The following is a 57,671-nucleotide window of genomic DNA, read 5'->3' as shown; positions in this document are numbered from 1 at the left end:
CCGTTCTACATTTACTACTCCATGTTCGGGTTCCAGCGTATCGGTGACCTGTGCTGGCAGGCAGGCGACCAGCAGGCTCGTGGCTTCCTGATCGGTGGTACTTCTGGTCGTACGACCCTGAACGGTGAAGGTCTGCAGCACGAAGATGGTCACAGCCATATTCAGTCTCTGACTATCCCTAACTGTATCTCTTACGACCCGTCTTACGCGTACGAAGTGGCAGTCATCATGCATGACGGTCTGCAGCGCATGTACGGTGAAGCGCAAGAGAACATTTACTACTACATCACCACGCTGAACGAAAACTACCACATGCCGGCCATGCCAGCAGGTGCCGAGGAAGGTATCCGTAAAGGTATCTACAAACTCGAAACCGTTGCAGGTAGCAAAGGTAAAGTTCAGCTGCTGGGCTCCGGTTCTATCCTGCGTCACGTACGTGAAGCGGCACAGATCCTGGCGAACGACTACGGCGTTGGCTCTGACGTGTACAGCGTAACGTCCTTCACTGAACTGGCGCGTGATGGCCAGGATTGTGAGCGCTGGAACATGCTGCACCCAATGGAAACGCCACGCGTTCCATACATCGCTCAGGTGATGAACGACGCGCCTGCGGTTGCGTCTACTGACTATATGAAACTGTTCGCTGAGCAGGTTCGTACTTACGTACCGGCTGATGATTACCGCGTACTGGGTACTGACGGCTTCGGTCGTTCTGACAGCCGCGAAAACCTGCGTCACCACTTCGAAGTGGATGCATCTTACGTGGTTGTAGCAGCACTGGGCGAACTGGCTAAACGTGGCGAAATCGATAAGAAAGTGGTTGCGGACGCAATCACCAAATTCAACATCGATGCAGATAAAGTTAACCCGCGTCTGGCGTAAGAGGTAAAAGAAGAATGGCTATCGAAATCAAAGTACCGGACATCGGGGCTGATGAAGTTGAAATCACCGAGATCCTGGTCAAAGTGGGCGACAAAGTTGAAGCTGAACAGTCGCTGATCACTGTAGAAGGCGATAAAGCCTCTATGGAAGTTCCGTCTCCTCAGGCTGGCATCGTTAAAGAGATCAAAGTCTCTGTTGGCGATAAAACCGAGACTGGCAAACTGATCATGATTTTCGATTCCGCCGACGGTGCAGCAGCTGCTGCACCTGCGCAGGAAGAGAAGAAAGAAGCTGCTCCTGCGGCCGCTGCACCAGCAGCCGCTGCGGCAAAAGAAGTCAACGTGCCTGACATCGGCGGTGACGAAGTTGAAGTCACTGAAATCCTAGTGAAAGTGGGCGATACCGTTACGGCTGAGCAGTCCCTGATCACCGTAGAAGGCGACAAAGCCTCTATGGAAGTGCCGGCGCCATTCGCGGGTACGGTTAAAGAGATCAAGATCAACACCGGTGACAAAGTTTCTACCGGCTCTCTGATCATGATCTTCGAAGTGGCAGGTGCTGCACCTGCTGCCGCGCCTGCTCAGGCTGCTGCGCCAGCGCCGGCCGCTGCACCTGCTGCTGGCGGTGCGAAAGATGTCAACGTACCTGACATCGGTGGTGACGAAGTTGAAGTCACCGAAGTGATGGTAAAAGTGGGCGACAAAGTTGCTGCTGAACAGTCACTGATCACCGTTGAAGGCGACAAAGCGTCTATGGAAGTACCCGCGCCATTCGCGGGTACCGTTAAAGAGATCAAAATCAGCACCGGCGACAAAGTGTCTACGGGCTCTCTGATCATGGTCTTCGAAGTGGAAGGCGCTGCGCCAGCTGCCGCTGCTGCACCAGCTCCTGCCGCTGCACCGGCTCAGGCGGCTAAACCTGCTGCTGCCCCTGCTGCAAAAGCAGAAGGTAAATCTGAGTTCGCTGAGAACGACGCTTACGTTCACGCTACGCCACTGATTCGTCGCCTGGCGCGCGAATTCGGTGTAAACCTGGCGAAAGTGAAAGGGACTGGCCGTAAAGGTCGTATCCTGCGCGAAGACGTTCAGGCCTATGTGAAAGACGCGGTGAAACGCGCTGAAGCTGCCCCTGCTGCTGCAGCTGGCGGCGGTATCCCGGGCATGCTGCCATGGCCGAAAGTGGACTTCAGCAAGTTCGGTGAAATCGAAGAAGTGGAACTGGGTCGTATCCAGAAAATCTCTGGTGCCAACCTGAGCCGTAACTGGGTGATGATCCCGCACGTTACGCACTTCGACAAAACGGATATCACCGATCTGGAAGCGTTCCGTAAACAGCAGAATGCCGAAGCTGAGAAGCGTAAACTGGACGTGAAATTCACCCCAGTCGTCTTCATCATGAAAGCCGTTGCTGCGGCGCTTGAGCAGATGCCACGCTTCAACAGCTCCCTGTCCGAAGATGGCCAGAAGCTGACGCTGAAGAAATACATCAACATCGGTGTTGCGGTTGATACGCCAAATGGTCTGGTTGTTCCGGTCTTTAAAGACGTGAACAAGAAGAGCATCACTGAGCTGTCCCGTGAACTGACCACCATCTCCAAAAAAGCGCGTGATGGTAAGCTGACTGCCGGCGAAATGCAGGGCGGCTGCTTCACTATCTCCAGCATCGGCGGCCTGGGTACTACCCACTTCGCACCGATTGTTAACGCGCCGGAAGTGGCTATCCTCGGTGTGTCCAAGTCCGCGATGGAACCGGTATGGAATGGCAAAGAGTTCGTGCCGCGTCTGATGATGCCAATCTCTCTGTCCTTCGACCACCGCGTGATCGACGGTGCTGATGGTGCGCGTTTCATCACCATCATCAACAACACCCTGAGCGACATTCGCCGCCTGGTGATGTAATCGAAAAGCCGGCCAGTCGGCCGGCTTTTTTCTGTTAATCTCATGTGGTCTGTGAGGTTATTGGCGAAAAGCGACAATTCGTGAGCCGTTTGTTGTTTCAAAATTGTTAACAATTTTGTAAACTGCGGGCGGATAGAACGTCCCGGTGGATGAAGGGCGACAAGTACCTGGACCGCCGGAAATCAATAAGAGGTCATGATGAGTACTGAAATCAAAACTCAGGTCGTGGTACTTGGGGCAGGCCCGGCGGGTTACTCTGCTGCCTTCCGTTGCGCTGATTTAGGTCTGGAAACCGTAATCGTAGAACGCTACAACACCCTCGGTGGTGTTTGCCTGAACGTAGGCTGTATCCCTTCTAAAGCTCTGCTGCACGTTGCGAAAGTTATCGAAGAAGCCAAAGCACTGGCTGAACACGGTATCGTCTTCGGCGAGCCGAAAACCGATATCGACAAAATTCGTACCTGGAAAGAGAAAGTTATCACTCAGCTGACCGGTGGTCTGGCAGGTATGGCCAAAGGCCGTAAAGTGAAAGTGGTAAACGGTCTGGGTAAATTCACCGGCGCGAACACCCTGGAAGTGGAAGGCGAAAACGGCAAAACCGTTATCAACTTCGACAACGCGATCATCGCTGCGGGCTCCCGTCCAATTCAGCTGCCATTCATTCCACATGAAGATCCACGCGTGTGGGATTCCACCGATGCGCTGGAGCTGAAATCCGTACCTAAGCGTATGCTGGTTATGGGTGGCGGTATCATCGGTCTGGAAATGGGTACCGTGTACCATGCGCTGGGTTCAGAGATCGACGTGGTTGAAATGTTCGACCAGGTTATCCCGGCTGCCGATAAAGACATCGTTAAAGTCTTCACCAAACGTATCAGCAAGAAATTCAACCTGATGCTGGAAACCAAAGTGACTGCCGTTGAAGCGAAAGAAGACGGTATTTACGTTTCCATGGAAGGCAAAAAAGCCCCTGCCGAACCACAGCGTTACGACGCCGTGCTGGTGGCTATCGGCCGTGTGCCGAACGGTAAAAACCTCGACGCGGGCAAAGCAGGCGTGGAAGTGGACGACCGTGGCTTCATCCGCGTTGACAAACAGCTGCGCACCAACGTGCCGCACATCTTTGCTATCGGCGATATCGTCGGTCAGCCAATGCTGGCGCACAAAGGTGTTCACGAAGGTCACGTTGCCGCTGAAGTTATCGCCGGCATGAAACACTACTTCGATCCGAAAGTGATCCCATCTATCGCTTACACCGAGCCAGAAGTGGCATGGGTAGGTCTGACTGAGAAAGAAGCGAAAGAGAAAGGCATCAGCTACGAAACCGCCACCTTCCCGTGGGCTGCTTCTGGCCGTGCTATCGCTTCCGACTGCGCAGATGGTATGACCAAACTGATCTTCGACAAAGAGACTCACCGTGTGATCGGTGGTGCGATTGTCGGTACCAACGGCGGCGAGCTGCTGGGTGAAATCGGTCTGGCTATCGAAATGGGTTGTGACGCTGAAGACATCGCGCTGACCATCCACGCTCACCCGACTCTGCACGAGTCTGTTGGCCTGGCGGCAGAAGTGTTCGAAGGTAGCATCACCGACCTGCCTAACGCGAAAGCGAAGAAGAAATAAGTTTCTTCATGATTGCGAAACGCCTCCTCCGGAGGCGTTTTTTTTTGCCTGCGTTATGGGGCGACCGGTTGCCAGGTGTGATCCAGGTGATAAGCAGGTAACGCCTGCGCTTTCTTCTCTGACTCGCTACCGAGGTCCGACTGATACACCTTGTCGGTCTGGTTTATTACAAAGCTCATCACGCCCGTCTGACCGTAGCTGACTGGCCAGGCCACCATGGCAAAACCGTTTTTATCCGGCAGGATGCGAAAACGGTAGCCGTGATAGCCAGTGCCGGGTTCTTTCGGGCTGAAGGCCGGACCGAGTGGGCTGGGGGCTTCGCCGGGCGAGGCCGGCCAGTATAAGCCGTCTTTTTTGCCGGCTGAGCTGACAATCTTCTGCGCATATTTCTGGTTCAGCGCAAAATAGCTTTGCTGTGCATCCACATACGCGTGCAGCGCCTCGATGGCGGCGAGCTCGTTGCGGCCAATCTCGCGGGTCAGGATCTCTTCAGCCCCTTCTTTGATATCAAATTGCCAGCCAGAGGCGGTTTTGATCACCGGAATCGGTAGCTGCCAGTCGCTGTCACCGACCACAAGATGTGCCTTATTCCCGTCAACGACCGTATTGTGGCGAACTTTCCAGTCGCGCAGGAAGCGATCCACGGCATCAGGATCCACCCCTTCCGGCGGCAGAAAATCACGCCAGTTCTCACCGAGCAGGGTGTTCATCGCACTTTCATTTTGCTCACTGATGGCGCTGGCCAGCGCATCGGTTGCCTGGTCTGGCGTGCTGAAAGATTGCTGCGCCATTGCGGCGGCCGACAGCATGAATAACGCGATCCCACTGAGTAATTTGCTTTTCATGTCGGCTTCCTTAACGGTGACGGAATTCACGGTGTTCAGCACGCCCGGTAGACGTCTGGCGCGGTTGCTGATGGCGGGCAGCCTGTTGCCGGCTCTGGGCACCTCGCTGCTGCTGGGCTTGCCAGTTGGCGGAACGACTGTCGTTACCGCTGAGCGCATTGGCGCGCGGCTGGCTACTCCGCGCAGGCTGCGAAACCCGTTTCTCTTGCCTTTGGGGGGTGGTCGGGCGGCTGTCTCGCGTCTTAGCGGCTGTCCGCTGTGCCGTTTGCGGTTTGGTGTCGTAGCCCCGGTAGTTGTTGCGCTGGGAAATTTGCTTCAGCTGGGCGGTTGACGCCTGACGCTGTGCATCTTTGGTGCCCGGACGCGCGGTCTGCGGGAAGGTTTTTCCCGTTGATTTCTCCATCTGGCTCAGCGCAGCCTGCCGTTGGCTGTCCCGGTTGACCGGTTTTTGCTGCGTCGCGCTTAGCCCCGTTGCCGTGTTCGTTGAGTGGAAGCGATTGTTGAGCGTGTTAGTGGGATAGGGCACTCCTTCACGATAGGCCGGGTTATGCTGCCAGGTGCGGTTGGCGTCCGTCAGGCGCTGGCCGCTGATTTTATTAAAGTTCTCAACGTTGATATTGATGTTGTTATCACCGTTGCGGTTATAGCCGCCGTGATGATCCCAGTCGTCATCATGGTGGTGATCCCAGTCATCGTCATCATCCCAGTCGATGTTGCTGAAAATAGCGTAGGTGGTCGCCACGCCCAGGCTGAACCCTAAGCCTTTGACCAGACTGTCCGTAAACTGCTCTCCCGGAGAGGGCGGTAAATAGACGGGCGGATAAGCGGTGTTCGGCCAGGTGCCATACACGGTATTCGGGTTGTAGGTGGGAACGTAAACCACCTGCGGGTCGGCAGACTCAATTTTAATGACCGTCGGGGCTGACGTCGTGGCGGTGCTTGTTGTCTGGCCGGTGGCCGTTTTCGCCGGGGCCGGTTTTGTCTCGGTGGTGACCGTTTGCTGCGGTGTTGATTGCAATGCACCGGTTTGCTGCGCCAGCAAACGCAGACGTTGCACGGAATCCATCACATCTTTCGGCTGCGCGAGAAACGCGTCGCCCAGGCTCTGCACCCAGGGTGGATTTTCGCCCATCAGGGACATCAGCTGAGGAAACGCCACCAGTGATTTCACGCTCGGATCCCAGGGTTGATTCGCCACGGCCTGAATGGCGGCATCACCCTGCAGTTTAGGGTTGTCTTTTGACCACTGTGCCGCCTGGATGACGTTGGCCGGGTAAGTCGAAGCCATCAAAATTTGCGATAGCAGGGCATCCGGGTAGAGCGCGATGGGGGCGACCCACTGATCAATTTGCGCGGCCGTGTAGGCTGGCGCGGCGACCGGTGCTGGCTGAACGGCAGGGGCGGCAGGCGGCGCAGCCGGTTGTTGTGCGACGGGGGCAGGAGCCACAGGCTCCGTTGCGCGGCTTTTAACGAACATGACGCCTGAGGCGGCAAACAGCCCGACACTGCACAGAAGGACAAGCAGTTGTGGCTTAAAGGGCAACTTCATAAAATGACTCCAACGAGACAAGCGCTGTGCCGTGAGGCGTTACGGTTGGCGTGAGTATCAATCACCCGTCTTTTACTGTTTTGACTTTTGTGGGGAATCATCCGGTACGTCCGGATAAAGAGTGTGAGTATTTATTACACAATTATATCGGATGGCTGAAATGCCGCCGGAATATTCAGAAGGTCGCACTCACGGTTTTTGCAGTCAGAATTCGTTGCACCTGCCCGCTACACCATGCTTAACGATTCAGCAAATTTTTTAATGTTGCTTTTTTGTAAACGGATTAACACTGTGCAGAAATCCTGCTATGCTGCCCGACGCGGTATCGGGCATTTACCCTACAAACTGCTGTCTCACAGGAGCGTGAAGAGAACGCCCGCCGCATATGACAATGAGAGCGAGGAGAACCGTCGTGCTAGAAGAATACCGTAAGCACGTAGCAGAACGTGCCGCCGAGGGAATTGTACCCAAACCTTTAGATGCAACCCAAATGGCCGCGCTCGTCGAGCTGCTGAAGAACCCGCCTAAGGGCGAAGAAGAATTCCTGTTAGATCTGTTGATCAACCGTGTACCGCCTGGCGTAGATGAAGCTGCCTACGTAAAAGCCGGATTCCTTGCCGCCGTCGCCAAAGGCGAAGCAACCTCCCCACTGGTTACTCCTGAAAAAGCTATTGAACTGCTCGGTACCATGCAGGGTGGCTACAACATTCATCCGCTGATTGACGCACTGGATAACGACACGCTGGCACCGATTGCCGCCAAAGCGCTCTCCTCAACGCTGCTGATGTTCGATAACTTCTACGATGTGGAAGAAAAAGCCAAAGCCGGCAACGCCTACGCGAAACAGGTTATGCAATCCTGGGCCGATGCCGAATGGTTCCTGAACCGTCCTGCACTGGCTGAAAAAATCACCGTTACCGTCTTCAAAGTGACCGGTGAAACTAACACCGATGACCTCTCTCCGGCACCGGATGCGTGGTCTCGTCCTGATATTCCTCTGCACGCGCTGGCGATGCTGAAAAACGCCCGTGAAGGTATTGAGCCGGATCAGCCGGGCAGCGTTGGCCCGATCAAACAGATCGAAGCTCTGCAGGAAAAAGGTTTCCCGCTGGCATACGTCGGTGACGTAGTGGGTACCGGTTCGTCCCGTAAGTCCGCGACCAACTCCGTACTGTGGTTCATGGGCGATGACATCCCTCATGTGCCTAACAAACGTGGCGGCGGCCTGGTGCTGGGCGGCAAAATTGCGCCAATCTTCTTCAACACCATGGAAGATGCGGGCGCACTGCCGATCGAAGTGGATGTCTCTAACCTGAATATGGGCGACGTGATTGACGTTTACCCGTTCAAAGGTGAAGTGCGCAACCACGAAACCAACGAACTGCTGGCGAGTTTTGAGCTGAAAACCGACGTGCTGATTGACGAAGTGCGTGCCGGTGGCCGTATTCCGCTGATCATCGGTCGTGGCCTGACGACCAAAGCGCGTGAAGCGCTGGGTCTGCCGCACAGCGACGTGTTCCGTCATGCGAAAGATGTGGCGGAAAGCAATCGTGGTTACTCCCTGGCGCAGAAAATGGTGGGTCGCGCCTGCGGCGTCGCCGGTGTCCGTCCTGGCGCGTACTGCGAACCGAAGATGACCTCTGTGGGGTCTCAGGACACCACTGGCCCAATGACCCGTGATGAACTGAAAGACCTGGCGTGCCTGGGCTTCTCTTCTGACCTGGTGATGCAGAGCTTCTGTCACACTGCCGCGTATCCGAAGCCGGTTGACGTGACCACGCACCACACGCTGCCTGACTTCATCATGAACCGTGGCGGTGTGTCGCTGCGTCCGGGTGACGGTGTTATTCACTCCTGGCTGAACCGTATGCTGCTGCCTGATACCGTCGGTACCGGTGGTGATTCCCATACCCGTTTCCCAATCGGTATCTCCTTCCCGGCGGGCTCGGGGCTGGTGGCGTTTGCTGCTGCGACCGGCGTGATGCCGCTGGATATGCCAGAATCGGTTCTGGTGCGCTTCAAAGGCAAAATGCAGCCGGGTATCACCCTGCGTGACCTCGTGCATGCTATCCCTCTGTATGCCATCAAACAGGGTCTGCTGACCGTTGAGAAGAAAGGGAAGAAAAACATCTTCTCTGGCCGTATTCTGGAAATTGAAGGTCTGCCGGATCTGAAAGTCGAGCAGGCATTCGAACTGACCGATGCGTCCGCGGAGCGTTCTGCTGCTGGCTGTACCATCAAGCTGAACAAAGAACCGATTATTGAGTATCTGACCTCTAACATCGTGCTGCTGAAGTGGATGATTGCAGAAGGCTACGGCGACCGTCGTACGCTGGAGCGCCGTATCCAGGGCATGGAAAAATGGCTGGCGGATCCACAGCTGCTGGAAGCCGATGCTGACGCAGAATACGCGGCAGTGATCGACATCGATCTGGCGGATATCAAAGAGCCGATCCTGTGTGCACCAAACGATCCGGACGATGCGCGTCTGCTTTCAGACGTTCAGGGCGACAAGATCGACGAAGTGTTCATCGGATCCTGTATGACCAACATCGGCCACTTCCGTGCTGCCGGTAAGCTGCTGGATACTCACAAAGGCCAGCTGCCAACGCGTCTGTGGGTGGCTCCGCCAACCCGTATGGATGCGGCTCAGCTGACCGAAGAGGGCTACTACAGCGTGTTCGGTAAGAGCGGTGCGCGTATCGAAATTCCTGGCTGTTCCCTGTGTATGGGTAACCAGGCGCGCGTGGCTGACGGTGCGACGGTGGTTTCCACCTCTACCCGTAACTTCCCGAACCGTTTAGGTACCGGTGCTAACGTCTACCTGGCCTCTGCGGAGCTGGCGGCGGTTGCGGCACTGATTGGTAAACTGCCAACGCCGGAAGAGTACCAGACCTTTGTGGCTCAGGTGGATAAGACGGCGGTAGATACCTATCGCTATCTGAACTTCGACCAGCTCTCTCAGTACACCGAGAAGGCTGACGGGGTTATCTTCCAGACGGCAGTATAAACAGCTAAACCGTCTCCGCGGAGGCGGTTTTGTGTTTGCACCCTCTCCTGTGGAGAGGGACAGGGTGAGGGCAACAGACCGCAAGGTCTTGCTCTCACCTTTTTATTTTCATTCCTCCTGCCTCCCACGCTTTTTTTCTTCCTCTCTGCTGCGATAATTAGCGTAATGGCTTTGCAGAGGAAAATACTATGGATTACGAATTTCTGCGCGACATCACTGGAGTGGTGAAAGTGCGTATGTCGATGGGCCACGAAGCTGTTGGACACTGGTTCAACGAAGAGGTGAAAGAGAATCTCGCCCTTCTGGACGAAGTTGAACAGGCGGCAAATACGGTGAAAGGCAGTGAACGCTCCTGGCAACGTGCCGGGCACGAATACACGCTGTGGATGGATGGCGAAGAGGTGATGGTGCGTGCCAACCAGCTTGAATTCTCCGGTGATGAGATGGAAGAGGGGATGAGCTACTACGATGAAGAGAGTCTGTCGCTGTGCGGCGTAGAAGACTTTTTGCAAGTCGTGACGGCGTACCGGGCGTTCATGAAACAGAAATAGCACACCGGAGCGTCCTTGCTCCCAGCGCGGCTTACACGGTCGGAATATTGCGGCCGTAGTAGATTTCGCGCATCTCTTTCCAGAGCAGGTCAGTAATGGCCTTGCGCTCTTCTTCGCTTAAATCTTCTGGTCGGGTATGGAACATGTAGTGCTTAAGGTCGAACTCCTTAAGTAACATCTTGGTATGGAAGATATTTTCCTGATACACGTTCACATCCATCATGTCATACAGCGACTTCATGTCGTCGGACATAAAGTTCTGAATGGAATTGATCTCGTGATCGATAAAGTGCTTCATGCCGTTAATGTCACGGGTAAAGCCTCGCACGCGATAATCAATCGTCACGATATCGGATTCCAGCTGGTGGATTAAATAGTTCAGCGCGTTCAGCGGGGAGATCACACCGCAGGTCGACACTTCGATATCGGCACGGAAGGTACACAGCCCGCCTTCAGGATGGCTTTCCGGGTAGGTGTGCACGCAGATGTGGCTTTTATCGAGATGGGCGACGACCACTTCCGGCAGCGGGCCCGGATGTTCTGTTTTATCGATAAGTTGAGGGTCGACCGGCTCTTCGCTGACCAGAATCGTGACGCTGGCACCCTGAGGTTCATAATCCTGACGGGCGATATTCAGGATATTCGCGCCGATAATCGAACAGGTTTCTGACAGGATCTCGGTCAGGCGGTTGGCATTGTAGAGTTCATCGATATAGGCGATGTAACCATCGCGTTCTTCCGCTGTTTTGGCATAGCAGATATCGTAAATACAAAAACTCAGGCTTTTGGTCAGGTTGTTAAAGCCATGCAGTTTAAGCTTTTTCAATTAGCTCACCCCCTTAGTGGATAATGCGTCTTGCAGGTACTGCGGTAAGGCAAACGCTGCGGTATGAACTGCCGGATTGTAGTAACGGCACGTAAGACCGGCCTGGTGGAAGCGGGCCTGAATAATTTCGGTGGAGAGATGGCGCAGTACGTCGTTATCCGTCGCCCAGGCAAAGGTCATGATCCCGCCGTAGTACGTCGGAATAGCGGCCTGATAGAAGCTGACATCGCCAAAATAGGTGCTCAGCTTGCGGTGGCTGTCGAGTGCTTCATCCTGCTGCAGGAAGCAGACGCCGTTTTGTGCCACGAAAATCCCGCCCGGCTTCAGACAGCGCTTGCAGCCTTCGTAGAAATCGGAGGTAAACAGCGACGCGCCGGGACCGATCGGGTCGGTACAGTCGGAGATAATAACGTCGAAGGTCTGGGTCGTCTGATTAACGAAGTTAACCCCATCATCAATGACCAGACTGAAGCGCGGATCGTCATAGCTACCGGCGTTATGGTTCGGCAGGTACTGACGACAGAAAGAGACCACGCCGGCATCAATTTCCACCATCGTAATGGTTTCGATGGATTGATGGCGGGAGACTTCACGCAGCATTGCGCCATCACCACCACCGATAATCAGAACATGCTTCGCATGCCCGTGTGCCAGCAGCGGAACGTGGGTCATCATCTCGTGGTAGATAAACTCGTCGCGCTCGGTCGTTTGCACGACACCATCCAGCGCCATCACGCGGCCAAAGGCGGCATTCTCGAAGATGATCAGATCCTGGTGATCGGTTTTCTCATGATAGAGCACGTTATCAACGGCAAAGTACTGACCAAACTGGTCATGCAGTGTTTCATGCCACAACGTGTGGTCGGCCATACGCGGACTCCTCCTTTGTTAACATCCGTTACGCTCACAAAAAATGAGCGAAACATGATAGCTAACTATAACCGTGGTTGCACGGCTATAGGCTCAACAAGGGGGCGTCGGGAAGGTTATTTCACGTAGGCGAGCAGGCTGAGTGAATCGCGAGCCAGCGCTTTGCATTTTTTGGCGGTAGGGATACCAATACCGCTTAAATCGCGGTAGCTGTCTTCGCCGAGCGCCTTCATGTCGAAGCTATCGTAGTTGCTGAGATCCCATTGGTTTTGCTGGGCAAAAAAGACCAGTGCGCGACGAATCTGCCCGTTGGGCAAATTCTGGTAACCACAATCGTTTTTCAGAAAGACAAAAACTGCCGTCAGATCGGCCATATCTTCCGCTTCATTTTCACTCAGCGCGTAACTGTTCGCACACATCGCCATCAGGCTACCGAACAAAATTGTTCTGAAAAACGTCTTCATTGCTTCTACCACTGCATCACGGAAAATTAACGTTAGCATACTTGATGCCAGGCCGACGATCTTTATTATTGCCGCTTTACTTGACCTTCCGGTAAGGGGAGGGTTTATGCTCAAAAGATCGCCTGCTGGAAATAAGGAAATGAACATGCAACGCCGTGATTTTTTAAAATATTCCGTTGCGCTTGGCGTAGCCAGCGCTTTACCGCTGTGGAGCCGCGCGGCTTTTGCGGCCGACAGACCTGCCTTACCGATCCCTGATTTACTCACCGCGGATGCCCGTAGCCGCATCCAGCTTGTTGTCCAGTCCGGTAAAACGACCTTTGGCGCACACAGCGCGACAACGTGGGGTTATAACGGCAATCTTCTCGGCCCGGCACTTCAGTTACGTAAAGGGAAAGCGGTGACGGTGGATATCCATAACACGCTGGCTGAGGAGACCACGTTGCACTGGCACGGACTGGAAGTGCCGGGCGAGGTGGATGGGGGGCCGCAGGGCATCATAAAACCGGGCGGTAAGCGAAGCGTGACTTTTACCCCGGACCAGCGCGCCGCGACCTGCTGGTTCCACCCCCATCAGCATGGCAAAACGGGCCATCAGGTGGCGATGGGGCTGGCGGGGCTGGTGCTGATTGAAGATGACGAAAGCCGTTTGCTGCGCCTGCCCAAACAGTGGGGCATCGATGATGTGCCGGTCATTGTGCAGGACAAAAAATTCACCGCTGACGGGCAAATTGATTACCAGCTGGACGTCATGAGCGCGGCGGTAGGCTGGTTTGGCGACACCCTGCTGACCAACGGTGCCATTTACCCGCAGCATGCGGCACCGAAAGGCTGGCTGCGCTTACGCCTGCTCAACGGCTGTAACGCCCGCTCACTGAATTTCGCCACCAGCGATAAACGCCCTCTGTACGTGGTCGCAAGCGACGGGGGGCTGCTGCCTGAACCGGTGAAGGTGGATACGCTACCGATGCTGATGGGGGAACGTTTTGAGGTGCTGGTGGATATCAGCGACGGCAAACCGTTTGACCTGGTCACGCTACCGGTCAGTCAGATGGGAATGGCGGTTGCACCCTTTGATAAGCCGCACCCGGTGCTGCAGATCCAGCCGCTACAGGTCACGGCCTCGGGCATGCTGCCGGATACCCTGACCACGCTGCCGGCGCTACCTTCTCTCGAGGGCCTGACCCAACGCAAGCTGCAACTGTCCATGAACCCGATGCTCGACATGATGGGCATGCAGGCACTGATGGCGAAATATGGCAATCAGGCGATGGCGGGTATGCACCACGGAGAGATGATGGGCCATATGAATATGGACCACGGTAAAATGGGCGGTATGGGGCACGGTGGCCATGATTTCGATTTCCACAATGCCAACATGATCAACGGCAAAGCGTTCGACATGAACACGCCAATGTTTGCTGCCACAAAAGGGCAGTTTGAACGCTGGGTGATTTCAGGCGAAGGCGACATGATGCTGCATCCGTTCCATATTCACGGTACCCAGTTCCGCATCCTTTCTGAAAACGGTAACGCGCCACAGGCGCACCGCGCGGGATGGAAAGACACCGTCAGGGTTGAAGGTGGCGTCAGTGAGGTGCTGGTGAAATTTGACCACGAGGCACCGAAGGCGTTTGCCTATATGGCGCACTGCCATCTGCTGGAGCATGAAGATACGGGCATGATGCTGGGGTTCACGGTTTAATATCGTGTGCCCTGATGCCCAGACCCCGGTCCAGAGGGGATAAGCAATAAAAACGGCAACCGAAGTTGCCGTTTTTTTTACCGTTGGCGGTGTTAGTTATTTAGCGTCGTCGGGTAAAGCATAAGCCACAATGTAGTCGCCCATCTTCGTACCAAACGAACCGTGACCACCCGCAGAGATGACAACGTACTGCTTGCCATTCACTTCATAGGTCATCGGCGTTGCCTGTCCACCTGCTGGCAGACGGCCTTGCCACAGTTTTTCACCGTTGGTCATGTTGTACGCGCGCAGGTAGTTATCGGCGGTTGCCGCGATGAACAGCACGTTACCGGCGGTAGAAATTGGACCACCCAGCATTGGCATACCCATATTGAACGGGACAGGAACCGGCATCGGGAACGGCATGCTGTCCTGAGGCGTACCAATACGTTTTTTCCAGACGATCTGGTTAGTTTTCAGATCCAGGCCGGAGATATAACCCCAGGCAGGCTGTTTACACGGCAGACCAAACGGCGACAGGAACGGGTTCAGCGTGACACCGTATGGCACGCCATACTGCGGCTGAATACCCGCTTCAGTACCGCTGCCTTTAGCATCTTTAGGCTGCTCCATTGGGTTGCCTGGACCGCGTGGAATAAGCTTAGAGACAAACGGCAGGGCCATCGGGTTGGCAATCGCCACCTGACGGTTAGGGTCAACGGAGATCCCACCCCATTCGAACATGCCCAGGTTACCCGGGAAGACCAGCGTGCCCTGCTCAGAAGGTGGCGTGAAGATACCTTCATAGCGCAGCTGATGGAACATCACGCGGCACACCAGCTGGTCAAACATTGTGGCACCCCACATGTCTGCACCGCTGAGATCTTTCTTCGGACGGAAGCTCAGGTCAGAGAACGGCTGTGTTTTGGTGACATAGTCGCCTTTGGCAGCGCCCTGCGGAACGGGTTTTTCGGGTGCCGGGACAACCAGCTTACCGTTGCTGCGATCCAGTACAAAGATGTTGCCCGTTTTCGCGGGTGCATAAATCACCGGAACGGTTTTGCCGTTAACGGTAATGTCGGCCAGCGTCGGCTGGGACGGCATGTCCATATCCCACAGGTCGTGGTGAACAGTCTGGTAGCTCCAGGCCAGTTTACCGGTGGTCGCGTTCAGCGCCACGATAGAGCTGGCATAACGCTCTTGCTCAGGCGTACGGTTACCTCCCCAGATGTCTGGCGTGGTGACGCCCATCGGCAGGTAGACCAGGTCCAGCTTCGCGTCATACGCCGCCGGTGCCCAGGAGTTAGGTGAGTTAAAGGTAAAGGTGTGTTCGTCCGATGGGATCGCGTTTGGATCTTTCGCGCCCGGGTCGAAGGCCCACAGCAGTTTACCGGTGTTCACGTCAAAACCACGGATAACGCCAGAGGTTTCGCGGGTGGAGAAGTTATCGGTTACCGAGCCGGCAATCACGATAGTTTTATCGGTGATGATCGGCGGTGAGGTTGGCTCATACAGACCCGGCGTGGTGTCCGGCATGTTGGTCTGCAGATTCAGGATACCTTTGTTGGCAAAGGTCTCACACAGCTTACCGGTTTCGGCATTGATCGCGAACAGGCGGCCATCGTTTACCGGCAGCATGATGCGGCGAGGACAGTCGGCAATGACTTCAGGGCTCGCATTATCAGCACGCGCTTCGTGGTAAGAGACGCCACGGCAGGTGATGTGCTGGAACGACGGGTTGGAGTTCAGCTGTGGATCGAAGTGCCATTTCTCTTTACCGGTGGCCGCGTCAAGCGCGAACAGACGCTGGTGCGCGGTGCACAGATAAAGCATGTTACCGACTTTAATCGGCGTCACTTCGTTGGTCAGTTCACCCGGATCGTTTGGCATCTTCAGGTCGCCGGTACGGAATACCCAGGCTTCCTTCAGGTTCTTAACGTTGTCCGCGTTGATCTGCTTGAGCGGGGAGTAGCGCTGACCTTCCTGATTACGGCCATAAGCTGGCCAGTCGCCATCCGCGACCTGCGAGATAGCCGCAGCTGGGGTGGATTCGGCATTCAGCGTACCGTTAATCTCCTGCGGGTCGTTAAAACCGGCCCAGGTGAGAATGCCGCCGCTGATCAGCAGGGCAACCACCAGCGCCGCAACGGCACCGCTTGAAGGAACAATCAGGCGACGCCACACGAACGGCAGGATCAGCCAGATACCAAAGAAGACCAGGATGTCACTGCGCGGCGTCAGTGCCCAGAAGTCGAAACCGACTTCCCAGACGCCCCAGATCATGGTTGCGAGGAGTAATGCAGCATAAAGCCATAGCGCGGATTGTTTTCTACGCCACAACAGGACGGTTACGCCAAGCATAACCAGACCCGCAATAGGGTAGTACCAGGAGCCGCCAATTGCGGCCAGCCAGACGCCACCGATTAACAGATACAGGCCGCAAAAGGCGGCGAATAGCGCTGTTAATGTCACCAGTAGACGTGGCTGTTGAGTTTTTATTTCAGCCATAGAAAGTGTACTCGTCAGTTTTGTTAATTATTTGCTAGCAACTAATTATAGGTATTAACAAGTGTGATCGGAATCACAATATTTGCTTTTTATAACTCATGCGCCAGGTGTATCCATTTACTGATATAATGGCTGGCTTGCGTATCGATGCCGGAGTAACATTCATCCGCATTGAGAGATTTTCATTAAAATCATATGGTTAGTAATATGAAACATACTGTTGAAGTGATGATCCCGGAAGCCGAGATCAAAGCGCGTATCGCCGAACTGGGTCGTCAAATCACCGAACATTACAAGGACAGCGGCAGCGAAATGGTGCTGGTCGGTCTTTTACGTGGCTCTTTCATGTTCATGGCAGACCTGTGCCGTGAAGTGCAGGTGTCCCATGAGGTCGATTTTATGACCGCCTCCAGCTACGGCAGCGGCATGTCCACAACCCGTGATGTGAAAATCCTGAAAGATCTGGATGAAGATATTCGTGGCAAAGATGTGTTGATCGTTGAGGACATCATCGACTCCGGCAACACGCTCTCTAAAGTGCGCGAGATCCTGAGCCTGCGTGAGCCAAAATCCCTGGCGATCTGCACCCTGCTGGATAAACCCAGCCGCCGTGAAGTGCAGGTGCCGGTAGAGTTTGTCGGCTTCTCTATCCCTGACGAGTTCGTCGTGGGCTATGGCATTGACTACGCGCAGCGTTACCGTCATCTGCCGTATGTGGGTAAAGTGATCCTGCTCGACGAGTAAGGTTTGTGACGTGCGGTCTGTTGCCCTCTGACGAGGGAACACACAGTAAAAACGGCAACCCGGGTTGCCGTTTTGTTTTTATCTGAACCGCTTACAGGCAGCTATTTATGGTTGACGTGCTTGAGCTTCAGGTTAGCTATCCCGGAACGATAACGCTGCTCAAGCGTTTCACGGTTGGTGGCGGTCACTTCCAGGTTACGAAGCAAACCATCGTGAATACCGTACGCCCAGCCGTGGATCGAGACTTTTTGCCCGCGTTTCCACGCCGATTGCATGATGGTGGAATGGCCAAGGTTATAAACCTGCTCCATCACGTTCAGCTCGCAAAGGGTATCGAGACGACGCTCCTGCGGCATTTCACCCAACAGTGAGCTATGTTTGAACCAGATATCGCGGATATGCAGCAGCCAGTTATCGATTAACCCGAGTTCGGTATTTTCAATCGCGGCCTGCACACCGCCGCAGCCATAGTGGCCACAAATAATGATGTGCTCGACCTCCAGAACGTCAACGGCGTACTGAACAACCGAAAGGCAGTTGAGGTCGGTATGGATCACCAGGTTGGCAACATTACGGTGCACAAACAGTTCGCCAGGCTCGAGGCCTGTCAGGCGCTCTGCCGGAACGCGGCTGTCGGAACATCCAATCCAGAGAAAGCGTGGGTTTTGCGCCTGCGCGAGCTTTCCAAAAAATCCGGGGTCTTCCTCCACCAGCATTTTTGACCATAGTGCATTGTTGCTGATGAGTGTATCTATGTCGTTCATGGAGGTTAGCGACCTGTAACCGAGTGATTGCGTTGCGCTAATATAGGGTAACTCGACTTTTAATGAAACCACACAACGTGTGTCAGAACCTAAGGTAAGTTTAATTCATGGCGATTGCACTGGAGCTTGAGCAGCTCAAAAAAACCTATCCAGGCGGCGTTCAGGCGCTGCGTGGGATAGATCTCAAAGTGGAAGCGGGGGATTTCTACGCGCTTCTGGGGCCGAATGGGGCGGGGAAATCCACCACCATTGGCATTATCAGTTCGCTGGTCAACAAAACGTCCGGCCGGGTGAGCGTGTTTGGTTACGACCTGCAAAAAGATGTGGTGAATGCTAAGCGCCAGCTCGGACTGGTACCGCAGGAGTTCAACTTCAACCCGTTCGAGACAGTGCAGCAAATCGTGGTTAATCAGGCGGGTTACTACGGTGTTGAGCGCAAAGAAGCGGTGGAGCGCAGCGAAAAGTACCTCAAACAGCTCGATCTGTGGGAAAAACGCAATGAACGTGCGCGCATGTTGTCTGGCGGGATGAAGCGCCGTCTGATGATTGCCCGTGCGCTGATGCATGAGCCAAAGCTGTTGATCCTTGATGAGCCCACCGCGGGCGTGGATATCGAACTGCGTCGTTCAATGTGGGGCTTCCTGAAGGACCTCAACGACAAAGGCACGACCATTATTTTGACCACGCACTACCTCGAAGAGGCGGAGATGCTGTGTCGCAATATCGGCATCATTCAGAACGGTGAGCTGGTGGAAAACACCTCGATGAAGAGCCTGCTCGCCAAGCTGAAATCCGAAACCTTCATTCTCGACCTGGCGGCGAAAAGCCCGCTGCCGACGCTGGAAGGCTATAACTATCGTCTGGTGGATACCTCAACGCTGGAAGTGGAAGTGCTGCGTGAGCAGGGCATCAACAGCGTGTTCTCACAGCTGAGCGCGCAGGGTGTTCAGGTATTAAGTATGCGTAACAAAGCGAACCGACTGGAAGAGCTGTTTGTCTCTCTGGTGCAGGATAAACAAGGAGACAAGGCATGACGCATCTTTACTGGGTCGCGCTGAAAAGCATCTGGGCGAAAGAGATTAACCGCTTTATGCGTATCTGGGTGCAAACTCTGGTACCGCCGGTGATCACCATGACGCTCTACTTCATCATCTTCGGTAACCTCATCGGTTCGCGTATTGGTGAAATGCACGGCTTTACCTATATGCAGTTTATTGTGCCGGGCCTGATCATGATGGCGGTGATCACCAACGCCTATGCTAACGTGGCATCGTCATTCTTTAGCGCCAAGTTCCAGCGTAACATTGAAGAGCTGCTGGTCGCGCCGGTACCAACGCATGTGATCATTGCGGGTTATGTGGGCGGCGGCGTGGCGCGCGGTCTCTGTGTGGGGATTCTGGTGACCGCGATCTCCCTGTTCTTTGTGCCGTTCCAGGTGCATTCATGGCTGTTCGTGGCGCTCACGTTACTGTTGACGGCCATCTTGTTCTCGCTGGCCGGTCTGCTGAACGCGGTGTTTGCTAAAACGTTTGATGATATCAGCCTGATCCCGACCTTTGTGCTGACGCCACTGACCTATCTTGGCGGGGTGTTCTACTCCCTGACGCTGCTGCCGCCGTTCTGGCAGGCGCTGTCACACCTGAACCCGATTGTTTATATGATCAGCGGCTTCCGCTTTGGTTTCCTCGGCATTACGGATGTGCCACTGATTACCACGGTTGCGGTGCTGGTGGTGTTTATTATCGCCTTCTACCTGCTGTGCTGGTCTCTGATTCAGCGTGGACGCGGTCTGCGCAGCTAATCTTCCGCCCGGCGACATTCTGTTTGCCGGGCGCTTTTCTTTGATTGTTATCACCGTACGCTAACCTTCACTCCGCTAAACTACTTGCCTGCTAAGGAGAGAGTGATGCTGGGATGGGTGATCGCCTGCCATGATGAACAGGCGCAGGATATGCTGGATAAACTGGAGGCCAGATTTGGTCCGCTGGCGCAATGCCGTGCGGTTAACTACTGGCGTGGATTGAGCACCAACATGCTCAGCCGCATGATGTGCGATGCCCTGCATGAAACCGACACCGGTGACGGCGTCATCTTCCTGACCGATAAATCCGGCGCGGCACCTTATCGCTCTGCGGCATTGTTGAGCCACAAGCACGACAACTGTGAAGTGATATCAGGCATTAACTTTTTGCTGCTGGAATACATGTATCCCTTTCGGGAAACCTTAAGCAGCGCTGAATTCCGTCATGCGATCGTCGACAAAAAAGTGGCCGGCGTCAGCAGCCTGTGGCATCAGCAGCAAAAAAATCCTCCCTTTGTCTTGCTCCATGATTTGTATAAGAATTAAACATTGGTATTGATGCTGCTTTTGTTACAATGGTGGCTGATTTTTCGTGTCGATTAATATTCCATGTTCATGCGCGTTGTGTTCCTTCTGTTGCTGCTGGTTTCCGGCGGCGCATCTGCCAGCCTGATCGCTCAGCAAGGGCTTCCCGCCCGATATATGCAAACCACCGAAGATGCGGCTATCTGGGCGCAAGTAGGTAACAATGTGGTCAATGTCGGCAATATTCGTGCCGGGCAAATCCTGGCCGTCGTCCCCACATCCGCTGATTACTACGAGTTTCGTTTTGGCTTCGGCACGGGCTTTATTGATAAAGAGCACCTGGAAGACGTGCAGGGCAAACAGCGCGTGGAAGACAGCCTTGGCGATTTAAATAAACCGCTGAGTAACCAGAACCTGATAACCTGGAAAGACACGCCTGTCTTTAACGCCCCCAGCAGCGGAAGCGCCCCTTTCGGCACGATGAGTGCTAACCTTCGCTACCCGATTCTGAATAAACTTAAAGACCGTCTGAACCAGACCTGGTATCAGATCCGCATCGGCAATCGTCTGGCGTGGATCAGCAGCCTGGATGCGCAGGAAGATAACGGCATCCCGGTCCTGACCTATCACCATATCCTGCGTGATGAAGAGAACACCCGTTTCCGACATACCTCCACGACCACCAGCGTGCGTGCGTTCAGCAACCAGATGACCTGGCTTCGCGATCAGGGCTATACCACGCTGACGATGGCTCAGCTTGAAGGGTATGTGCGTAACAAAATGAACCTGCCGGCGAAGTCTGTGGTGATCACCTTTGATGACGGGCTGAAGTCGGTGAGCCGCTATGCGTATCCCGTCCTCAAAGCGTATGGATTCAAGGCGACGGCGTTTATCATCTCGTCGCGTATAAAACGTCATCCGCAGAAGTGGGCGCCGAAATACCTGCAGTTTATGAGTGTCTCTGAGCTTGAGCAGATCCAGGATGTGTTTGATATCCAGTCCCATACCCACTTCTTGCATCGGGTGGACGGCAATAAACACCCGATCTTACTGAGCCGTAGCCATCACGTGATTTTGTTCGATTTCGCGCGTTCACGCCGGGCGCTGGCGCAATTTAACCCGCACGTGCTCTATCTCTCTTATCCGTTTGGCGCCTATGATGACAAAGCGGTAAAAGCAGCGAATGACGCAGGGTTCCACCTGGCGGTGACAACGGTAAAAGGCAAAGTGAAGCCCGGGGACAATCCGTTCCTGCTTAAGCGACTGTATATTTTAAGGACGGATTCGCTGGAGACGATGTCGCGGCTTATCAGTAATCAGCCGCAGGGATGAGGTGAGAGAAGGCTGTGAACGGTTCACAGCCTTCAGGATATCAGGCAACCTGGACCGGAATGGCTTTCGCGGTGCGTTTCATTTCGTTGTCGCCTTCGAAGTACGCCACTTTTGGCTGCCAGCGACGGGCTTCTTCGTCAGACATCATCACGAAGCTGGCGATGATGACGATATCACCGACGTCGGCACAGTGAGCGGCAGCGCCATTCACGGAGATAATTCTGGAGCCGCGTTCCGCCGCGATCGCATAGGTAGAGAAGCGCTTACCGTTATTCACGTTCCAGATATCAATGGCTTCGTTTTCAAGGATGCCCGCTGCATCAAGAAAATCCTGATCAATGGCGCAGGAGCCTTCATAGTGCAGGTCGGCCTGAGTGACTTTCACACGGTGAAGCTTACCTTGCAGCATTTTGCGAATCATTACGTTTACCTTTAATCATCATGCGTTAACCCCCCGCGAACGAGGGGAGGTAGAGAGTTATGCCAGCTCAACCACTTTATTGTCGATAAGGCGTGCCTGACCGAGCCATGCAGCCACCAGAAGCACCGCGCGCTTGCTGGTATCGGTCAGCTCAAGCAGCGTATCGGCATCACGGATTTGGATATCGTCAGCGCGGAAGCCTTTGTCGTTCAGCGCCTGTTCGGCGAGAGCAACGATCTCTTCTGCGCTCAGCTCTTTAGCCACAAGCTGTTCCGCCATGGTATTCATGACCTTGCTCAATCCCGGCGCGATTTTACGCTCATCCGCGGTAAGGTACCCGTTACGGGAACTGAGCGCCAGACCGTCTTTGGCACGCACAATCGGCACGCCCACGATCTCAATATCATAACCCATGTCGGCGACCATCTTACGGATCAACGCCAGCTGCTGGAAGTCCTTCTCACCGAAGCAGGCAACGTCGGGCTGCACCAGGTTAAACAGCTTGCTGACGATGGTTGAAACGCCGCGGAAATGGCCCGGACGGCTGGCGCCTTCCAGCATGGTTGAAATGCCCGGCACGTCCACGTAGGTCGCGTCCTCGGTCCCCTGCGGGTAGACGTCTGTAGGTGCCGGAGAGAAGACAATGTCCGCGTGGCGTTTTTTGAGTTTTTCGCAATCTTCCTGCAGGGTGCGCGGATAGCGCGCCAGGTCGTCGGCACGGTCAAACTGCATGGGGTTCACGAAGATACTGACCACCACGATATCTGCACGCGCTCTGGCTTCATCAACAAGCTTCATATGGCCGTCATGCAGGTTACCCATCGTGGGAACCAGTGCGATACGTTTACCTTCCTGACGTGCACGACGGATATGCTGGCGAAGCAGCGGCAGGGTTTCAATGATTAGCACAACAAGACTCCTTAATGGAAACTGTGTTCTTCACCCGGGTAAACACCGGATTCAACGTCGGCAATATACTGCCGCACAGCAGCACGCATGTCGCCTGCTTCTGCCAGGAAATTTTTGGCGAATTTAGGGATATGGCCGCCGGTAATACCAAAGGCGTCGTGCATCACTAAAATCTGACCGTCGGTAACGTTGCCTGCGCCAATGCCAATCACCGGAATCGACAGCGCCTCGGTGATGCGTTTTGCCAGTTCAACCGGCACACACTCCAGCACCAGCAGCTGTGCGCCAGCGGCTTCCAGCGCCAGGGCATCCTCAAAAAGTGTCTGTGCCGCGTCACCGCGGCCCTGCACCTTATAGCCGCCAAAAATATTGACGGATTGCGGCGTCAGACCCAGGTGGCCGCAGACCGGCACGGCACGTTCGGTGAGCATTTTCACGGTCTCTGCAAGCCAGGCTCCGCCTTCGATTTTGACCATATTGGCCCCGGCACGCATGACGGTTGCCGCATTCTCGAACGCTTGCTCTGGCGTAGCGTAGGCCATAAAAGGCAGATCGGAAAGCAGCAGACAGGCAGGTGCTCCGCGGCGCACGGCACGGGTATGGTAGGCAATATCTTCGACCGTCACCGGCAGGGTGGAATCATGGCCTTGTACCGTCATCCCTAACGAATCTCCGACCAGCATGACAGTGATACCCTCTTCGGCAAAAAGCTTAGCGAAGCTGTAGTCATACGCAGTAATGGTGGCGAAGCGTCTCTTTTCCTGTTTGCATTTCTGCAGTAAGGAGATGGTGGTTGGTTTCATACTGTTTCCTGATAGCCCAAAAGCGAATCTTTGCGCATTCTAACAGTAACATTTGAGGGAACAATGATTTTAGGCAACCGATTAACCACAATTCAGTGAGGGTTAACCGGTAAAAATGCGGATCACCAGCGGGCTGGTTTTTCTGCGTCGAGGCTATCCAGCACTGCCTTCAGCGCGAGGCCGTCAGGGAAGGTGAGGTCAGGGGCAACGTCGAACAGCGGCCAGAGCATAAAGCCGCGATTTTTCATGTCGTAGTGCGGAACGGTGAGACGGGGGGTGTTAATCACCTCGTGGCCAAACAGCATAATGTCGAGATCGAGGGTGCGCGGCCCCCAGCGTTCGGCTTTGCGTACGCGGCCCTGCTGCAGTTCGATTCGCTGAGTATTATCCAGCAGCGTGTCGGCATCCAGCGCAGTGTCCAGCACCACGGCGGCATTCAGGTAATCAGGCTGATCCTGTGGCCCCAGCGGCGGTGTCCGGTAGAAAGAAGAGACCGCCACAATACGGCTTTGTGGGATTTCACCCAGCGCCTGAACGGCAGCATTAACCTGCTCTAGCGGAGAGGCCAGATTGCTGCCGATGGCAATGTACGCCAGGGTCATGCCGTACCTTCACGGCGCGGCGCACGTTTGCGTGGACGACGGTGGCGACGACGCGGCGTCGGTTCGTCATCGAGGTCGACGAGCATATCTTTCTGCTCTGGCGGTGCTGAAACCTGGAATTCTCCCCACCACTGCGCCAGACGCTGCAGTTCCTGGTTCCGTTCAATTTCAGCACGCAGCGACAGTAAATCGAACGCAGCGCGGAATTTAGGATGTTCCATCAGCTTCCAGGCGCGCTTACCCTGACGACGAGACATGCGCAGCTGAAGCTGCCAGATATCACGCACCAGCGTCGTAATACGTTTTGGAATGGCGAGCGTGCGGCAGGCTTCATCCAGCACGTCATTTGCGGCCAGCGCAAACGCATCGTAGTAGGCCAGACCGCTTTCCTGCGCAATTCTCTGCGCCGCTTCCAGCAGCGGATACCAGAACATCGCAGCAAACAGGAACGCCGGGTTCACACGCATATCGTTGTGAATGCGGGTATCGGTATTCTTCAGCACCTGCGCAATCATGCGTTCCATTGGGCTGTCACCGTTTTCGGTAAAGCAGCGCGTAATGGTCGGGAACAGGGGCTGGAAAAGGCTGTATTCGCGTAGCAGCTTGTAGGTTTCGTAGCCGTAACCGGCCTGCAGCAGCTTCAGCGCCTCTTCAAACAGACGGGCTGGCGGCACGTCGTTAATCAGCGTCGCCAGACGCGGTATCGGCTCTGCGGTTTCCGGGCTGATGCGCATTGAGAGTTTGGCGGCGAAACGTACGGCGCGCAGCATACGCACCGGGTCTTCACGATAACGCGTTTCCGGCGTGCCGATCAGGCGAATCAGACCGTCTTTCAGGTCCTGCATGCCGCCGACGTAATCACGGACGGTGAAATCTGCCACGCTGTAGTAAAGGCTGTTGATCGTGAAATCGCGACGCTGGGCATCTTCTTCGATAGAGCCGAAGATATTGTCCCGCAGCAGCATGCCGTTCTGGCCGCGCTGGGAGGTGGTGCGATCGGATTCGCCCGCTTCGTGGTGACCGCGGAAGGTCGCCACTTCAATAATTTCCGGCCCAAACATGACGTGAGCAAGACGAAAACGACGGCCAACAAGGCGGCAGTTACGGAATAATTTGCGCACCTGCTCTGGCGTGGCGCTGGTCGTCACGTCGAAATCTTTTGGTTTTTTGCCCAGCAGTAAATCACGCACCCCACCGCCAACGAGATAGGCCTCGTAGCCTGCTTTATTCAGACGATAGAGCACCTTGAGGGCATTTTCACTGATATCTTTGCGGGAAATATTGTGCTGCTCACGTGGAATAACCGACATGCGGTTTTGCGCAATAGCGTCGTTCGCCATGCTCTCTTCGCGGCTTAGCACTTTACGGCAAAAATTAGCGACTCGGGTAAAAATAGTACACCTCGTAGTGTGTTTTGTTATGAAAAAAGCGGCTAATCATAGCTCAGCGCAACGCATTTGAGAATGCTGGATTTTTGGTACGGTCGTCAGCGTCCAGTTGGCGATCGCCATTTTCAGCAGTTCGTCAATTCGCAAATCCTGCCATTCGTTGGTTACATTCTGGTTGAGAAATCGCAGCGCGTCGATCAAAACAGGGCGCGGATCGCCGTCTGGCAGGGCGGGCGCATGATTTTGTTTTGACAGCTTAAAGCCCTGTTCATTGACCGCCAGCGGCAGATGAATGTAATCCGGCGCGTTCCAGCCAAACTGGTGATAGAGCGATATTTGTCGCACGGTAGGTTCCACCAGGTCAGCCCCGCGCACAATTTCCGTCACGCCCTGGAAATGGTCATCAACCACAACCGCCAGGTTATAGGCAAACAAGCCGTCACGGCGGTGGATAATAAAATCTTCGCGTGCAAGACGTTCATCCGCATGGATCTCGCCGGAGAGTAAATCAGTAAAGTGCGTCACCGGGACATGCTGCTTTATGCGCACGGCGGCCAGTTCTGGGCCGTTATTGCGCGTGCGGCAGTGGCCGTCATAGACGCCACCCACGCTCTGAATACGCGCGCGGGTGCAGGTGCAGTAGTAGGAGAGCCCTTGTGCGTGGAGCCACGCCAGGCGTTCCCGGTAGGCATCATGTCGCCTTGACTGCCTGAGGACGTCGCCGTCCCAGTGAAGACCGTAATGTTCCAGCTGACGCAGAATGGTATCTGCTGCACCGGGAACTTCACGCGGAGGATCAATATCTTCAATGCGGACCAGCCATTTACCGTGACGGGCGCGAGCCTGCAGGTAGCTGCCGAGGGCGGCAATTAATGAGCCGAAGTGTAATTCACCAGAAGGGGATGGCGCGAAGCGCCCAATATAGTGTGATTCAGACATATCAACAGTAACAAGGCGGGAGAAACTCCCGCCTTTAGAGTGTGTAAACAGCGCTGGTATTAACCGGCCATCTGTTTTTCGCGGATTTCTGCCAGCGTTTTACAGTCGATGCACAGATCGGCGGTTGGACGCGCTTCCAGGCGACGAATTCCGATTTCAACACCGCAGGATTCGCAGTAGCCAAAATCTTCGTCTTCGACTTTTTTCAGCGTTTTTTCGATCTTTTTGATCAGTTTGCGTTCGCGGTCACGGTTACGCAGTTCGAGGCTGAACTCTTCTTCCTGAGCGGCACGGTCTACCGGGTCCGGGAAGTTAGCAGCTTCATCCTGCATATGAGTAACGGTGCGATCGACTTCATCCCTGAGTTGATTACGCCATGCTTCAAGAATACGCTTGAAGTGCGACAGCTGGGCTTCGTTCATATACTCTTCGCCCGGCTTCTCTTGATACGGCTCCACCCCAGCGATGGCGAGAATACTCAGGGACGATGTTTTACGGTTTTGCCCTTCTTGCATGTTGCTTCTCCTTAACACGCACTATCGATCCCCGTGTTGGGGGAAAAATCAGGTCGCTATAAATAGCAGATGCTTTTCCGTATGGCAATTATCTAAACGTAACACTTGACAAGCCTGTGAGGAAAAGCGTATTTGCGCACGCGGCCAGAACACTTAATAGTCAATCGTCTAATCCCTTATAAGACAATGGGAAGAGAGGATCTCAGAGTCATATTATCGGCAGAAAGTTCCGCTTTATAAGCCAAAACCTCCACCCCCTGCTTTTGTGCCTCATTCAACAATTGCGCGTATTTGAGATCAATATGGCGGGCTGGAGAAAATCGTTCAATGGCTGAATGTAAAACCGCAAACAGCAATACGGCGCGTTTGCCCGCCGCCGCAACACTCATCAGCTCCCGCAGATGCTTCTGCCCCCGTAGCGTGACCGCATCCGGGAAGTAACCGTTTTCCTGTTCCGCTAACGTCACTGATTTTACTTCAATATAGCACTCGGGCCGGTCTTCCGCCTGTAACATGAAGTCAATTCTGCTGCTTTCATCGCCATATTTAACTTCACTTTTATGCGTGCCATATCCCACCAGTTCGGGCAGGGTGCCAAGGGTCAATGCTTCCTTAACTAATTGATTGGCGCGCAGGGTATTCACGCAAATAAATGCCCCGTTTTGCGTCTCGGTCATTTCCCAGGTATGGGCATATTTGCGTTTAGTATTTTCTGAAGTGGAATACCAGACCGTGTCACCCGGCGTCGCACAGCCGGTCATGGCACCGGTGTTCGGGCAGTGCAGCGTGAGCTGTTCACCTTCGGGGGTGATCACATCAGCGAGAAAGCGTTTGTAGCGCTGAACCAGCGTGGCGTGCTGCAGGGCAGGACTAAACTTCATCAGAATTCCTTAGGGTATCGCCCAGCGACCAGCGCTGTAGCGGCGTGTAACGGGTGCGTCCTTGGGTAAAGACCGATTCGTAAAGCGCGAAGGTATTGACCTCAACGTCCCAGTGAAAGCCGGGTGGCGGAATGGCAACGGCCTGACCGGCATCGCGCAGCAGGGTGATATGCGGATGAAACGGCTGCGGACTCTGGTAACACCCGCTGCGAGCCGCCTGGGCGCGCAACATACTGGCAAGCTGTAAAAGTCCGCGGGGCGGCTGGCGCGTGCCCAACCAGACCACGCGTGAGCGCAGCCACTGGCCCGCGTCATCGAGGTGCAGCGTAAACGCTGGCTGAGAAATGCGGCCAGCCATTGCTGCCAGCGCGCGCTGTTTTTCGGCGCTGACATCGCCCAGAAAGGCCAGCGTCAGGTGCAGGTTTGCCGCCGCGATCGGACGGCCTGCGTCCTGGGGAAAATGGCTGGCTCGCCAGCGAACGATTTTTCGCTGCAGCGTGGAGGGCAATTCTATGGCAAAAAACAGCCGTTTCGACTCAGACATACAGGGGACTCGGTAATGGTATGCGCCGATGCTACAATGTACGCCGACTAATGTTAACCCTCTGGAGTTGTTAGTGTCCTCATTGCCGGTCGCCGTCGTCCTTCCTGAGCTTCTTGCTGCCTTACACCATGCCCCGCAGGTTTTACTTAACGCCCCGACGGGCGCAGGTAAATCTACCTGGCTGCCGCTGCAGATCCTCAAAGAGGGCACTGTCCGCGGGAAAATTATCCTGCTGGAGCCGCGCAGGCTGGCCGCACGGAACGTGGCGCAGCGCCTGGCGGAACTGCTTGGTGAAAAGCCGGGCGAGACGGTGGGTTACCGTATGCGCGCCGAAACCTGCGTTGGCCCGTCCACGCGCCTTGAGGTGGTGACCGAAGGGATCCTGACCCGCATGCTGCAAAACGATCCGGAGTTAAACGGCGTCGGATTGGTGATTCTGGATGAATTCCACGAGCGTAGCCTGCAGGCAGATCTGGCACTGGCGCTGTTACTTGATGTTCAGCAAGGGCTACGCGACGACCTCCGGTTGCTTATCATGTCCGCTACGCTGGATAACGAGCGACTGCAGCAGACGTTGCCCGACGCGCCGGTTATCGCCTCCGAAGGCAGAGCATTTCCCGTTGAGCGTCGCTATCAACCGTTGCCTGCCCATCAGCGTTTTGACGACGCGGTAGCCATCGCAACCGCCGAATTGCTCCGCCAGGAATCGGGATCGCTATTGCTGTTTTTGCCAGGCGTAGGCGAGATCCAGCGCGTGCAGGACCAACTGGCTTCCCGGGTGGGAAGTGACGTGCTGCTTTGCCCGCTCTACGGCGCGCTGTCGCTGGCGGATCAGCGTAAAGCAATCCTGCCCGCGCCCGCGGGGCAGCGTAAAGTGGTGCTGGCAACCAATATTGCCGAAACCAGTTTAACCATAGAAGGCATTCGCCTGGTGGTGGACAGTGCGCAGGAGAGGGTGGCGAGCTTTGACGCGCGCACCGGGCTGACTAAACTGCTGACGCAGCGCATAAGCCAGGCGTCGATGGTCCAGCGTGCAGGCCGTGCGGGACGTCTTGAGCCCGGTATCTGCCTGCATTTGACCAGCGCGGAGCAGGCTGAGCGCGCTGCACAGCAAAGCACGCCGGAAATTTTACACAGCGATCTGGCGGGGCTGGTGATGGATCTTCTGCAGTGGGGATGCCCGGATCCGGCACAGCTAACCTGGCTTAATCCTCCACCCGCCGCGAACCTTGCTGCTGCCCGGGCCTTACTGAACCGCCTGGGGGCGCTTGATAGTGAGCGATTGTCATCCCGCGGGCAAAAAATGGCCGCGCTGGGCAATGACCCTCGCCTGGCGGCGATGCTGGTGGCCGCGCAGGGGGAGGATGAAATTGCTACGGCGGCGAAACTGGCGGCTATTCTTGAGGAGCCACCACGCGGTGGCAGCAGCGATCTGGCGCAGGCCTTTTCCCGCAATCAGGGGAACTGGCAGCAGCGGGCGCAGCAGCTTTGCCGGCGACTCAACGGCAAAGCCGGATCGCCAGACAGCGCGGCTATCGCGCCTCTGTTAGCGCAGGCGTTTCCCGACAGGATCGCGCGTCGTCGCGGTCTGGACGGGCGATATCAACTGGCCAATGGCATGGGTGCGATGCTGGACAGCGATGACGCCATGACGCGTCACGAATGGCTGATTGCGCCGTTACTGTTACAGGGTAACCACTCCCCGGACGCGCGTATTTTACAGGCTATCGCGGTGGATATAGATGCCCTGACGCGTGCCTGTCCGCAGTTGGTCCAGCAATCCGATACCGTGGAATGGGATGAGGCTCAGGGCACGCTGAAGGCGTTTCGTCGCAGCCAGACAGGTAAACTGATCCTCGGCACCACGCCGCTGGCAAAACCGTCGGAAGAGGTGCTGCATCTGGCCATGCTGAACGGCATCCGGGACAAAGGGTTAGGGGTGTTGAACTGGACGCCAGAGGCGGAACAGTACCGTATTCGTCTGCACTGTGCCGCGCGCTGGCTACCGGAGTATGACTGGCCCGCGGTCGATGATGAGACATTGCTGGCCTCGCTGGAACGCTGGCTGCTGCCGCAAATGCACGGTGTACACTCGCTGCGTGCGCTAAAAGCGCTTGATGTTAAGGTCGCGTTACAGAATTTACTGGACTGGTCATTACGTCAACGTCTGGATAGTGAACTGCCAGGGCATTACACTGTGCCGACCGGAAGCCGGATTGCCATTCGTTATCACGAGGATAATCCTCCGGCGCTGGCGGTACGTATGCAGGAAATGTTTGGAGAGGCCACCACGCCTTCTGTGGCGCAAGGGCGCGTCTCTCTGGTGCTGGAGCTGTTGTCGCCAGCCCATCGCCCGTTACAGATTACCCGCGACCTGGGGGCATTCTGGGCGGGGAGCTACCGTGACGTGCAAAAAGAGATGAAGGGGCGGTATCCCAAACATGTCTGGCCGGACGATCCGGCAAATACGGCACCGACACGACGGACGAAGAAATATTCGTGACGGGTGTGGCTGGGAACGTGCGGCTTGATGCCCTCACCCGCAGGGTGCGGGAGAAAATACTAAAGACGTTCCTGTCAGGAAGGTCTTGCTGTTTACTTTGAGAGATTTCTTCTTTCACAGGCCAGTGGAAGAAAAGAGAATCGGGCCCTTGCGCCTGAAAGTTGCGGAGAAAAAGCATGGCGGGGAATGACCGCGAGCCAATAGGACGTAAGGGAAAACCAACGCGTCCGGCGAAAGAAAAGGTAAGCCGTCGTCGCCTCAGAGATGAGGACTATGACGATGACTATGAAGACGATTATGAGGATGAAGAACCGATGCCGCGTAAAGGGAAAGGCAAAGGGCGTAAGCCTCGGGGCAAGCGCGGCTGGTTCTGGCTGCTGCTGAAGCTGTTCATTGTATTTGTTGTGCTGATGGCGATTTACGGCGTCTATCTGGATCAGAAGATCCGTAGCCGTATCGACGGAAAAGTCTGGCAACTGCCTGCGGCGGTGTATGGCCGCATGGTGAACCTTGAGCCAGATATGTCCATCAGCAAGAACGAGATGGTGAAACTGCTGGAAGCCACCCAGTATCGTCAGGTGTCGAAAATGACGCGTCCTGGCGAATTTACCGTGCAGGCGAAAAGCATTGAGATGATCCGCCGTCCGTTTGATTTCCCGGACAGCAAAGAGGGCCAGGTGCGTGCGCGTCTGACCTTTGACGGCGATCGTCTGGACACCATCGAGAACATGGATAACAACCGTCAGTTCGGTTTCTTCCGTCTCGATCCGCGTCTGATCACCATGCTCTCGTCGGCGAACGGCGAACAACGTCTGTTTGTTGCCCGTAACGGCTTCCCGGACCTGCTGGTTGATACCCTGCTGGCAACCGAAGACCGTCACTTCTATGAGCATGATGGCATCAGCCTTTACTCGATTGGCCGTGCGGTGCTGGCTAACCTGACCGCCGGACGGACGGTGCAGGGGGCGAGTACGCTGACCCAGCAGCTGGTGAAGAACTTGTTCCTCTCCAGTGAACGCTCTTACTGGCGTAAAGCCAACGAAGCGTACATGGCCGTATTAATGGATGCGCGTTACAGCAAGGATCGTATCCTTGAGTTGTACATGAACGAGGTGTACCTCGGTCAGAGCGGGGATAACGAAATCCGCGGCTTCCCGCTGGCAAGTCTGTACTACTTTGGTCGTCCGGTGGAAGAGCTGAGCCTTGACCAGCAGGCGCTGCTGGTGGGCATGGTGAAAGGGGCGTCCATTTATAACCCGTGGCGTAACCCGAAACTGGCGCTGGAACGTCGTAACCTGGTGCTGCGTCTGCTGCAACAGCAGCAGGTGATTGACCAGGAGCTGTACGACATGCTGAGCGCACGTCCACTCGGCGTTCAGCCGCGCGGTGGCGTGATCTCGCCTCAGCCTGCGTTTATGCAGCTGGTGCGTCAGGAGCTGCAAAGCAAGCTCGGTGATAAGGTGAAAGATCTCTCCGGCGTGAAGATCTTTACTACCTTCGATTCCGTGGCGCAGGAAGCCGCTGAAAAAGCTGCGGTGGAAGGCATCCCGGCGCTGAAGAAACAGCGTAAGCTGAGCGATCTTGAAACCGCGATGGTGGTGGTTGACCGTAACACCGGCGAAGTTCGCGCCATGGTGGGCGGTGCTGAGCCGCAGTTCGCAGGCTACAACCGTGCAATGCAGGCGCGACGTTCGATTGGTTCACTGGCAAAACCGGCAACCTATCTTACCGCCCTGAGTCAGCCTAACCAGTATCGCCTGAATACCTGGATTGCCGATGCGCCGATTTCCCTGCGCCAGCCTAACGGCCAGGTATGGTCTCCGCAGAACGACGATAAACAGTTCAGCGGCCAGGTCATGCTGGTGGATGCGTTGACCCGCTCGATGAACGTGCCAACGGTGAACCTGGGTATGGCGCTCGGTCTGCCGGCGATTGTCGACACCTGGCAGAAACTGGGTGTGCCGAAAGATCAGCTCCATCCTGTTCCGGCGATGATCCTGGGGGCGCTTAACCTGACGCCGATCGAAGTGGCTCAGGCGTTCCAGACCATTGCCAGCGGGGGTAACCGTGCACCGCTCTCTGCTCTGCGTTCGGTGATTGCCGAGGATGGCTCCGTGCTGTATCAGAGCTTCCCACAAGCGGAACGTGCCGTGCCAGCGCAGGCAGCCTATATGACGTTGTGGACGATGCAGCAGGTTGTGCAGCGGGGGACCGGACGTCAACTGGGTGCGAAGTATCCGGGCCTGCATCTGGCAGGTAAAACCGGGACCACCAACAACAACGTGGATACCTGGTTCGCCGGTATCGATGGCCGTGAAGTGGTGATCACCTGGGTAGGTCGCGATAACAACCAGCCAACCAAACTGTACGGTGCAAGCGGGGCGATGTCGATTTACCAGCGCTATCTGGCGAATCAGTCTCCGGTACCGCTGAATCTGGTGGCGCCGGAAGATATCGTCGATATGGGCGTGGACGGTTCTGGTAACTTTGTCTGTGGCGGCGGTATGCGTACCTTGCCTGTCTGGACCACCAACCCGGATTCGCTGTGCCAGCAAAGCCAGCCAGAGCAACCGACGGGTAACCCGTTCGAGCAGTCTTCTCAGCCTCAGCAGCAGCCGCAACAACAGCCGCAGCAGCAGAATGAGAAAAAAGACAGCGACGGTGTCGCGGGCTGGATTAAAGATATGTTCGGCGGTAACTAACGCTTCACATCCCCCCGAAAGGGGGGATTTTTTTACCTGTACTTTCCATTTCCTTAACCCTCGTTTTCATTCTGATTAACCCTTCGTTTTCTCTTGTTTATTTCTTAAACCCTTAATTCTCGTAGGGCCGCTTACTGCTTGCTATGCAGCCAACGTTTCGCATATTATTCTGCGGTCATAATAATAATTCTCGTTTACGTTATCATTCACTTTTCCATCAGAGATAAACATGGCGCTTTCCAATACTGCTCAGCCAATTCACACGTCGCTGCGAAAAATCGCGGTCGTCGTAGCCACAGCGGTTGCCGGCATGTCTACGTATGCACATGCGGCTGAAACCCAGAAAAAAGAAGAAACCATCACCGTCACTGCCGCGCCTGCCGCCCAGGAAAGTCCGTGGGGGCCTGCGCCAACGATCGCAGCAAAACGCACGGCAACGGCGACCAAAACCGATACCGCGATTGAAAAGACCCCGCAGTCTATTTCCGTGGTAACGCGTGATGAAATGGAACGCCGCCAGCCAGCGACCGTAAAAGAGGCGCTGGGCTATACGCCGAGCGTGTTTGCGACCCGCGGCAGCTCCACCACCTATGATGTGGTCTCAATTCGTGGTTTTACCGCGCCTTCGACGGTAAACACCAACCAGTATCTCGATGGCATGAAGCTGATGGGGAATAACTACTCCGAAGCTTCCATGGATCCGTACTTCCTTGAGCGCGTAGAAGTGATGCGCGGACCTACGTCTGTGCTCTACGGCAACAGCAATCCAGGCGGTATCGTCAGTATGGTGAGCAAACGCCCACTGACCGAGCCGCTGAAAGAAGTCCAGTTTAAAATGGGGACCAATAACCTGTGGCAAACGGGCTTCGATTTCAGTGATGCAATCGATGAAGATGGCGTGTGGTCGTACCGCCTGACCGGTCTTGGCAGTAGTCAGAACGCACAGCAGGAGATGTCAAAATCAACCCGCTATGCGATTGCGCCCTCCTTTAGCTGGCGTCCGGATGACAAAACCGATTTCACCTTCCTGAGCAATTTCCAGAACGATCCGGAAGCGGGCTACTACGGCTGGTTGCCACGGGAAGGGACCGTGGTGCCATACCGTGACGCAAACGGCAATGAGCATAAGATCCCAACCGATTTCAACGAAGGTGAAGCGGATAATAAGATGGCTCGTCGCCAGCAGTTGATTGGTTACAGCTTCTCGCATCAGTTTGATGACACGTTCACCGTGCGTCAGAATCTGCGTTACGCAAAAGTGCATACGCTCTACCGCTCTGTTTACGGCAATGGCTACGCTGAGCCTGGCAAGATTAACCGCGCTTACGTGCGTTCAGATGAAGATCTGAATATGTTTACCGTGGATACTCAGCTGCAGTCGACATTCGCGACGGGCGCCGTAGACCACACGTTGCTGACGGGCGTTGATTACTCGCGTATGCGTAATGATATCAATGCGCTGTACGGTTCCGCCGACCCTATTGATATCCAGAACCCGGATTACGGCAACGCGAACATCAACACCAACCTGCCATGGTCTAACTATTCCGTCGTTAACCGTAATGAACAGACCGGGCTCTATGCTCAGGATCAGGCTGAGTGGGATAAGTGGGTGCTGACGCTGGGCGGACGCTACGACTACGTGATGGCTTCAACGCTGACGCGCGGTACGGCCGATTCGCTGGCTGAAAACCACGACCAGGCTTTCACCTGGCGCGGGGGAATTAACTATCTCTTTGATAATGGTATTTCACCTTACTTCAGCTACAGCGAGTCGTTTGAGCCGGTATCGGGCGCCGATCGTAACGGCACACCGTTCGACCCTTCCCGCGGTAAGCAGTATGAAACGGGTGTGAAATACGCGCCGAAAGACCTGCCGGTTGTGGTCACCGCGTCGCTGTTCCAGCTGACGAAAGATAAGAACCTGACGGCGGATCCGAACGATCCAACGAATACTCACAGTATCCAGACCGGTGAGATCCGTTCTCGTGGTTTCGAACTGGAAGCGAAAGCAGCGGTTAACGCCAATATTAACGTGACTGCGGCGTACAGCTTTATTGATGCTGAGTACACCCATGACAGCACCTTTGAAGGTAAACGTCCGGCGGAAGTGCCGCGTAATCAGGCGTCATTGTGGGCAGATTACACCTTCACCGACACGGCCTTAAGCGGCCTGACGATTGGTGCCGGTACCCGTTACATCGGTAACACGGTGAGCTACTACTCAAGCGGCGACAAAAAAGATCAGCCGTTTAACGTCGCGAGCTACACCCTTGCCGATGCGATGGTGAAATACGATCTGGCCCGTCTGGGTCTGCCGGGGTCATCTGTGGCGGTGAACGTGAATAACCTGTTCGATCGGGAATACGTCTCCAGCTGCTACAAGGATTATGCATGCTACTGGGGTGCTGAACGTCAGGTTGTCGCCACCGCGACCTTCCGCTTCTAATCTCTCTTCGGGCACGGTTCGCCGTGCCCTTTTTATTTAAGTTGGCCGATATGCAGGATAATCAAACGCAATCCGACACCACCTTCACGCTCAATAATCTCTCCTTTCGCGTGCCCGGACGCACCCTGCTGCATCCGCTCTCTTTGACCTTCCCGGCAGGTAAAGTGACAGGCCTGATTGGTCACAACGGCTCTGGTAAATCAACGCTGCTCAAAATGCTTGGCCGCCATCAGCTGCCGTCAGAAGGCGATATCCTGCTGGACGGTCAGCCGCTGGAGAGCTGGAGCAGTAAAGCCTTTGCCCGCAAAGTGGCGTATCTGCCGCAGCAGTTGCCGCAGGCGGAGGGGATGACCGTGCGTGAACTGGTGGCGATTGGGCGTTATCCGTGGCACGGCGCGCTTGGCCGTTTCGGCGTGGCCGACAGAGAGAAAGTGGAAGAGGCGATTGCGCTGGTGGGGCTAAAACCGCTGGCCCACCGTCTGGTAGACAGCCTGTCAGGAGGGGAACGTCAGCGCGCGTGGATAGCAATGCTGGTGGCCCAGGACAGCCGCTGCCTGCTGCTCGACGAACCGACCTCTGCGCTGGACATTGCCCATCAGGTCGACGTGCTTGCGCTGGTGCATCGTTTAAGCCAGCAGCGCGGTCTGACGGTTATCGCGGTCCTGCATGATATCAACATGGCCGCGCGTTACTGCGATTACCTCGTTGCCCTGCGCGGCGGTGAGATGATCGCCCAGGGGACGCCATCTGAACTGATGCGCAGTGAAACGCTGGAACACATTTACGGTATTCCAATGGGGATTTTGCCTCACCCTGCCGGGGCTGCACCGGTGAGCTTTGTGTACTGATGCTGGATTCTATGTTGATGAGTCGCCGTCGTCTGCTGACGGCAATGGCGCTTTCACCGCTGCTGTTAAAAATGAATACCGCGCGTGCGGCTGCGGTCGATCCACACCGCATTGTGGCGCTGGAATGGTTGCCGGTAGAGCTGATGATGGCGCTGGGCGTTACGCCCTATGGTGTGGCGGATATTCCCAACTACAGGCTATGGGTGAATGAGCCGAGGCTACCGGACTCGGTAATCGACATCGGCCTGCGCACCGAGCCAAATCTCGAACTGCTCACCCAGATGAAGCCGTCATTCCTGTTCTGGTCTGCAGGTTACGGCCCGTCAGAAGAGACAATGGCACGGATTGCCCCCGGCCGTGGTTTCTCCTTCAGCGACGGTAAAAATCCGCTGGCGATGGCGAAAAACTCCCTCCACGAGATGGCACAGTTCCTTAACCGTGAGGTTGAGGCCAAAAAACATCTCGACGATTTTGATGCCCTGATTAACGCCCTGAAGCCGCGTTTTGCTCAACGGGGCGATCGCCCGCTGCTGATGGTGACGCTGCTGGATGCCCGCCATATGCTGGTCTTTGGGAAAAACTGCCTGTTCCAGGACGTGCTCGACAGTTTTGGTATTCGTAATGCCTGGGAAGGGGAGATGACCTTCTGGGGCAGCACAGCCGTGGGGATTGACCGTCTTGCGGCATTTCGCGATGTGGATGTGTTGTGCTTTGACCACGGCAACGAGCGGGAGATGCAAACCCTTATGGCGACGCCGCTCTGGCAGGCAATGCCGTTTGTGCGTGAAAAACGGTTCCTGCGCGCACCTGCGGTATGGTTCTACGGCGCGACGCTTTCTGCCATGCACTTTGCCCGCGTGCTGGACAACGCGCTGGGAGGCCAGGCATGAGTAAGCGTATTGCCCGTTTCCCGGCACTGTTACTTTGCCTCATTTTCCTGTGCGCGCTGGTATTGACCTGGTTCAATCTGTCGACGGCCTTACCGCGCGACCAGTGGCGTGCGGCGCTGGTGACGCCAGATATCGATAATATTCAGCAAATGCTGTTCCACTACAGTCTGTTGCCGCGCCTTTCGATTTCGCTGCTGGTCGGTGCGGGATTAGGGTTGGTGGGCGTTTTATTCCAGCAGGTACTGCGTAACCCTCTGGCCGAGCCGACGACGCTTGGCGTGGCGACCGGGGCACAGCTTGGGATCACGATTACCACACTCTGGGCGTTGCCTGGGGCATTGACCTCGCAGTTTGCTGCCCTCGCCGGTGCGTGTGTGGTGGGCGCGCTGGTATTCGGCGTCGCCTGGGGCAAACGTCTCTCCCCCGTTACGCTTATTCTTGCGGGGCTGGTGGTGAGCCTGTACTGCGGCGCGATTAATCAGCTGCTGGTGCTGTTCCATCACGATCAGCTGCAAAGCATGTTCCTCTGGAGCACCGGTACGCTCACCCAGACCGACTGGAGCGTCGTGCAGCGTCTGTGGCCGCAGCTCGTCGGTGGCGTCGTGTTGATGCTGCTGCTCTTGCGCCCGCTGACGTTGATGGGTCTTGACGATGGCGTGGCGCGTAATCTGGGGCTGGCGCTGTCGCTGGCCCGTCTGGGGGCGCTGACGCTGGCGATTGTGCTCAGTGCCCTGCTGGTAAATGCGGTAGGCATCATCGGGTTTATCGGGCTATTTGCGCCGCTGCTGGCAAAAATGCTCGGTGCGCGCCGCCTCCTGGCGCGCCTGATGTTAGCCCCGCTGATTGGCGCGTTGATCCTCTGGCTTTCCGATCAAATCATTCTCTGGCTGGCACGCGTCTGGATGGAAGTGTCTACCGGTTCGATGACGGCGCTTATCGGTGCACCGCTGCTGCTGTGGCTGCTGCCGCGTCTGCGCAGTATCAGCGCGCCAGCGATGGATGCTGGCGATAAGGTCTATGCTGAGCGCCAGTCAGTGCTGGGGTTCAGCCTTGCCGGGCTGGCAGTGCTCATTGTTATCTCATTTGCCGCGCTCGCTTTCGGACGCGATGCGGTGGGCTGGCACTGGGCGTCTGGGGATCTGCTTAACGAACTCATGCAGTGGCGCTGGCCGCGCATTCTCTCGGCGTTAATCGCCGGGGTCATGCTGGCGGTGGCGGGCTGTATTATCCAGCGTCTGACCGGTAATCCGATGGCCAGCCCGGAGGTTCTGGGTATCAGTTCTGGTGCCGCCTTTGGCGTGGTTCTGATGCTGTTCCTGGTGCCAGGAAATGCCTTCGGCTGGTTGATGCCTGCCGGGAGCGTTGGCGCGGCGGTGACGCTGCTGATCATCCTCATTGCCTCCGGGCGTGGTGGGTTTTCCCCTCACCGGATGCTGCTTGCCGGGATGGCGCTCAGCACGGCATTTACCATGCTGCTGATGATGCTGCAGGCGAGTGGCGATCCGCGTATGGCCAAGATCCTGACCTGGATCTCCGGTTCAACGTACAGCGCCACCGGCAGCCAGGTCGTGCATTCCGGGATTGCAATGATCGTATTGCTGGCGATGGTGCCGCTGTGCCGTCGCTGGATGACCATTCTGCCGCTGGGCGGCGAGACCGCGCGTGCGGTGGGGATGGCCCTGGCGCCGTCCCGTATCGGGTTACTGCTGGTGGCCGCATGCCTCACGGCAACGGCCACCATGACCATCGGCCCGCTGAGCTTTGTCGGCTTAATGGCGCCGCACATTGCCAGAATGATGGGCTTTCGTCGCACGATGCCGCACATTGTGATGTCGGCGCTGACGGGGGGCGTAATACTGGTGGTTGCCGACTGGCTGGGGCGGATGGTGCTGTTCCCGTACCAGATACCTGCCGGGTTGCTGTCGACGTTTATCGGGGCGCCGTACTTTATCTATTTGTTGAGAAAGCAAAGCAGGTAGAAGGGCGGTGGGGTATTGCCCTCTCCCGGTGGAGAGGGCAGCAGATCGTTTCTGTCTTACAACTTCGCAAAGACCCTGTGCGCAGCATCGATAGTCTTATTGATATCGTCTTCGCTGTGCGCGACGGACATAAAGCCTGCTTCAAACGCGGATGGTGCCAGGTAGACGCCTTCTTCCAGCATCAGATGGAAGAAGCGCTTGAAGCGTTCAACGTCACACTTCACCACATCCTGATAGCAGGTCACGGTTTTCGCATCGGTGAAGAAAATCCCGAACATCCCACCAACGTGGTTTACCACCAGAGGAATACCGGTTTCTTGCGCGGCCTCCAGCAGGCCGTTGGCCAGTTGAGATGTCAGATCGGTCAGGGTTTCGTGAATACCCGGCTGCGCGACTTCGGTCAGACAGGCGAAACCTGCGGCCATCGCAATCGGGTTGCCGGAAAGGGTACCCGCCTGGTAGACCGGGCCAGTCGGCGCCAGCGCTTCCATCACCTCTTTACGTCCCCCGAATGCACCGACAGGCATGCCGCCGCCGATGATTTTGCCAAGGCACGTCAGGTCCGGCTCTACGCCGTAGTAAGACTGTGCCCCCGCCAGCGCGACGCGGAAGCCGGTCATCACTTCGTCGATGATCAGCAGAGCGCCAAACTCATCGCACAGGGCGCGCAGACCCGGCAGGAACTCCGGCTGCGGAGGAATGCAGTTCATGTTGCCTGCGACAGGTTCAACGATGATGCAGGCAATCTCCTGCGGATACTGCTCGAAGGCTGCCCGAACGGTGTTCAGATCGTTATAGGTGCAGGTCAGGGTATGCTTCGCAAAGTCAGCCGGTACGCCCGGTGAGTTCGGCTGACCGAGGGTCAGCGCGCCGGAGCCGGCTTTTACCAGCAGGCAGTCCGCATGACCGTGGTAGCAGCCTTCAAATTTGATGATCTTGTCGCGGCCGGTAAAGCCACGTGCCAGGCGGATCGCGCTCATGGTGGCCTCGGTACCGGAGTTCACCATACGCACCATGTCCATAGTCGGGACCAGTTCGGTGACCAGTTCCGCCATTTTCACTTCCATCTCGGTTGGCGCGCCGAAGCTCAGGCCGCGCTGGGCGGCTTCAATCACCGCATTGCGGATAGCAGGATGGTTGTGACCCAGCACCATCGGACCCCAGGAGCCGACATAATCGATATAGGCTTTGCCATCGACATCATACAGATACGCGCCGTCAGCACGTTCGATAAACAGCGGCGTACCGCCTACGCCGGTAAAGGCGCGAACAGGCGAATTCACGCCACCTGGGATAAGCTCGCGGGCTGCACTGTAGAGGTTTTCAGACTTGCTCATGGCGTCGTTCCTGGTTCGTATAAAATGATTAAGCACACTATTCTAAGTGATCCTCGGAAGGTAATGAAATTTTTGCCCCCTTTCATGCCCAAACAATTGTTAAGTATTTTTCACGGGATGATATTACGCACTCTGGTAAAATCCCTGCGGTTATTTGTATGACGAAAAGAAACGGTAATGAAAGCAGACACTCATTCTTATACTGAACAGCAGTTCAGACGTGCGCAGCACCGTATCAGCATCCGGCGCTTGCTTAATCGTGATAAAACGCCGCTGGCTATCCTGCTGGCCGCTGCCGTGGTCGGCGCAATTGCCGGGCTGGTGGGTATCGCCTTCGAAAAAGCGGTTAACGCGATAATGAACTGGCGAATTGGAACCGTGGCGGGTTTTGCCTATAGCGGTGGATGGGTATGGGTGTGGGCCTTTGGCTTATCTGCGCTGTTTGCCATGGTGGGCTATTTCCTGGTTCGTAAATTTGCGCCGGAAGCGGGCGGTTCCGGGATCCCTGAAATAGAAGGCGCACTGGAAGAGCTGAGGCCGGTTCGCTGGTGGCGCGTCATCCCGGTAAAATTTATCGGTGGCATGGGAACGCTCGGGGCAGGCATGGTGCTCGGGCGCGAAGGACCAACGGTGCAGCTGGGCGGAAACGTTGGGCGCATGGTCGGCGATCTGTTTCGCATGCGCAGCGCGGAGGCGCGACATACGCTACTGGCAACGGGGGCGGCGGCCGGCCTTTCGGCGGCGTTCAACGCACCGCTCGCGGGGATCCTGTTCATTATTGAAGAGATGCGGGCACAGTTTCGCTACAACCTGATCTCGATAAAAGCGGTATTCACTGGCGTCATTATGTCGAGCATTGTCTTTCGCATTTTTAATGGCGAAGGGGCGGTGATTGAGGTGGGGAAACTGACCAATGCGCCGGTGAATACGCTGTGGCTGTACCTGATTCTCGGCATGATTTTTGGCGTGGTCGGCCCGCTGTTTAACACGCTTATCTTACGCGCTCAGGATATGTTCCAGCGCATTCACGGTGGGAATACTACCCGCTGGGTATTGATCGGCGGACTGCTGGGCGGCGGCTGCGGCGTGCTCGGCTTCATTGAGCCCAATGCCGCAGGCGGTGGCTTCGGGCTGATACCGATTGCCGCGGCGGGTAATTTCAGCATTGGTCTGTTGCTGTTCATGTTTATTTCGCGGGTGATTACCACCGTATTGTGCTTCTCCTCCGGTGCGCCTGGCGGTATTTTTGCCCCGATGCTGGCGCTGGGTACGCTTCTGGGAACCGCGTTTGGCATGGTCGCTGCTGCCGGATTCCCGGCCTATCATCTGGACGCCGGGACCTTTGCTATTGCCGGAATGGGCGCGCTGCTGGCGGCGTCCCTGCGCGCGCCGTTGACCGGCATCGTGCTGGTTCTGGAGATGACGGATAATTACCAGCTCATTTTGCCAATGATCATTACCTGTCTCGGCGCGACACTATTAGCCCAATTCCTGGGTGGAAAACCGCTATACTCCACCATTCTTGCCCGTACCCTGGCAAAACAAGAGGCCGAGCGGGCCCCGACGCAGAATACTTGAATGAATTACCAGGGTATTAGATAATGACATAAAGAATTGGGTGAATTTTACCCAATAGCAGTAGCAGTATTCATGGGAGCATAAGATGAGTGATGACGTAGCGTTGCCGCTGGAATTTACCGAAGCAGCAGCCAACAAAGTGAAAACCCTGATTGCCGACGAGGACAATCCGGATCTGAAACTGCGTGTCTATATTACCGGTGGCGGCTGCAGCGGCTTCCAGTATGGTTTTACCTTTGACGATCAGGTCAACGACGGCGATATGACTATCGAGAAGCAGGGCGTTGCGCTGGTGGTTGACCCGATGAGCCTGCAGTACCTGGTGGGTGGTTCGGTGGATTACACTGAAGGCCTGGAAGGTTCGCGCTTCGTTGTGACTAACCCGAACGCGACAAGTACCTGTGGATGTGGCTCTTCGTTCAGCATCTGACAGGGATGCAGTCGTAAGCCCGGTAAGCGTAGCGCCACCGGGCTTATAAACAACGCTTATCGTGCATTATCATCCAGCGCAAACGTCGGCAGCTTCAGATGCCAGCGTATCGCCGCTAACCGTATCCCCAGCGTGACCACCATACCCAGCATGGCTGCATTTTCTAGCGGCATCGCAAAGGTGTAATACGCCGTCGCGTGAACAATCCCACCAATAATACACGCCGTGGCATAGATTTCGGTACGCAGGATCATGGGAACTTCACGCGCCAGAATGTCGCGAATAATCCCGCCGCCGACCCCGGTTAACACGCCCATGCAGATGGCCACCATCGGGCCCGTTCCCGCATTGAAGGCTTTATTGACCCCGATGCCCACAAAGACGGACAGACCGACGGCATCCAGCACCGGGAGTATCCATTTCGGTAACCGGCGGGGTTGGCGAACCAATACGATGGTCAACAGACAGGTGACCATCGCCACCACCAGATCGGTTGGATCTTTCACCCAAAATACCGGGCCATTCGCCAGGGCCATATCACGTATCGTCCCGCCACCCACGGCGGTGACCACGCCCAGCACCAGCACGCCAAACGGATCCATGCGCAGTTTTCCGGCGAGTAAAACGCCGGAGATAGCAAAAACGGCTGTGCCAAGAATATCCAGCCAATAAACGAGCATCGTTAAATCCTCGAGCGGGGTATGTTGTTAGTGACTCTCTGCCAGCGCGGCACAGAGCTGTTTTGCGGCGAGGATAATACGCGGGCTGGCGCGTTCAAACCAGTCACTGGTGAGGGGGATCACCGGTATTTTTAGCTGACGTTGCCAGAATTGTTCAATTTTAGGAATCTCGCTCGCATTTCCGACCACCACGATGGCCTGTGGCTGGCGTGCGAGCACCTGTTCCCGGCTGACCTGAGGCCACGGCACCCGGCTGGCTGCAAAGATGTTTTCACCGCCGCAGATTTCCAGCACCTGATTCTGAATGGATCCTTTCCCGGTGGTGAACAGCGGCTGGCTGCCAAATTGCAGGAAGATGCGTTTTTTGACGGGGGTATCGTAGCGGGATTTCAGCGCGGCATAGTCGCTGAGCATCTGTTTCGCGGCATTCTCGGCTTTTGCTGGAGTAGGACTGTAGGGGGCCAGAGAACGCAGCGCCTGAGCGACCTGCTCAATGCTCACCGCATCAATCCACATCACCTTGATCCCAAGCGAAGAGAGCTGGTTGACCTGCCGCTCGGCGTTACCGCCGCGCCAGGCGAGCACGAGATCGGGTTTAAGCGCCACGATGCGCTCAATGTTCATCCCTTGCCAGGTCGCCACCTGTTCAATATGGGCCGCTTGCGGAGGGTAATCCGAAAAGCTGCTCACGCCGACAGGCGTGATCCCGGCGGCAAAGGCCAGTTCGGTGTTTGCCGGAGAGAGCGTAATCACACGCGGCGCGGCAAATAGCCATGCCGGTGCGAGAAAAAGCAGGGCGACCAGCGCCCTGATGTATGGATTACCCACGAGCCAGTTTCTGCACCAGGCGCTCCACCATCACGGTGGACTGTTTTGCCGCAACGGTCAGGAACTCGTCGAAGCTGATATGAGACTGCTGGTCAGCCACGTCGGAGATGGCGCGAACCACCACGAACGGAACGTTGAAGTTATGGCAAACGTGAGCAATGGCGGTCGCTTCCATCTCAACGGCAACGGCCTGAGGGAAGTTATGACGAATTTTCGCCAGGCCGACGGAGCCATTGATGAACGCATCACCGCTGACGATCAGGCCGCGTACCGCGTTGAGGTTCAGCTCAGCGATGCAGCTTTCAGCCGCCGCAATCAGTTTGTCATCGGCTTTAAACCCGGCCGGGCAACCCGGAAGCTGACCGTATTCGTAGCCGAATGCGGTAACGTCTGCATCGTGGTAACGCGCTTCATCGGAAACAACGATATCACCCACTTTCAGCGTCGACGCCAGGCCGCCTGCAGAACCGGTGTTAATGATAACGTCCGGCTTGCAGCGTTCGAGCAGCAGGGTCGCGCCCAGCGCAGCAGCAACCTTACCGATGCCTGATTTCAGCAGAGCGACGTCAACGCCATTCAACTGGCCGGTATAGATCTCACAGCCACCGAGGGAGAGAGTCTGACGGTTCTCAATTTTGTCACGCAGCAGCGTAACTTCTTCTTCCATTGCACCAATAATGCCGATTTTCATAGATTTACTCGCGATGTGCCTTGTTAAGATGCATAGTCTATCATGCGGTTAAGAGGAAACGCATTCTCACGCGGGGGAGCACATGTCACCAATCGATTTTCGCACCAAAATTAACTGGCACCGACGTTTCCGTTCGCCGCAGGGCGACAAGAGCGAGCATGAGATCCTGCGTATCTTCGAAAGCGATCGTGGGCGGATCATAAACTCGCCGGCAATCCGTCGGTTACAGCAAAAAACCCAGGTGTTTCCGCTTGAACGTAACGCTGCGGTGCGCACGCGCTTAACGCATTCTATGGAAGTTCAGCAGGTTGGCCGCTACATTGCCAAAGAGATTTTAAGCCGTCTCAAAGAGCAGCAGCTTCTCGAAACCTATGGGCTGAATGAGCTGACCGGGCCGTTTGAGAGCATCGTTGAGATGGCCTGCCTGATGCATGACATCGGTAACCCGCCCTTTGGTCATTTTGGCGAAGCCGCCATAAATGACTGGTTTAAACAGCGGCTTTATCCTGCTGATGCGGTAAGCCAGCCTCTGAGCGATGACCGCTGCCTGGTGCGGGATTTACGCCTGCGCGAAGGTGAAGACGCGCTGAACGACCTGCGGCGTAAAGTCCGTCACGACCTCTGTCACTTCGAAGGCAATGCGCAGGGGATCCGGCTGGTCCACTCCCTGATGCGTATGAACCTGACCTGGGCACAGGTGGGGTGCATCCTGAAATATACGCGACCGGCATGGTGGATGGGCGAGACGCCCGCGTCGCACAGTTATTTGATGAAAAAGCCGGGCTATTATCTTTCCGAAGAAGCCTATATTGAGCGCCTGCGTAAAGAACTTTCTCTGACACCAAACGGCCGCTTCCCCTTAACCTGGATTATGGAAGCTGCCGACGACATTTCATATTGTGTTGCCGACCTGGAAGACGCCGTTGAGAAAAGAATATTCAGCGTCGAAGAACTTTATCAGCATCTTTATGAGGCCTGGGGAACGCATGAAAAAGGCTCGCTGTTTGCTCAGGTTGTCGAAAATGCCTGGGAGAAATCGCGTTCAAATACATTAAGCCGCAGCACGGAAGATCAGTTCTTTATGTATTTACGGGTCAATACATTAAATAAACTGGTGCCGTATGCCGCCTCGCGCTTTATTGACAACCTGCCGTTAATTTATAGCGGCGAATTCAACCATGCGTTGCTGGAAGATGACAGCAGCTTTAGCCAGCTTCTTGAGCTCTATAAAAATGTGGCCGTGCGTCATGTTTTCAGCCATCCGGATGTCGAACAACTTGAGCTGCAGGGATACAGGGTTATCAGTGGGTTACTCGAAATCTATCGGCCTCTGCTGCAGTTATCCGTCGACGAGTTCAGCGAGCTGGTGGAAAAAGAGCGCGTGCGGCGAATACCGATCGAATCCCGGCTTTATCAGAAACTCTCAACCCGCCACCGTCTGGCTTATGTCGAAGCCATTGGCAAGCTGGATCGTCAGTCGCCCCAGTGGCCGGTGCTGGAATATTATTATCGCTGCCGTCTTATCCAGGACTATATCAGCGGGATGACAGATTTGTATGCCTGGGATGAATACCGCAAGCTCATGGCGGTGGAATAAGCACGGAGTTTTGTAAAGACGGCCAATAAATTTTTACCTTTTCCATAAACTTATGGCCGGAACTAAGCGGTATAAAATGAATCTGAGTTACACAGCAATTTTGCGTTATCTGTAAATCGAGATTAAGACACATGAAAAAAACCACATTAGCAATGAGTGCACTGGCTCTGAGTTTAGGTTTAGCGCTGTCTCCTCTGACTGCTACTGCAGCTGAGACCGCATCGTCGGCAGCGACCGCGCAGCAGATGCCAAGCCTGGCACCGATGCTCGAAAAAGTGATGCCATCGGTGGTGAGTATTAACGTTGAGGGCAGCACAACCGTCAATACGCCGCGTATGCCGCGTAACTTCCAGCAGTTCTTTGGTGATAACTCACCTTTCTGCCAGGACGGTTCGCCATTCCAGAGCTCCCCGTTCTGTCAGGGCGGTGGTGCAGGGGATGACACCCAGGGGGGTGGCCAGCAGCAGAAATTCATGGCGCTTGGCTCGGGTGTGATTATAGATGCGGCGAAAGGCTACGTCGTGACCAACAACCACGTTGTTGATAACGCCAACAGCATTAAGGTCCAACTGAGCGACGGGCGTAAATTTGATGCCAAAGTGGTCGGGAAAGACCCGCGCTCCGATATCGCGTTGATCCAGATTCAGGATCCGAAAAACCTGACGGCGATTAAAATTGCCGACTCCGATGCGCTGCGTGTCGGTGATTATACCGTCGCTATCGGTAACCCGTTCGGTCTGGGTGAAACCGTAACCTCGGGGATTGTTTCCGCGCTGGGTCGTAGCGGTCTCAACGCCGAAAACTATGAAAACTTCATCCAGACGGATGCCGCCATCAACCGGGGTAACTCCGGCGGTGCGCTGGTGAACCTGAACGGTGAGCTGATTGGTATCAACACCGCGATCCTTGCACCAGACGGTGGCAATATCGGGATCGGCTTTGCTATCCCAAGTAACATGGTGAAAAACCTGACCGCGCAGATGGTGCAGTATGGCCAGGTGAAACGCGGTGAACTGGGGATTCTGGGTACCGAACTGAATTCCGAACTGGCTAAGGCGATGAAAGTTGACGCCCAGCGCGGTGCATTTGTCAGCCAGGTGATGCCGAACTCCTCCGCGGCGAAAGCGGGCATTAAAGCGGGTGATGTCATCACCTCCCTGAACGGGAAACCGATCAGCAGCTTTGCCGCGCTGCGTGCTGAAGTGGGCTCCATGCCGATTGGCAGCAAAGTCACCCTCGGCCTGCTGCGCGACGGTAAACCGGTTAACGTGAGCCTGGAACTGCAGCAGAGCAGCCAGAATCAGGTTGATTCCAGCACCATCTTCAGCGGCATTGAAGGCGCCGAGATGAGCAATAAAGGTCAGGACAAAGGCGTTGTGGTGAACAACGTTAAAGCGAACAGCCCGGCTGCGCGCATTGGCCTGAAAAAAGGCGATGTGATCATGGGTGCGAACCAGCAGCCAGTGAAAAACATTGCTGAACTGCGCAAAATTCTGGACAGCAAACCTTCCGTGCTGGCGTTGAATATTCAGCGTGGTGATACCTCAATTTACCTGCTGATGCAGTAATCCTCTCAGGCCCCTGTTTCAGATGAGCAGGGGCTTTTCACCTTTCTGTGACCTTTTCCACAACTCCATACTTCTCCCTTTCACTTTGTGCATTCGCACAATGCAGCGGTAGCTGAACTTCCCTATGCTTGAGCTCTGCTCACAGGAGGGTTACATGGCTGGCTGGCATCTCGATACCAAAATGGCGCAGGATATTGTGGCACGCACCATGCGCATCATTGATACCAATATCAACGTAATGGATGCCCGTGGGCGCATTATTGGCAGTGGCGATCGTGAGCGTATTGGGGAATTGCACGAAGGGGCGCTGCTGGTGCTCTCCCAGGGGCGGGTGGTGGACATCGACGATGCGGTGGCGAAACACCTGCACGGTGTCCGTCAGGGCATCAATTTACCGCTGCGTCTTGAGGGGGAAATTGTTGGCGTTATCGGCCTGACCGGCGAGCCGGAGTCGCTGCGAAAATATGGCGAACTGGTCTGTATGACGGCTGAGATGATGCTTGAGCAGTCGCGCCTGATGCATCTGCTCGCCCAGGACAGCCGTCTGCGTGAAGAGCTGGTGATGAACCTGATTCAGGCGGATGAGCATACCCCTGCACTCAATGAATGGGCGCAGCGCCTGGGAATCGATCTGAATCAGCCGCGCGTCGTGGCGGTAATTGAGGTGGACAGCGGCCAGCTTGGCGTCGACAGTGCGATGGCTGAGCTGCAGCAGCTGCAAAATGCGCTGGCGACGCCGGAACGCGATAACCTGGTGGCGATTGTCTCTCTGACGGAAATGGTGGTGCTCAAGCCCGCGCTGAACGCGTTCGGGCGCTGGGATGCAGAAGATCATCGTCGTCGCGTGGAGCAGTTGATTGCCCGCATGAAGGAGAATGGTCAGCTTCGTTTTCGCGTCGCGCTGGGCAATTATTTCACCGGTCCGGGCAGTATTGCCCGCTCCTGGCGTACTGCCCGCACCACCATGATGGTGGGTAAGCAGCGGATGCCGGAAAGCCGCAGTTATTTCTATCAGGATCTGATGCTCCCGGTGCTGCTCGACAGCCTGCGCGGTGGCTGGCAGGCCAATGAGCTGGCACGTCCGTTAGCGCGCCTCAAGGCAATGGACAACAACGGTCTGTTGCGTCGGACGCTGCAGGCGTGGTTCCGTCATAACGTACAGCCGCTGGCAACGTCGAAAGCGCTGTTTATACATCGCAATACGCTGGAATATCGACTGAACCGGATTTCGGAGCTGACAGGACTGGATCTGGGGAGCTTTGACGACAGGCTGCTGCTTTATGTGGCGTTACAGCTCGATGAGCAGAGATGAGTGAAATACGGCCTGATGCCCTTACGCCATCCCTTTCCACGGGAGAGGGCGCAAACACTAAAACGGCAATCAAAGATTGCCGTTTTGCGTTTATTTCCGGGTAAGCTTTTCAAGATCCGCTTCGATTTCGCTAATCTTGTTGGTGACAACGCTTTCAAGGTGACGCAGATCGTCGAGGATCTTACGTTTGAGATCGACTTCAGTGCGGTCGCGCTGACAGATCTGATCGAGTTCATCGATCACATAGCGCAGATTAGGGCTGATTTCCTGAACTTCTTTGTATCCCTGTCCTACACCGTCAGCGACGACGGTCTTACGCTGGCGTGGATATTTAAACTTCACGCTCTTGGCGAAAAACTCTCCTTTGTCCTTGTGAAAATAGATTTTCAGAATGTCGTTATTAGCTTCCTGGCGAAGGCTGTAACGATCAATTTCATCAGGATTGGTAATGCCCAGACTTTTCAGATTATCGTACATAGCGGTACCCTTGATCTCAACATAACCTTTGAATAATTAACGAAAAAATCTATTTTCGCCACCCTCAGATATGAAAAAAGCGGGGTGGCCCCCGCTTTTTGTTATATCCGATTAATCGATGGTGCGCAGCAACTCATTGATGCCCACCTTACCGCGGGTTTTCGCATCAACTTTCTTCACGATAACCGCACAGTACAGGCTGTACTTGCCATCTTTTGACGGCAGGTTGCCGGAGACCACAACGGAACCGGCCGGCACGCGACCGTAGTGAATTTCACCGGTCTCACGATCGTAAATACGGGTGCTCTGACCGATGTAAACGCCCATCGAGATAACGGAGCCTTCCTCAACGATCACGCCTTCCACCACTTCAGAGCGCGCGCCGATGAAGCAGTTATCTTCGATGATGGTTGGATTAGCCTGCAGTGGCTCCAGTACACCACCGATACCCACGCCGCCGGACAGGTGAACGTTTTTACCGATCTGCGCGCAGGAGCCGACGGTTGCCCAGGTATCCACCATGGAGCCTTCGTCTACGTAAGCACCGATGTTAACGTAGGAGGGCATCAGCACGGTGTTACGCGCGATGAACGCACCCTGACGTACGGCCGCTGGCGGTACTACGCGGAAGCCTTCTTTCTGGAAGCGAGCTTCGTCGTAGTCAGCGAATTTCATAGGGACTTTATCGAAGTAGCGGCTTTCTGCTCCGTCGATAACCTGGTTATCATTGATACGGAAAGAGAGCAGCACGGCTTTCTTCAGCCATTGATGAGTTACCCACTGACCGTCGATTTTTTCTGCTACACGTAGCGCGCCGGAATCCAGCAGAGAAATAACCTGATTAACCGCTTCACGGGTAACGGTATCCACATTTGCCGGAGTAATCTCGGCGCGACGCTCAAAAGCGGACTCAATAACGTTCTGTAACTGCTGCATTGTTTACTCTTTCCATTTCACTAAAAAACACGTCACCCTTTATCGTTTGGATTGAGGGCTGCTGTCAACCGTTGTTGCACTTCAAGTTGCAGGTCATTATTAAGGGCACGCCGGTCGGCGGTGGCGATTATAAATAAATCTTCTACTCGTTCGCCAATGGTTGTAATTCTGGCCCCGTGAAGCGAAATTCCCAGATCGGCAAAAACCTGGCCGACGCGGGCGAGCAGCCCAGGCTGGTCGAGCGCGATCAGCTCCAGGAACGATTTACGATCGGTGTGGGTCGGCAGGAAATTGACCTCGGTATCGACGGTAAAGTGGCGTAATTTCGACGGCTGACGACGCGGCTGCGGTGGCTGCCAGCTGCGCTGGGTGATCGCCTGTTCCAGGCCAAAACGTATCCCTTCATGGCGGTCCGACGACAGCGGGCTTCCGTCTGGCTCCAGTACAATAAAGGTGTCCATCGCCATGCCGTCCCGGGTGGTGAAAATCTGCGCGTCGTGAACGCTCAGATTACGCCTGTCCAGTTCGGCACAAACCGCAGCAAACAGATAAGGCCGATCCGGGCTCCAGATAAAGATCTCGGTACCGCCGCGCGTGGCCTGCGGACTGAGGAGGATCATCGGCTGCGATAAATCATGCTGAAGCAGATGTCGCGCATGCCAGGCAAGCTGGTTTGGGCTGTGGCGGACAAAATAGTTGGCACGACAGCGCGCCCAAATCTGATGCAGCGCCTCTTCATCAATGTTATCCATCCGCAACAGCGCCAGCGCCTGCAGCTGATGATGGCGTACACGCTCGCGCATGTCCGGGGTGTTTTGCATCCCGCGGCGCAGCTGTTTTTCGGTGGCAAAGTACAACTCGCGCAACAGGCTTTGCTTCCAGCTGTTCCACAGCGTTTCGTTGGTGGCACAAATATCGGCTACCGTCAGGCAGACCAGATAGCGCAGGCGGTTTTCCGTCTGAATCTCTTCTGCAAACTGCTTGATGACCTCCGGATCCTGAATGTCACGACGCTGCGCGGTGACGGACATCAGCAGGTGATGGCGTACCAGCCAGGCAACCAGCTGCGTCTCGCGAGAGTTCAGTCCATGCAGTTCGGCAAATTTCAGCACGTCCTGCGCGCCGAGCACCGAGTGGTCACCGCCGCGACCTTTGGCGATGTCGTGGAACAGGGCGGCAATCAGGATCAGTTCCGGGTGGGTAAGACGTGGCCACAGTTCGACGCACAGTGGGTGACGTGAGCGTGTCTCTTCTCTGGCAAAGCTCTCCAGCTTGAGCATGACGCGGATCGTGTGTTCATCCACCGTATAGGCGTGGAACAGATCGAACTGCATCTGCCCGACGATATGTGACCACTGTGGCATATAGGCCCACAGCACGCTGTGGCGATGCATCGGCAGAAGCCCACGGCTGACGGCACCCGGATGGCGCAACATACTGAGAAAAAGGGATCGGGCTTCCGGGATATAGCACAGTGGCTGCGTCAGATGACGGCGCGCATGGCGCAGATGACGCAGCGTTGTGGAGTAGATCCCGGTAATCGCGCTGTTGCGAACCATGGTGTAGAACATCCGCAGGATCGCTTCCGGCTCACGGATAAACAGCGTTTCGTCGCGCAGATCGATAAGCGTGCCGCGCAGCTGGAATTCATCATCGATCGGCCGCGGTTTTTCGTCCGCCGTCAGGGCCAGAATCGCTTCGTCGAACAGCTGCAGCAGCATCTGGTTCAGTTCAGTGACGCGACGGGTAACGCGGAAGAAATCCTTCATCATGTGCTCAACCGGCTCGTTACCTTCACCGCGGTAGTTGAGGCGCTGCGCCACGCTGAGCTGACGGTCAAACAGCAGACGGTTATCGTAGCGGCTAAGCTCGAGATGCAGGGCAAAACGGATCCGCCAGAGCAGGTGCAGACACTCATTCAGCTCGTTTCGCTCAGCCTCGGTTAAAAAGCCGAAGCCAACCATCTCGTCCATTGAGGTGGCGCCAAAGTGGCGGCGGGCCACCCACTGCAGCGTGTGAATGTCGCGCAGTCCGCCCGGACTGCTTTTAATATCCGGCTCCAGGTTATAGCTGGTGCCGTGGTAGCGCTGGTGACGCTGATTCTGCTCCTCGACCTTCGCGGCGAAGAATTTTTCTGAAGGCCAGAAGCCGTCGCTGAAAATGTGTTTTTGCAGTTCCAGGAACAACGCAACGTCGCCAATCAACAGGCGGGTTTCAATCAGGTTGGTGGCGACGGTCAGGTCAGATAATCCTTCGAGCAGGCACTCTTCCAGCGTGCGCACGCTGTGGCCCACTTCAAGCTTCACATCCCACAGCAGCGTCAGCAGTTCACCAATTTTCTGCGCCTGTTCATCCGGCAGTTTTTTGCGGCTTAAAATCAGTAAGTCGATATCGGAAAGCGGATGAAGCTCACCGCGGCCATAGCCCCCGACGGCGACCAGTGCCACGTCACTGATCTGCCCAAACCCGTAATCAATCCACAGACGCTGCAGGAGCTGGTCGATAAACTCGGTGCGTGCTTCAATGAGCTGCTCCGCGGAGATGCCGGCATCAAATGCGCTTCCGAGCCAGCGCTGGAAGACATCCATATGCGCCTTGATACCGGCGCAGGTCAAATCCTGCTGGGGCCAGACGCCCGGGTTATCGGGCTGGTCGGGTAGGGTGGGAAGTGCTGTGTTAGCATACTGTTCGGGTAAAAGATTACTCATCGTGCGCCACCCATAAGAAAAAGCTATAGCCATTAAAAAAGCCGGCATCTGCCGGCTTTTTTATCATTCATCGTGCGTGAGTATCGCCGGGATGGTATCATCCTTGCGCAACGTCATAATTTCGCAGCCGTTGTCTGTTACCACAATAGTATGCTCGTACTGCGCAGACAAGCTTCTGTCTTTGGTTTTCACCGTCCAGCCATCTTTCATGGTGCGGATGCGGTAATCACCGGCGTTGACCATCGGCTCGATGGTGAAGGTCATGCCTTTTTGCAGTACCACGCCGCCGTCATCCGCATCATAGTGCAGAACCTGTGGCTCTTCGTGGAAGACACGACCAATGCCGTGGCCGCAGTATTCACGCACAACGGAGAAACCTTCCGCTTCAACGAATTTCTGGATAGCGGCCCCGATGGTGCGCAGGCGAATGCCGGGTTTAACCATTTTCAGCGCCAGGTAGAGGCTTTCTTGCGTCACTTTGCACAGACGCTCGCCCAGAATCGTCGGCTTGCCCACGATGAACATCTTAGAGGTGTCACCGTGGTAGTCATCTTTAATGACCGTCACGTCGATGTTGACGATGTCGCCATCTTTGAGCAGTTTTTCGTTGTCCGGAATACCGTGACAAACCACTTCGTTAATCGAAATGCAGACGGATTTCGGGAAACCATGGTAGCCAAGGCAGGCGGAGACCGCGTGCTGCTCATTGACGATATAGTCGTTACAAATGCGGTCCAGTTCACCCGTGCTAACGCCCGGCTTCACGTACGGCTCGATCATTTCCAGCACGTCTGCGGCCAGACGACCGGCGACGCGCATCTTTTCAATTTCTTCAGGTGTCTTAATAGAGATAGCCATGTAATCTGTCCATCAGTGTCGATTTTTTCGACAATACTAGTCTAAGTGTCGTTAATGGTATCAGTCAGGCGCACCCCGTGCCAAATTGAGAATCATTAACAGCACACTCGGCCAACAACTGTTGGTTTCTGGTCGTGTTTTGTGGTATAAAGCGCGCCGGACTTCCGATCCATTTCAGATACACAGGCTGGACGGAAGCGACAAATCTCACTTTGTGTAACAACACACACGTATCGGCACATATTCCGGGGTGCCCTTCGGGGTCGGTAATATGGGATACGTGGAGGCATAACCCCAACTTTTAATATAGAGGTTTTAAACATGGCAACTGTTTCCATGCGCGACATGCTCAAGGCTGGTGTTCACTTCGGTCACCAGACCCGTTACTGGAACCCGAAAATGAAGCCTTTCATCTTCGGCGCACGTAACAAAGTTCACATCATCAACCTTGAGAAAACTGTACCAATGTTCAACGAAGCCCTGGCTGAGCTGAACAAGATCTCTTCCCGTAAAGGTAAGATTCTGTTCGTTGGTACTAAGCGCGCTGCAAGCGAAGCTGTGAAAGATGCTGCTAACAGCTGCGATCAGTTCTTCGTGAACCATCGCTGGTTGGGCGGCATGCTGACTAACTGGAAAACCGTTCGTCAGTCCATCAAGCGCCTGAAAGATCTGGAAACCCAGTCTCAGGACGGTACTTTCGACAAGCTGACTAAGAAAGAAGCGCTGATGCGCACTCGTGAACTGGACAAGCTGGAAAACAGCCTGGGCGGTATCAAAGATATGGGCGGCCTGCCAGACGCGCTGTTCGTAATCGATGCAGACCACGAGCACATCGCAATCAAAGAAGCTAACAACCTGGGTATCCCGGTATTCGCTATCGTTGATACCAACTCCGATCCGGACGGTGTTGACTTCGTTATCCCGGGTAACGACGACGCAATCCGTGCTGTTAGCCTGTACCTGAGCGCTGTAGCTGCTACCGTTCGTGAAGGCCGTTCCCAGGATCTGGCTTCTCAGGCGGAAGAAAGCTTCGTAGAAGCTGAATAATAAGGTTTCACCCCTTATTAGTACCGTGTATGAATAGGGGCCAATTATCGGCCCCTTTTTTCAATTTACACTGTTTGGCCTCAGGCCGGGCAGTTCACATCTCCCGAGGATTTAAGAATGGCTGAAATTACCGCATCCCTGGTAAAAGAGCTGCGCGAGCGTACTGGCGCAGGCATGATGGATTGCAAAAAAGCGCTGACTGAAGCGAACGGCGACATCGAGCTGGCAATCGAAAACATGCGTAAATCCGGTGCGATCAAAGCAGCTAAAAAAGCAGGCAACGTTGCTGCTGACGGCGTGATCATCACTAAGATCGACGGCAACTACGGCATCATCCTGGAAGTTAACTGCCAGACTGACTTCGTTGCTAAAGATGGTGGTTTCCAGGCATTTGCTAACAAAGTTCTGGACGCAGCTGTTGCGGGCAAAATCACTGACGTTGAAGTTCTGAAAGCACAGTTCGAAGAAGAACGTGTTGCTCTGGTTGCTAAAATCGGTGAGAACATCAACATCCGTCGTGTTGCTTCTCTGGAAGGCGACGTTCTGGGTTCATACCAGCACGGTGCACGTATCGGTGTTCTGGTTGCGGCTAAAGGGGCTGATGAAGAGCTGGTTAAACAGCTGGCTATGCACATCGCTGCAAGCAAACCAGAATTCGTTAAGCCAGAAGACGTGTCTGCTGAAGTGGTAGAGAAAGAGTACCAGGTTCAGCTGGACATCGCGATGCAGTCTGGTAAGCCAAAAGAAATCGCAGAGAAAATGGTTGAAGGCCGCATGAAGAAATTCACCGGCGAAGTTTCTCTGACTGGCCAGCCATTCGTTATGGATCCAAGCAAGTCTGTTGCTCAGCTGCTGAAAGAGCACAACGCTGACGTGACTGGCTTCATCCGCTTCGAAGTGGGCGAAGGCATCGAGAAAGTTGAGACTGACTTCGCAGCAGAAGTTGCTGCAATGTCCAAGCAGTCTTAATGATTGAAAAGGAGCCGCCTGAGGGCGGCTTCTTTTTGTCACCCGTCACACGAAATCAGACAGGCTCCAGTATCCCTGTGCTGATATGCGACATATCATGTCGCCAGAATTAACCCCCATCTTAATCGTTGACAGTCTCAGGAAAGAAACATGGCTACCAATGCAAAACCCGTGTACAAACGCATTCTGCTTAAGCTGAGTGGCGAAGCGCTGCAGGGATCGGAAGGCTTCGGTATTGACGCAAGCATCCTTGACCGCATGGCACAGGAAATCAAAGAACTGGTCGAACTGGGTATTCAGGTTGGCGTGGTCATTGGCGGTGGCAACCTTTTCCGTGGTGCTGGTCTGGCGAAAGCGGGGATGAACCGCGTTGTGGGCGACCACATGGGTATGCTGGCAACCGTGA

At 55.3% G+C, this 57,671-nt stretch carries 49 protein-coding genes (2 of these 49 running past the window's edge); 25 read left to right on the top strand and 24 right to left on the bottom strand.

The features are described from left to right. The 3 genes from aceE to lpdA all read left to right on the top strand — a co-directional run. Positions 1 to 882, top strand: the 3' portion of a protein-coding gene (gene aceE / locus AM410_RS03110) for a pyruvate dehydrogenase (acetyl-transferring), homodimeric type (protein WP_014168653.1). Its footprint begins 1,782 nt before the window's first position; only the last 882 of its 2,664 coding nucleotides appear in the window; the start codon falls outside the window, past its left edge; it ends in the stop codon at positions 880 to 882. Positions 883 to 896: 14 nt separating this feature from the next. Next, positions 897 to 2,780, top strand: coding sequence for a pyruvate dehydrogenase complex dihydrolipoyllysine-residue acetyltransferase (gene aceF, locus AM410_RS03105; RefSeq protein WP_050737497.1), 1,884 nt, complete (start codon positions 897 to 899; stop codon positions 2,778 to 2,780). 198 nt (positions 2,781 to 2,978) lie between these two features. Next, a complete protein-coding gene (gene lpdA / locus AM410_RS03100; RefSeq protein ID WP_020882589.1) occupies positions 2,979 to 4,403 on the top strand; it encodes a dihydrolipoyl dehydrogenase in 1,425 nt (474 codons plus the stop codon). A gap of 53 nt (positions 4,404 to 4,456) precedes the next feature. Here lpdA and AM410_RS03095 read toward each other — a convergent pair whose 3' ends face one another. After that, positions 4,457 to 5,248: a DUF2950 family protein gene (locus AM410_RS03095; protein ID WP_020882590.1), complete on the bottom strand. Its 792-nt coding sequence runs from the start codon at positions 5,246 to 5,248 to the stop codon at positions 4,457 to 4,459. A gap of 10 nt (positions 5,249 to 5,258) precedes the next feature. Beyond that, positions 5,259 to 6,797 carry a DUF3300 domain-containing protein gene (locus tag AM410_RS03090; protein WP_073397178.1) on the bottom strand — a complete coding sequence of 513 codons (1,539 nt, stop codon included), beginning with the start codon at positions 6,795 to 6,797 and terminating at the stop codon, positions 5,259 to 5,261. 412 nt (positions 6,798 to 7,209) lie between these two features. Here AM410_RS03090 and acnB point away from each other — a divergent pair, with 412 nt between their 5' ends. Together acnB and yacL are read left to right on the top strand one after the other, a co-directional pair. Then, positions 7,210 to 9,807, top strand: coding sequence for a bifunctional aconitate hydratase 2/2-methylisocitrate dehydratase (gene acnB, locus AM410_RS03075; RefSeq protein WP_020882592.1), 2,598 nt, complete (start codon positions 7,210 to 7,212; stop codon positions 9,805 to 9,807). Between the two features lie 188 nt (positions 9,808 to 9,995). Continuing rightward, the gene (yacL, locus tag AM410_RS03070) at positions 9,996 to 10,358 is read left to right on the top strand and encodes a protein YacL (protein ID WP_014168659.1); all 363 of its coding nucleotides are present in this window, start codon (positions 9,996 to 9,998) and stop codon (positions 10,356 to 10,358) included. Between the two features lie 31 nt (positions 10,359 to 10,389). Here yacL and speD read toward each other — a convergent pair whose 3' ends face one another. The 3 genes from speD to AM410_RS03055 form a co-directional block, all read right to left on the bottom strand. After that, on the bottom strand, positions 10,390 to 11,184 hold the full coding sequence (gene speD, locus AM410_RS03065; protein ID WP_014168660.1) for an adenosylmethionine decarboxylase: 795 nt from the start codon (positions 11,182 to 11,184) through the stop codon (positions 10,390 to 10,392). Continuing rightward, complete coding sequence (gene speE, locus AM410_RS03060; protein WP_014168661.1) at positions 11,185 to 12,054, bottom strand: polyamine aminopropyltransferase; 870 nt, start codon at positions 12,052 to 12,054, stop codon at positions 11,185 to 11,187. 116 nt (positions 12,055 to 12,170) lie between these two features. Continuing rightward, positions 12,171 to 12,518, bottom strand: coding sequence for a YacC family pilotin-like protein (locus tag AM410_RS03055; RefSeq protein WP_014882582.1), 348 nt, complete (start codon positions 12,516 to 12,518; stop codon positions 12,171 to 12,173). 145 nt (positions 12,519 to 12,663) lie between these two features. Here AM410_RS03055 and cueO point away from each other — a divergent pair, with 145 nt between their 5' ends. Then, positions 12,664 to 14,223, top strand: a complete 1,560-nt coding sequence (gene cueO, locus AM410_RS03050; RefSeq protein ID WP_032679633.1) for a multicopper oxidase CueO — start codon at positions 12,664 to 12,666, stop codon at positions 14,221 to 14,223. Between the two features lie 96 nt (positions 14,224 to 14,319). Here the strand turns inward: cueO and AM410_RS03045 are convergent, their stop codons facing one another. After that, positions 14,320 to 16,710: a glucose/quinate/shikimate family membrane-bound PQQ-dependent dehydrogenase gene (locus AM410_RS03045; protein WP_020882595.1), complete on the bottom strand. Its 2,391-nt coding sequence runs from the start codon at positions 16,708 to 16,710 to the stop codon at positions 14,320 to 14,322. Positions 16,711 to 16,917: 207 nt separating this feature from the next. On the opposite strand from AM410_RS03045, the gene hpt reads away from it, so the two are divergent. After that, positions 16,918 to 17,454: a hypoxanthine phosphoribosyltransferase gene (gene hpt / locus AM410_RS03040; protein ID WP_025205381.1), complete on the top strand. Its 537-nt coding sequence runs from the start codon at positions 16,918 to 16,920 to the stop codon at positions 17,452 to 17,454. A 101-nt stretch (positions 17,455 to 17,555) separates the two neighbouring features. Here the strand turns inward: hpt and can are convergent, their stop codons facing one another. After that, entirely contained in the window at positions 17,556 to 18,218 is a 663-nt protein-coding gene (gene can / locus AM410_RS03035; RefSeq protein WP_020882596.1) for a carbonate dehydratase, read from the bottom strand. A 107-nt stretch (positions 18,219 to 18,325) separates the two neighbouring features. Between can and AM410_RS03030 the strand changes: the two genes are divergently transcribed. From AM410_RS03030 to AM410_RS03015, 4 genes are all read left to right on the top strand, one after another. Further along, a complete protein-coding gene (locus AM410_RS03030; RefSeq protein WP_014168668.1) occupies positions 18,326 to 19,252 on the top strand; it encodes an ABC transporter ATP-binding protein in 927 nt (308 codons plus the stop codon). Further along, a complete protein-coding gene (locus AM410_RS03025) occupies positions 19,249 to 20,019 on the top strand; it encodes an ABC transporter permease (RefSeq protein ID WP_014168669.1) in 771 nt (256 codons plus the stop codon). The genes AM410_RS03030 and AM410_RS03025 overlap by 4 nt, the downstream gene beginning before the upstream one ends. A 105-nt stretch (positions 20,020 to 20,124) precedes the next feature. Continuing rightward, a complete protein-coding gene (locus AM410_RS03020) occupies positions 20,125 to 20,565 on the top strand; it encodes a PTS sugar transporter subunit IIA (protein WP_108647492.1) in 441 nt (146 codons plus the stop codon). Between the two features lie 63 nt (positions 20,566 to 20,628). Next, complete coding sequence (locus AM410_RS03015) at positions 20,629 to 21,876, top strand: polysaccharide deacetylase family protein (RefSeq protein ID WP_014168671.1); 1,248 nt, start codon at positions 20,629 to 20,631, stop codon at positions 21,874 to 21,876. A 40-nt stretch (positions 21,877 to 21,916) separates the two neighbouring features. Here AM410_RS03015 and panD read toward each other — a convergent pair whose 3' ends face one another. From panD to thpR, 9 genes are all read right to left on the bottom strand, one after another. Beyond that, positions 21,917 to 22,297: an aspartate 1-decarboxylase gene (gene panD / locus AM410_RS03010; protein WP_014168672.1), complete on the bottom strand. Its 381-nt coding sequence runs from the start codon at positions 22,295 to 22,297 to the stop codon at positions 21,917 to 21,919. Between the two features lie 57 nt (positions 22,298 to 22,354). Further along, positions 22,355 to 23,206, bottom strand: a complete 852-nt coding sequence (gene panC / locus AM410_RS03005) for a pantoate--beta-alanine ligase (protein WP_050737493.1) — start codon at positions 23,204 to 23,206, stop codon at positions 22,355 to 22,357. A gap of 11 nt (positions 23,207 to 23,217) precedes the next feature. Further along, positions 23,218 to 24,009, bottom strand: coding sequence for a 3-methyl-2-oxobutanoate hydroxymethyltransferase (gene panB / locus AM410_RS03000; protein WP_014168674.1), 792 nt, complete (start codon positions 24,007 to 24,009; stop codon positions 23,218 to 23,220). A 122-nt stretch (positions 24,010 to 24,131) separates the two neighbouring features. Further along, positions 24,132 to 24,611, bottom strand: coding sequence for a 2-amino-4-hydroxy-6-hydroxymethyldihydropteridine diphosphokinase (gene folK, locus AM410_RS02995; protein WP_050737492.1), 480 nt, complete (start codon positions 24,609 to 24,611; stop codon positions 24,132 to 24,134). After that, positions 24,608 to 26,005 (bottom strand): polynucleotide adenylyltransferase PcnB, encoded by a 1,398-nt coding sequence (gene pcnB / locus AM410_RS02990; RefSeq protein ID WP_071605427.1) that lies wholly within the window; start codon positions 26,003 to 26,005, stop codon positions 24,608 to 24,610. Before pcnB ends, folK begins: the two co-directional genes overlap by 4 nt. Before the next feature lie 42 nt (positions 26,006 to 26,047). After that, on the bottom strand, positions 26,048 to 26,938 hold the full coding sequence (gene gluQRS / locus AM410_RS02985) for a tRNA glutamyl-Q(34) synthetase GluQRS (protein WP_050737491.1): 891 nt from the start codon (positions 26,936 to 26,938) through the stop codon (positions 26,048 to 26,050). A 59-nt stretch (positions 26,939 to 26,997) separates the two neighbouring features. Continuing rightward, positions 26,998 to 27,453 carry an RNA polymerase-binding protein DksA gene (dksA, locus tag AM410_RS02980; RefSeq protein WP_001155232.1) on the bottom strand — a complete coding sequence of 152 codons (456 nt, stop codon included), beginning with the start codon at positions 27,451 to 27,453 and terminating at the stop codon, positions 26,998 to 27,000. A gap of 176 nt (positions 27,454 to 27,629) precedes the next feature. Further along, positions 27,630 to 28,334, bottom strand: a complete 705-nt coding sequence (sfsA, locus tag AM410_RS02975; RefSeq protein WP_014168679.1) for a DNA/RNA nuclease SfsA — start codon at positions 28,332 to 28,334, stop codon at positions 27,630 to 27,632. Next, entirely contained in the window at positions 28,324 to 28,878 is a 555-nt protein-coding gene (gene thpR, locus AM410_RS02970; RefSeq protein ID WP_014168680.1) for an RNA 2',3'-cyclic phosphodiesterase, read from the bottom strand. Before thpR ends, sfsA begins: the two co-directional genes overlap by 11 nt. 73 nt (positions 28,879 to 28,951) lie before the next feature. On the opposite strand from thpR, the gene hrpB reads away from it, so the two are divergent. The 6 genes from hrpB to fhuB all read left to right on the top strand — a co-directional run bounded on the left by hrpB (position 28,952) and on the right by fhuB (position 40,249). Further along, a complete protein-coding gene (gene hrpB, locus AM410_RS02965) occupies positions 28,952 to 31,381 on the top strand; it encodes an ATP-dependent helicase HrpB (RefSeq protein WP_108647490.1) in 2,430 nt (809 codons plus the stop codon). Positions 31,382 to 31,557: 176 nt separating this feature from the next. Then, positions 31,558 to 34,083, top strand: a complete 2,526-nt coding sequence (gene mrcB / locus AM410_RS02960) for a bifunctional glycosyl transferase/transpeptidase (protein WP_025205202.1) — start codon at positions 31,558 to 31,560, stop codon at positions 34,081 to 34,083. A gap of 229 nt (positions 34,084 to 34,312) precedes the next feature. Continuing rightward, positions 34,313 to 36,532 carry a ferrichrome porin FhuA gene (fhuA, locus tag AM410_RS02955; protein WP_014168684.1) on the top strand — a complete coding sequence of 740 codons (2,220 nt, stop codon included), beginning with the start codon at positions 34,313 to 34,315 and terminating at the stop codon, positions 36,530 to 36,532. 50 nt (positions 36,533 to 36,582) lie between these two features. Then, positions 36,583 to 37,380, top strand: a complete 798-nt coding sequence (gene fhuC / locus AM410_RS02950) for a Fe3+-hydroxamate ABC transporter ATP-binding protein FhuC (RefSeq protein ID WP_041162431.1) — start codon at positions 36,583 to 36,585, stop codon at positions 37,378 to 37,380. Beyond that, a complete protein-coding gene (gene fhuD / locus AM410_RS02945; RefSeq protein WP_108647489.1) occupies positions 37,380 to 38,270 on the top strand; it encodes a Fe(3+)-hydroxamate ABC transporter substrate-binding protein FhuD in 891 nt (296 codons plus the stop codon). Before fhuC ends, fhuD begins: the two co-directional genes overlap by 1 nt. Next, positions 38,267 to 40,249, top strand: a complete 1,983-nt coding sequence (gene fhuB / locus AM410_RS02940) for a Fe(3+)-hydroxamate ABC transporter permease FhuB (protein ID WP_108647487.1) — start codon at positions 38,267 to 38,269, stop codon at positions 40,247 to 40,249. The genes fhuD and fhuB overlap by 4 nt, the downstream gene beginning before the upstream one ends. A 56-nt stretch (positions 40,250 to 40,305) precedes the next feature. On the opposite strand, the gene hemL is transcribed toward fhuB, so the two are convergent. Continuing rightward, positions 40,306 to 41,586, bottom strand: coding sequence for a glutamate-1-semialdehyde 2,1-aminomutase (gene hemL / locus AM410_RS02935; protein ID WP_073397193.1), 1,281 nt, complete (start codon positions 41,584 to 41,586; stop codon positions 40,306 to 40,308). Positions 41,587 to 41,763: 177 nt separating this feature from the next. Between hemL and clcA the strand changes: the two genes are divergently transcribed. Further along, positions 41,764 to 43,164, top strand: a complete 1,401-nt coding sequence (gene clcA, locus AM410_RS02930; protein ID WP_049023084.1) for a H(+)/Cl(-) exchange transporter ClcA — start codon at positions 41,764 to 41,766, stop codon at positions 43,162 to 43,164. Between the two features lie 85 nt (positions 43,165 to 43,249). After that, complete coding sequence (gene erpA, locus AM410_RS02925; protein WP_013095643.1) at positions 43,250 to 43,594, top strand: iron-sulfur cluster insertion protein ErpA; 345 nt, start codon at positions 43,250 to 43,252, stop codon at positions 43,592 to 43,594. A 56-nt stretch (positions 43,595 to 43,650) separates the two neighbouring features. On the opposite strand, the gene AM410_RS02920 is transcribed toward erpA, so the two are convergent. From AM410_RS02920 to mtnN, 3 genes are read right to left on the bottom strand one after another with little or no spacing between them, the layout of a single operon-like run. Beyond that, positions 43,651 to 44,274 (bottom strand): TRIC cation channel family protein, encoded by a 624-nt coding sequence (locus tag AM410_RS02920; RefSeq protein WP_073397196.1) that lies wholly within the window; start codon positions 44,272 to 44,274, stop codon positions 43,651 to 43,653. Positions 44,275 to 44,301: 27 nt separating this feature from the next. Next, entirely contained in the window at positions 44,302 to 45,102 is an 801-nt protein-coding gene (gene btuF / locus AM410_RS02915; RefSeq protein ID WP_025205196.1) for a vitamin B12 ABC transporter substrate-binding protein BtuF, read from the bottom strand. Beyond that, a complete protein-coding gene (gene mtnN / locus AM410_RS02910; RefSeq protein WP_014168692.1) occupies positions 45,095 to 45,793 on the bottom strand; it encodes a 5'-methylthioadenosine/S-adenosylhomocysteine nucleosidase in 699 nt (232 codons plus the stop codon). The genes btuF and mtnN overlap by 8 nt, the downstream gene beginning before the upstream one ends. An 82-nt stretch (positions 45,794 to 45,875) precedes the next feature. Here mtnN and dgt point away from each other — a divergent pair, with 82 nt between their 5' ends. The 3 genes from dgt (at position 45,876) to cdaR (ending at position 50,270) form a co-directional block, all read left to right on the top strand. Beyond that, entirely contained in the window at positions 45,876 to 47,390 is a 1,515-nt protein-coding gene (gene dgt, locus AM410_RS02905) for a dGTPase (RefSeq protein WP_032679637.1), read from the top strand. Between the two features lie 131 nt (positions 47,391 to 47,521). Beyond that, a complete protein-coding gene (degP, locus tag AM410_RS02900; protein WP_032679638.1) occupies positions 47,522 to 48,958 on the top strand; it encodes a serine endoprotease DegP in 1,437 nt (478 codons plus the stop codon). 154 nt (positions 48,959 to 49,112) lie between these two features. Then, a complete protein-coding gene (gene cdaR, locus AM410_RS02895; RefSeq protein ID WP_020882613.1) occupies positions 49,113 to 50,270 on the top strand; it encodes a DNA-binding transcriptional regulator CdaR in 1,158 nt (385 codons plus the stop codon). Between the two features lie 90 nt (positions 50,271 to 50,360). On the opposite strand, the gene AM410_RS02890 is transcribed toward cdaR, so the two are convergent. The 4 genes from AM410_RS02890 to map form a co-directional block, all read right to left on the bottom strand. Then, positions 50,361 to 50,747, bottom strand: a complete 387-nt coding sequence (locus AM410_RS02890; protein WP_014168696.1) for a DUF3461 family protein — start codon at positions 50,745 to 50,747, stop codon at positions 50,361 to 50,363. A 111-nt stretch (positions 50,748 to 50,858) separates the two neighbouring features. Beyond that, entirely contained in the window at positions 50,859 to 51,683 is an 825-nt protein-coding gene (gene dapD, locus AM410_RS02885; protein ID WP_020882614.1) for a 2,3,4,5-tetrahydropyridine-2,6-dicarboxylate N-succinyltransferase, read from the bottom strand. 32 nt (positions 51,684 to 51,715) lie between these two features. After that, the gene (gene glnD / locus AM410_RS02880) at positions 51,716 to 54,391 is read right to left on the bottom strand and encodes a bifunctional uridylyltransferase/uridylyl-removing protein GlnD (protein WP_073397198.1); all 2,676 of its coding nucleotides are present in this window, start codon (positions 54,389 to 54,391) and stop codon (positions 51,716 to 51,718) included. Positions 54,392 to 54,454: 63 nt separating this feature from the next. Next, positions 54,455 to 55,249, bottom strand: a complete 795-nt coding sequence (map, locus tag AM410_RS02875) for a type I methionyl aminopeptidase (RefSeq protein WP_014168699.1) — start codon at positions 55,247 to 55,249, stop codon at positions 54,455 to 54,457. A gap of 321 nt (positions 55,250 to 55,570) precedes the next feature. Here map and rpsB point away from each other — a divergent pair, with 321 nt between their 5' ends. The 3 genes from rpsB to pyrH form a co-directional block, all read left to right on the top strand. Next, positions 55,571 to 56,296 (top strand): 30S ribosomal protein S2, encoded by a 726-nt coding sequence (gene rpsB, locus AM410_RS02870; RefSeq protein WP_003856207.1) that lies wholly within the window; start codon positions 55,571 to 55,573, stop codon positions 56,294 to 56,296. 117 nt (positions 56,297 to 56,413) lie between these two features. Further along, on the top strand, positions 56,414 to 57,265 hold the full coding sequence (gene tsf, locus AM410_RS02865) for a translation elongation factor Ts (protein WP_008501911.1): 852 nt from the start codon (positions 56,414 to 56,416) through the stop codon (positions 57,263 to 57,265). 150 nt (positions 57,266 to 57,415) lie between these two features. Continuing rightward, positions 57,416 to 57,671: the start of a UMP kinase gene (gene pyrH / locus AM410_RS02860; protein ID WP_003856194.1), read on the top strand. Its footprint extends 470 nt past the window's final position; 256 of the gene's 726 nt are visible here — the first part of the coding sequence; the start codon lies at positions 57,416 to 57,418; its stop codon lies beyond the right edge, outside the window.

It is taken from the genome of Enterobacter cloacae complex sp. FDA-CDC-AR_0164 (assembly GCF_003071645.1).
In the GTDB taxonomy this organism is placed as follows: Bacteria; Pseudomonadota; Gammaproteobacteria; order Enterobacterales; family Enterobacteriaceae; genus Enterobacter; species Enterobacter ludwigii.
Note: the sequence above shows the minus strand (reverse complement) of the source record. Positions and strands in the feature narration are given on the sequence as shown.

Excerpts from the sequence above, each read along its gene's own strand:
- erpA (WP_013095643.1), top strand. The coding sequence starts at position 43,250 with ATGAGTGATGACGTAGCGTTGCCGCTGGAATTTACCGAAGCAGCAGCC.
- panD (WP_014168672.1), bottom strand. The coding sequence starts at position 22,297 with ATGATTCGCAAAATGCTGCAAGGTAAGCTTCACCGTGTGAAAGTCACT.
- clcA (WP_049023084.1), top strand. The coding sequence starts at position 41,764 with ATGAAAGCAGACACTCATTCTTATACTGAACAGCAGTTCAGACGTGCG.
- rpsB (WP_003856207.1), top strand. The coding sequence starts at position 55,571 with ATGGCAACTGTTTCCATGCGCGACATGCTCAAGGCTGGTGTTCACTTC.
- sfsA (WP_014168679.1), bottom strand. The coding sequence starts at position 28,334 with ATGAAGTTTAGTCCTGCCCTGCAGCACGCCACGCTGGTTCAGCGCTAC.
- dgt (WP_032679637.1), top strand. The coding sequence starts at position 45,876 with ATGTCACCAATCGATTTTCGCACCAAAATTAACTGGCACCGACGTTTC.
- AM410_RS03030 (WP_014168668.1), top strand. The coding sequence starts at position 18,326 with ATGGCGATTGCACTGGAGCTTGAGCAGCTCAAAAAAACCTATCCAGGC.
- speE (WP_014168661.1), bottom strand. The coding sequence starts at position 12,054 with ATGGCCGACCACACGTTGTGGCATGAAACACTGCATGACCAGTTTGGT.
- can (WP_020882596.1), bottom strand. The coding sequence starts at position 18,218 with ATGAACGACATAGATACACTCATCAGCAACAATGCACTATGGTCAAAA.
- hpt (WP_025205381.1), top strand. The coding sequence starts at position 16,918 with ATGAAACATACTGTTGAAGTGATGATCCCGGAAGCCGAGATCAAAGCG.
- gluQRS (WP_050737491.1), bottom strand. The coding sequence starts at position 26,938 with ATGTCTGAATCACACTATATTGGGCGCTTCGCGCCATCCCCTTCTGGT.
- glnD (WP_073397198.1), bottom strand. The coding sequence starts at position 54,391 with ATGAGTAATCTTTTACCCGAACAGTATGCTAACACAGCACTTCCCACC.
- cueO (WP_032679633.1), top strand. The coding sequence starts at position 12,664 with ATGCAACGCCGTGATTTTTTAAAATATTCCGTTGCGCTTGGCGTAGCC.
- dapD (WP_020882614.1), bottom strand. The coding sequence starts at position 51,683 with ATGCAGCAGTTACAGAACGTTATTGAGTCCGCTTTTGAGCGTCGCGCC.
- hemL (WP_073397193.1), bottom strand. The coding sequence starts at position 41,586 with ATGAGCAAGTCTGAAAACCTCTACAGTGCAGCCCGCGAGCTTATCCCA.
- fhuD (WP_108647489.1), top strand. The coding sequence starts at position 37,380 with ATGCTGGATTCTATGTTGATGAGTCGCCGTCGTCTGCTGACGGCAATG.
- AM410_RS03015 (WP_014168671.1), top strand. The coding sequence starts at position 20,629 with ATGTTCATGCGCGTTGTGTTCCTTCTGTTGCTGCTGGTTTCCGGCGGC.
- AM410_RS03020 (WP_108647492.1), top strand. The coding sequence starts at position 20,125 with ATGCTGGGATGGGTGATCGCCTGCCATGATGAACAGGCGCAGGATATG.
- aceF (WP_050737497.1), top strand. The coding sequence starts at position 897 with ATGGCTATCGAAATCAAAGTACCGGACATCGGGGCTGATGAAGTTGAA.
- fhuB (WP_108647487.1), top strand. The coding sequence starts at position 38,267 with ATGAGTAAGCGTATTGCCCGTTTCCCGGCACTGTTACTTTGCCTCATT.
- AM410_RS03045 (WP_020882595.1), bottom strand. The coding sequence starts at position 16,710 with ATGGCTGAAATAAAAACTCAACAGCCACGTCTACTGGTGACATTAACA.
- map (WP_014168699.1), bottom strand. The coding sequence starts at position 55,249 with ATGGCTATCTCTATTAAGACACCTGAAGAAATTGAAAAGATGCGCGTC.
- AM410_RS02920 (WP_073397196.1), bottom strand. The coding sequence starts at position 44,274 with ATGCTCGTTTATTGGCTGGATATTCTTGGCACAGCCGTTTTTGCTATC.
- AM410_RS03055 (WP_014882582.1), bottom strand. The coding sequence starts at position 12,518 with ATGAAGACGTTTTTCAGAACAATTTTGTTCGGTAGCCTGATGGCGATG.
- folK (WP_050737492.1), bottom strand. The coding sequence starts at position 24,611 with ATGACCCTGGCGTACATTGCCATCGGCAGCAATCTGGCCTCTCCGCTA.
- mrcB (WP_025205202.1), top strand. The coding sequence starts at position 31,558 with ATGGCGGGGAATGACCGCGAGCCAATAGGACGTAAGGGAAAACCAACG.
- cdaR (WP_020882613.1), top strand. The coding sequence starts at position 49,113 with ATGGCTGGCTGGCATCTCGATACCAAAATGGCGCAGGATATTGTGGCA.
- panB (WP_014168674.1), bottom strand. The coding sequence starts at position 24,009 with ATGAAACCAACCACCATCTCCTTACTGCAGAAATGCAAACAGGAAAAG.
- lpdA (WP_020882589.1), top strand. The coding sequence starts at position 2,979 with ATGAGTACTGAAATCAAAACTCAGGTCGTGGTACTTGGGGCAGGCCCG.
- AM410_RS03090 (WP_073397178.1), bottom strand. The coding sequence starts at position 6,797 with ATGAAGTTGCCCTTTAAGCCACAACTGCTTGTCCTTCTGTGCAGTGTC.
- dksA (WP_001155232.1), bottom strand. The coding sequence starts at position 27,453 with ATGCAAGAAGGGCAAAACCGTAAAACATCGTCCCTGAGTATTCTCGCC.
- fhuA (WP_014168684.1), top strand. The coding sequence starts at position 34,313 with ATGGCGCTTTCCAATACTGCTCAGCCAATTCACACGTCGCTGCGAAAA.
- mtnN (WP_014168692.1), bottom strand. The coding sequence starts at position 45,793 with ATGAAAATCGGCATTATTGGTGCAATGGAAGAAGAAGTTACGCTGCTG.
- degP (WP_032679638.1), top strand. The coding sequence starts at position 47,522 with ATGAAAAAAACCACATTAGCAATGAGTGCACTGGCTCTGAGTTTAGGT.
- fhuC (WP_041162431.1), top strand. The coding sequence starts at position 36,583 with ATGCAGGATAATCAAACGCAATCCGACACCACCTTCACGCTCAATAAT.
- tsf (WP_008501911.1), top strand. The coding sequence starts at position 56,414 with ATGGCTGAAATTACCGCATCCCTGGTAAAAGAGCTGCGCGAGCGTACT.
- AM410_RS03025 (WP_014168669.1), top strand. The coding sequence starts at position 19,249 with ATGACGCATCTTTACTGGGTCGCGCTGAAAAGCATCTGGGCGAAAGAG.
- thpR (WP_014168680.1), bottom strand. The coding sequence starts at position 28,878 with ATGTCTGAGTCGAAACGGCTGTTTTTTGCCATAGAATTGCCCTCCACG.
- yacL (WP_014168659.1), top strand. The coding sequence starts at position 9,996 with ATGGATTACGAATTTCTGCGCGACATCACTGGAGTGGTGAAAGTGCGT.
- AM410_RS02890 (WP_014168696.1), bottom strand. The coding sequence starts at position 50,747 with ATGTACGATAATCTGAAAAGTCTGGGCATTACCAATCCTGATGAAATT.
- AM410_RS03095 (WP_020882590.1), bottom strand. The coding sequence starts at position 5,248 with ATGAAAAGCAAATTACTCAGTGGGATCGCGTTATTCATGCTGTCGGCC.